The sequence below is a fragment of the Streptomyces sp. NPDC107581 genome (assembly GCF_055657175.1).
On sequence record NZ_JBVKBH010000010.1, the window covers coordinates 111,981 to 166,726 of the forward strand.

Here is a 54,746-nt window from a genome sequence, read left to right on the forward strand (position 1 = left end):
GTTGGAGGCTGGTGGGCACGCATCACGTCGAGGGGGACGAGGCGCGGGCCGCGGCAGTGGCTGAGGACGCGGCTCTGCACTACGTGCCACAAGTCCTTGCCCGGCATGCCCGGCCGGGGGACAAGCCGGCGCGGCATGCCTTCCTTACCCGGGACGGCGCGTGGGTGGTGCTTGTGAGACAGCGGCACCGCGAGTGCCACATACGGGTGACCACGGCGCGGCTCGTGCATGCACAGGAGGAGAAGGAGGCGCCGCCCAAGAGCCTGAAGGAGAAGTTCCGCAGCGCCCTGGAGGGCCCGCCGCCGCCCGATGAGCCGTGGGCGCCGCCCGGCACAGCTTGAGGTGCGCGTCCGGAACCGTACTGGCGGAGAGGGCAGGATTCGAACCTGCGTGGGCCCTGTGGGGGCCCGACCTTGAGGCGTGCTCGCTGGTCCCCGATCAACCGCTCCGGGCACCTCTTCCTGTTCCCGGCCCGGGGTGTCCCGTGCCGTTCACGTGAACAAGACTGGCAGGGACTCCTGACAGGGGTCTGACGCGCCCCTGATACGGCCTGCTGGCGATGGCCGGCCACCACCTCGGCCACCAGGCGTGATGACGCACGCGGGTTCGTCCGGGGTGGCTGGGTACGGTTTGATGCCGCCCTGTGCCGGTGCTGCGCCACCTCCGTCAGGCCGCCGACGGCCGTCGCCCGGCCCTGGTCGGCTGTTCCTGGGCAGCTGCCGAGTGGCGGCCCAGGACGGGCTCTGCGATCAGCCTCGCCACTCCGCAGAGGGTCTGGCCGTGCCGGGCGAAGAGTTCGTCGCGCGAGTCGAAGTGGCCGAGGTCTGCCAGGACATAGGCCGAGAGATCGCACGCGGCTCCGGAGCCCGGGCAGGCCGTCGCGCCGTCCCAGTCGATCGCAGTCCTGGACAGCGCATCGAAGAGTGTCTCCGCGTCGGCGTTGGTGAAGCCATCACCGTGACCTTCGCTCAACTCGTCCAGGCCGCCGAAGAGTTCCGAGACCGTCAGCCACGGTGCGGTGGGGTGGTCGGTCGGAGACAAGCCTTCGAGGCGGAACTCCGGCCATGCGAGCACAATCTGGTGCGGGACGATCCGGTGCAGCCGAGGAAAGCGCGGATACCAGAACCTCCCGTCCACCAGCAGACCACGCACCCGAGTGGCCACCCCGGATGCCCGCGCGACGGACTCCAGCACGGCCAGCCGCTGACTGCACGAGCCGCGGCCGCGGCGGAGCACTTCCGAGACGGGCCGCTCGTCCTGCACCGAGTACACCGGCTGCACGGCCGCGGCGATGCGTCGATGGGCCTGGCGCAGGACCGCTGTGCGGTGGGCGGGTCCCGAGGTGTCCCCGGAGTCCACCGTCATTTCGATCCGCCGGAGCAACGACGCAACGCGGTGATGCCGCCAGTCCAGGATCTGCGTCGGGACCGTGCTCCCCGCAGCCGCACTCCCCGCAGCCGTCCCGCCACCGGCCGTGCCCGTGCGGGCGCGGCCCCAGGGCATGAGCAGCGAACTCGTCATGACTGTCGTCCTCTCGTCAGCACCCTCCGGGTGGCAAGACGTATCGTGACAGGAAATTTGAACGCGTTCAACTCTCTGGTGGCCTCTGTCTGCCCCGGTGCCCGGGCGCCGCGGAGAAGACCGCTGGGAGCACCGCCCACGTACCGATGTCACAGCCAGCCGAGGGCTCCGAAGACGGCGAGCGCCGCCACGTCGATTCCCCAAAGGGCTCCCACGGCCACTGCCTTGGTGCGTACGGCCGGCATGTCGTGGACGAGGAAGCAGACCGTGAAGAACGGGACGTATCCGATCAGGAAGATCAGGAAGGGGAACCCGGCCTGCCACCACGGCCAGTCCCAGGTCAGGACTCCGGCCTTGTGCAGCAGCACCTCCACCCCCACTGACGCCGCCGAGTTGACCGTGATGAGGACCGGGCGGTTCGGGAGGCCCAGGATGCGTGTGCCTGGCGGCGGCAGCAGCTTGGCCGCCACGATGCCCATGACGGCGAACATGAAGCAGATCTCGATGTTGAGTCCGATGAGGATCTGGTAGGCGCTGTTGCCGCTCGCTCCCCACACCGGCGCCCGGCCGGTGAAGTGGAACACCAGGGCGTTCCAGATCTCGTTGAACCAGTCCGCGCCCCACAGCGCCAGGCCGGCGAAGAAGACGTGCCAGTTCCGGCGTTCGACCTCAACCGCGTAGACGTACAGGACGAGCAGGAGCAGCGGTATCACGTACCACTGGAAGTGGGAGCTGTCCCGCAGGTGTTCCACGGCGGCGCGCGCGTGATCAGTCACTGAACACACCCGCGTCCGGATCGATGAGCACGCCCGGGTTCAGGATCCCGGCCGGGTCGAGTGCCCGCTTCGCGGCGCGCAGCGCCAGCGCGAAGGGCTCGGGACGCTGGCGGTCGTAGCCCGGCCGATGGTCGCGTCCGACCGCGTGATGATGGGTGACGGTCGCACCGAGATCGTGCAGCAGGTCCATGGCCGCTGACTTGATCTCGTCCCACATGGCCACCTCCGCCCCGCGCCGGCCCGGCGCGATGACGGTGAAGTACGGCGCGGGCCCGTCCGCGTAGACATGGGTGAAGCGGCAGTTGACGGTGCCGGCCGCCCCCGTCACCTCCCGCACGACCTCGGCGAGCCGCCCGCGGACGGTTTCGTACAGCTCCGGGGCGCGGTCCCAGGTGCAGGCCGTCTCGAACGTCTCGGTGACCACGCTCATGCGGGCGAGCGCATCACGGAGGTACGGCATTCTCAGGAACGCCGAGCGCCACGTCCCCACGGCGCTGTCCCCACCGGCGGAATCCGTGGCCGTGGGGGTGCCGCCGTGGTCACGGGCGAGGACGAGGAGTTCGGCCAGCCGCCCGTCGACCGGCGCATGGGCTGATTCCACACCGAGCACGAGCACGCTCGCACCGCCCTGCGCGACTCCCGCCAGAGCGGCCTCCCCGGGGTCCAGGAGCCGGCAGTTGGCCGGGTGCAGTCCTGACTGCGCCAGGGCGCGCACGGCGTCCATGGCGGCATGGACGTCTTCGAAGAGCACCGTGGCGGACGCCTTGTGGCGGGGGCGCTCCTGCAGTCGCATCCAGGCCTCGGTGATGACACCGAGTGTCCCCTCGGAGCCGAGAAAGAGCCGGTCGGGGGAGGGACCCGCGCCGGAACCGGGCAGCCGCAGCGACGAGTTGACCCCGACCGGCGTCACCACGCGCAGCGATTCCACGAGGTCGTCGATGTGGGTGAAGAGCGTGGCGTAGTGGCCGCCGGCCCGGGTGGCAAGCCAGCCGCCCAGCGTGGAGAACTCGAAGCTCTGCGGGAAGTGGCGCAGGGTCAGCCCGTGCGGACGCAGCTGGGCTTCCAGGCCCGGGCCGAGTGCGCCCGCCTGGATGCGCGCGGCCCGGCTGACCCGGTCGATCTCCAGTACCCGGTCCAGGGCGGAGAGGTCCAGGGACACCACACCGCGGCGCGGGTCCGCGCGGTACTCGACCCCACCGACGACCGAACTGCCCGCGCCGTAAGGTACGACGGCCACGCCGGCCTCGGCCGCCCAGTCGAGGATGTCGACCACGTGCCGCTCGGTCCGGGGACGGGCGACTTGGTCGGGGGCTGCGGTGAGATCCCCGGAGAGGGCCCGGAGCACGTCCCGGTACGCCTTGCCGTAGGTGTGCGAAGCCCGGTCCCGGGGTGCGGCCGACATCAGAGGGGCGAGCGCGGAGGGGGGCCGGACGCGTACGTCCGGCAGCGCGAGAGCGGCGACGTCGGGTACGGGCAGCGGGGTGTCCGCCGCTCCGGGGACCAGTTTGCCGAGGTCGGTGCACTCGGCGTCGGACAGTGCCTGGTCCACGGCGCCCCAACCCCACCAGGACCGGCTGGCGGGGGACGGATCGGGCGTGGTGCTGTCGGCCACGAGATTTGACCTTCCAGTAATTTACCTCTTGGTAAGTTACTGGAACGTATAGTCCTGCCATGACGACCGCAAGAGCCTCGACCCCACCGGATCCGGCCGACGGCGGGACGCCGGGAGGGCGAGGCGAGCACCGCACCGCCGGCACCAAGGGCGTTCCACGGGCCCGCCGGGAGCAGCAGATCCTCGCCGCAGCCCTGGAGGAGTTCGGCAGGCGTGGACACTCGGCGGCGTCCATGGCCGAGATCGCCCGGCGCGTGGGCGTCACCAAGCCGATGCTCTACACCTACTTCGGCTCCAAGGACGGCCTCTACGTCGCCTGCGTCGATCACATCGGCCCCCGCCTGCTCACGGCGGTCGACCGGGCCATGGCGGCGTGCCCAGCGGAGGGCGAGCTGCCGCACACGGTCCTCGCCGCCCTCTTCCGCGGGCTGGAGGACCAGCGGCACGCCTGGTTCGCGCTCTACGACCGGACCCTTGAGGCGGGCTCCGAACCCTGGCGCGCCGCCCACCGACACCGTGAGGCGATCGACGAACTCGCGGCCTCGGGTACGGCCGCTCTGCTGCGCGGCCAGGGCAACCACGACCCCCTGGACGCGGACGCGCTCAAGCAGGTGTGGACGGGGACCGTCAGTGCACTGATCGGCTGGTGGATCTCCCACCCCGAACTGACCGCGCAGGACATGACCGCGCGGTGCGCCCGCCTCCTCTCCGCCATCCGCATGACCACATGACCGACACCCGCCGGCCGTACGACTGCCCGGACGGCCGGCCGGACGACTGGCCGAACAGTGGGCCGATCTCGGCTACGCATGCCTGGCCGGCGAATGCCATGAGCCAGGGCCTGCGCGAGAGCCGACCAGCAGGGAGCCCGGCTCGGCTCGGACGGCGACGAGGCTGTGAAGGCGAGGGTTGTGGAGACAAGGGTTGTGGAGACAAGGGCTGCGGAGGCGAGGGTTGCGGAGACGATGGCTGTGGACCGGAGGATGTGCTTGTCCCGCCGTCATGGGAGCGTCGGCCCAGTCGGCCATGTCCGACACCTGCATCGGAGGAACTCGCCTCCGGGCGTGATCCGGTGTGCTCCGGGCGGACGGTTCCCACGGCTGTCGGGGTGTCGCCTGCCTGTGGCGGAGAGGGCAGGATTCGAACCTGCGTGGGCCCCGGGGGGCCCGACCGTGAGGCGTGCTCGCTGGTCCCCGATCAACCGCTCCGGGCACCTCTCCCTGCTCGCGGCCCCGGTGGTGCTCTCCGGTGCCGTTCACGTGAACGAGCTTGGCAGGACTGCCTGACAGGGGACTGATGTGTCCCTGATGCGCCGGTCCGCAGGGCCGCCGTTGTGCCGGTCCGTGCGGCCGATCGAGGGATCCCCGAGGGAGGCCAGGCGTGCCGAGCCCTCCTTGTGATGCGTCCACTGGACGCATAAGGTGCGTCCAGCGGACGCATCGGCACCCGGCGTCGCCGGGCGAACGGTGTGACTGCGAGGCCGTGCTTCACGCCTCTCGCCCCGCCCCTTCATGAACGGTGAGCCCGCACATGGCCCAGCGCACCACCACACGGAACGAGCCGCCTGCCGAGCAGAGCCCCGTGGTCGGCTCGGCCGCCTGGTGGAGCGGACGCCACGCCACCCACGCGCGCCAGCGGTCCCGGCCGGGGGGTCTCACCCTCGACGCCATCTTGGACACGTCACTGCGTATCGCCGACGAACAGGGCCTGGACGCGCTGACGATGCGAGCCGTCGCCGAGCGGATGAACCTGCGGCACACCTCGCTGTACCGGCACGTGTCGAGCCGCGAGGCACTGCTCGTCGAACTGGTCGACCACATGCTGGGGGAGATCTCCCTGCCGACGCCGGCCCCGGACTGGCGCGCCGGAACCGAGGCCGGGGCACGGGAGTACCGCCGAGTACTGCTCGCGCACCGCGCGCTGGTGCCCCTGCTGACCCGGGGACAACTGCTCGGACCCCATGCCCTGCGCGCCCGCGAACAGGGGCTCGGACTGCTGACCGAGGCGGGCTGGCCCGCCGAGAGCGCCGTACGGATCTACCTCACGGTCACGCACTACGTGGTCGGCGCCGTGCTCCTGGACACTGGGGGAGTGGCGCGCACACCGGCCGAACGAGCGGCCATGACCAGCCTGTTCGACTCGCTGCCGGCCCGGACGTATCCGCTGGTCACAGCCCACTCGGCGCTGCTCAACGGGCTGGACGGCGATGGGGAGTTCGAGTTCGGTCTGCGCTGCCTGCTCGACGGCATCGCCGGAACAAGGGAGAGCCGCTGATGCCCCGGACCGCCATGCCCACCAGTGCGCACTGGGCCACGGGAGGGAGCAGGATCACCGTTCACGGCCGCACGGGCGGGCACACGTTGTTCGTCCGCCAGGACGGCCCCGCCGCCGGCCCGCCGGTGACCCTCGTGCACGGATTTCCCACTTCCTCCCACGACTGGTCCCTGATCGTGCCCCGGCTGGCGGCACGAGGCCACCGGGTCATCACCTTCGACCTGCTCGGCTTCGGGTACAGCGAGAAACCGCGACGGCACCCCTACTCGGTGCTGGAACAGGCCGACCTCGTCGAGGACATCTGGCGCCACCTCGGCATCGACGACACGGCGATGGTCGCCCACGACTACGGCGTCAGCGTGGCCCAGGAACTGCTCGCACGCAGCCCCTACCGAATCACCCGCATGGCCTGGCTGAACGGCGGCCTCTACCCGGACCTGCACCGCCCCGTCCGCGTGCAGCGGCTGCTTCACGGCCCTCTCGGCCCGCTTTTCACCCGTGCCGTCACCGAACGCGGATTCCGCACCACGATGCGCCAGGTACTGGGCAGACCCGTACCGGACGACGATCTGCACACCATGTGGGAGAGCGTGTGCCATGACCAGGGTCACCTGCTGGCACCGCGGCTGCTGCGCTACATCGACGAGCGGCGCACGCATCAGGCACGCTGGATCCCCGCGCTGGAAGGCTACTTCGGCCCCACCCTGTTCCTGTGGGGACCCGCCGACCCGATCAGCGGCGCCCACGTGCTGGCCCGCATCAGGCAGCGGATGCCGTCCGCCACCGTGAGTGAACTGGCCGGACCGCCCGCCGTCGGCCACTACCCCCAGGTGGAGGCTCCGGACGAGGTCGCCGCACACCTCGTCCGCTTCCTCGGCACCCGGTGATCCGACCTGTGCGCGCACGCATCGCAGCGTACGAGCGGCTCGTCGGGCCGTACGAGCCGTCCTCGGGGTGAGTCGTAGCCCCGGCTGCGGCACCTGGACCTCGGCGGGCCGAGGGGCGACCCTCGACGGCGAGGGCTACTCGGACTTGTCCGGTTCGTCGGCGAAGGCAGGGTACTGGCGCACCCTTGATTCCCGCAGGTGTTGAGATCGGGAGCAGCGGCACCTGTGGGCGCCGGCACCTACGGGTGGTAGAGGGTGTGGGCGCGGGCCAGGTCGGCGGGCCCGTCCTGGCCGAGGCTGAAGAAGTGGTCCACCTGCCATGCCTGGGTGCTGCGGGCCTGCCGGTTGGTCGTGGTCACCCAGGGCGGATAGACGCGGAATCCGCGCTTTCCGCCGGAGCCGTTGCGGGAGACGATGTCGCGTTCGCACAACACCTCGCTCGGGAAGACGAACTGCCCGAAGCCGTCCTCGTCACGGCTGCTGATGACGAACAGGTCCACTCCGTCCTCGGCGTCGAACGGGCGGATCGGCCCTTCCCCGGACCGCTGCCACACGGTGACGAACTGCCCCACCTTCGTCGGGGTGGTCTTGCCCACGCGGAACCTGACCGTGCGGCCATCGAGAGTGAACCCGCATGCCGCGTACTCGGCGCTCTCCGGTTCGGGCGCCGGCAGCGAGCAGGCGAAGCCACTCGGGTCGTACACCGATGTCTTCGCCGCCACCAGGTCACCGTGAAGTCCCGCCCACGGCTGATTCGTCACCATGCCGTCATCCTGCCATCGCGACCGCGCGCGCTGCCTCGGCACCCTCGCTCCGCCGGCCGCGCAGTCGCCACGCCTCGAAGCCGAGGCACGACCTACGGACCGAGGAGCTGGTCACGATCGCCCGGAATGCCTTGAGATCGCTGAGGCCGCTGTGCCGGCCGTCGGAGGGACGGGCACTCTCCTCGCCGGCGAAGCGACGTCGATCGCCCTCTCGCTCTGGGTGACCCCGCACGGGCTCGTGACGCTCGAACTGGCTGGAGCCCTCGACGCCCCCACGGCCGAGGTCGTATTCCGTTCGTCATGCGCGCCGCCCTGCGCGGTTGGACGGCCCCCGAGTTGTTCCCTGCCCTTCGCCACGCCGAACTCGTCCCCTGACGGGGAGCAAGGCAGGTATCTGCGACGGTGTGGTGTCCGGGCTCCGGATGAGTGCTACCCGATCGGGCGGTAGGTCGGATGGTTGACGCGCTGCACTGCGCGCTTAGGATCCGAAGTCATGGCAGACATCCCCGACGAATTGATCAAGCTGGAATGTTCCGCCGAAGCAGCACGCGCCCGTCTCGCAGGACTCACCGGCGAGGAGTACGACGAGCAGTGGCGTCGTTGGCGCGCGGCCGCGGAGGCCGCGCAGGCGGCCATCACCACGCATGCCGAAGCAACCGGGACCGACCGGCACGAGGTGGAGCAGGCCGTGAAGCGGGCCGTGCGGCACTCGCAGGAGGACCCCGCCGTCGAGTAGCGGATGCAACGCCGTCCGCGGCGTCGACCGCACGGCCTGCGTACTGACCGAACCCGGTCAGGTGCCTCGCGTAGCGCCGCACGCCGGCGGCTCGTTGCGGAAGGAGTTGCAAGGCCGCGCGGCGCGAACAGGCCCGGTCCGAACGAGCCGCCGGTTCACCGACGAGCCGCCGGTGAACCGAGAGATCCTCGTCCAGGTAGCGGCCGGTACGGGAAAGCCCCCGTCGCCGGTCTGAGGCCGGTCGCAGGGGGCTTCGTCGTCTGCTGTGTCCGTCACCAGGGATGTGAGCCGTGCGCCGGCAAGGCTCGATCTTGCTCCCCTGCAGGCGTCAACTCCGAGTGTCTACAGGCTGGTTCGGGCCGAGGTCAACGCCGGTCGCCCGGGTGACTCGGCGCTGCGGAGAACGTGGCTGCGGGCGGTGGTACCAGGGCGCTTCGGCGCTCCTGGACCCCGCCCACATGCACGTGATCAGTCGCTTCCGGTCGTCGAGGGGTACTGGAACCGGCCTCTTAGAAGACGCTGTTGCTGCAGCCCATGCTCGAGCCCAGGTGGGTGCCCTGCGCGCCCGGGTCGCCCTCGCCGTTGAGCCCGTTGCCCAGGACGCCGTTGAGGATCCCGACCTCGCCCAGGACGTCGAGGTTCAGGTCGTGTGATTTGCAGTTGGAGCTCTGCAGGGCGCTGACCTGTTCGCCGCCCTTGTCGCCGCCCCGAACCATGCCTTCAGCGTGGGCAGTGCCGGCGCTCAGAAGTCCGACGCTGCCGAGGGCGGCGACCAGGACGGCAGCCTTGCGAAGGTTGTGCATGTCATCTCCATGAAGTGAGTCGATGCGATCTGCCACAGATCGATCTCTTGCAGGTATGGAGATTTAATATGAACTCAGGAAAAAACGGACATTGACACGCCGATTTGTGATCGGCGTAGTGTGAAGGAACTCCTGGAGCGCCGCAAATCGGTGTGCGCTCGCCGTCGCGTGCGACGAGTGATCTGTCGGCCAACACGTGGGCTCGGTTGGAGTGCATGCCTTGGGGGTCTGTGCTCCTTTGCCTTGACACTCGCCCCTCGGGTGCTGAGTGCTGCTGCAGCTGGTTCGGCGAATGTAGGCGGCGTTGGCCGAAGGAGCCATATTTCTAAGGGAGTTGGGGGAGTCGGCTGCACTGGTTGTTCCCGCTGCTTCGTCGGGCGGTCATCGTTGATCACTTACGGGCGTGCGGTCCGGTGGGCGCGTGGGACGGCAGTGAAGTCGCCCGAAGAAGTCTCGCCGAACAGCGTCTGGTCGTTCGGTCGTCTCGCCCGCAAACCGGTCATACAAATCGGGGGCGGGCGCCGTCCGGGCCGGTGTCGATCTTACGGACGAGCCGCTGTCGGCATGTTGCGGCAACGGTTGGACCGCTTCGCTCGGGCGTCGCGCGAAGTCGGGCTCACCCTGGAGGCTTTGGAGGCTTTGAAGGCGGGGTCTGGCGGGGGTGGCGGGGGGTGTGGCGGTCGGCGTCGTAGCTTCGGAGCCTTGGAGGGGGGCTTTGCCGCCGTCGCCTGCGCGCTGCTCCTTGTCGCCGGGGCCATCGCGGGTACAGGTCTCCAGCTCAGGCCCGGGGGAGCGGGGGAGCGGGGGGAGCCGGGGCGTTGTCGGCGGCCCTCTATGCTGGGCCTGTGACACCGAGGAACGAGCAGGGGCCGGCGCTGCGGGCGGACGCCGCACGCAACCGTGCCCGGGTGTTGCAGGTAGCCCGCGAACAACTGGCCGCCGGTGACGAATCGCTCCAGCTGAACACCATCGCCCGGCTGGCCGGCGTGGGTGTCGGCACCGTCTACCGGCATTTCCCCAACCGTCATGCACTGTGGGAGGCGCTGTCGACCGAGCGCTTCCAGACGCTGGTCGACGAGGCCCGGGCCGCGGCCGCCGACGAGGATGCCCTCGCCGGTCTGCACCGCCTGCTGCGGTTCACGCTCATGCACGCGTTGGACGACGCCGGATTCGCCGCCGTGCTCGAATCCGCCAGCGACACCGATGCGCAGACCTCGGCGCTGAAGGCCGAGCTCGACCAGGCCGTCGCGCATCTGCTCGACCGTGCCCGCCGGATGGGCGCCATCCGACGCGACATCGAGGCCGGCGACGTGCGCCACCTGCTCTGCGGCATCGAGCACGCCGTGCGTTCCGGCGACGGTGACCCCGCGCGTACCGAGGTCTACCTGGGCGTTCTCCTTGAGGGCCTGCGCCCCCCGCGCTGACAGCGGTTCGGCAACCGACACCAGCCGAACCGGCCCACGCCGCCGGCCGTGATCCGCTGACATCCTCCCTCCTTGCGAACCGGATGGCTATCCGTTTGTGCTAGCGTGCCCTCATCTAATCGGATAGATATCCGGTTCCGGTGGCGAGGCAACGGAGGGCAGCCGTATGGAACAGCGGGCGGTAGTGACAGCGGGGACCGGCGGGATCGGCCTGGAGACCGCGATGGGACTGGCGGCGCACGGGCTGACCGTCACCGTGATCGGTCGCGACGCCGAGCGCGGCGCCCACGCTGTCGAGCGGATCGGCGCGGTCGCAACCGGAGGCGAGCCGCGGTTCGTGGCCGCCGACCTCGCGTCGCTCGGCAGCGTCCGAGCGCTCGCCGCCCGGCTGGAAGCCGAGGGGCCGCTGAAGGTCCTGGTCAACAACGTGGGTGCGATGTTCGCGGACCGGCAGCAGACCACCGACGGGATCGAGGCGACGTTCGCCGTCAACCATCTCTCGCCGTATCTGCTGACCGAGCTGCTGCTCGATCGGCTCGCGGCCGGCGGGCCGAGCAGGATCGTCAACGTCAGCTCCGGCGCGATCAAGGTTGCGAAGCGCACCTTCGACGCCGTCGAGCCTCCGGGTGGCTACTACGGTTTCCACTGGTACGGTCGGGCCAAGCTCGCCAACCTCGCCTACACCCTGGACCTGGCCGAGCGCTTGCGCGGAACCGGCATCACGGTCTTCGCGGCCGACCCCGGCGGCGCCGCGACCGACATGACCAACGGCACCATGACCTCACCCAAGATCGTCTCCCCGGCCCTGCGCCTGCTGTGGCCGCTGGTCCGCCGGACCTTCGAACGCTCCACCGCCGGCCCCGCGTCCGTGGCCGCACGCCCGTCCATCGTCGCCGCCACGGACGCCTCACTCGACGGGCAGACCGGCCTGCTCATCGGCCCCGGCGCCCACCCCGTCCCCACCTTCCGAGGAAGCACCGACCCCCGCACGGTCAACGACGTGCTCAGGCTCAGCCGGCAGCTGGCCCCCCTTGGAGACGGCCAGTGACCGTGTGAGCCGCGCACCCGCGCTGCAGAAGTTCACTTGCTGCAGCGCGGATTGCGTTCAGGGAAGATGCGTGGAGGGGGGAGAGGCGGCATGGCGTGAGGGGGGACATGAGGCATGCAATTGGGTCCGTGCTCATCACGACGATCCCGGCCACGGCGACCATTGCGGCCAGGGTGACGGTCACAGCCGGTGACGGCTGCCTCGGTCAGGGGGTCGAGCGCTCGGTCGCGGTCCGGCGCGGGCGGGTCGGGGAGCTGGGTTTGGAAGCCGCCAGGGGGTCCCAGTCCGGTGCGGTTTCGGTGAGCTTCGCGGGGTCGGCGAAGACCCGGCCCGCCCCGGCCTCGGCCATCAGATCCCGCCCGAGCACGGCACCCGCCGTACCCACGCCGCCGATCACCGCACCGGAGATGCCAGGACCCCACACGGTGCTCGCACCGGCCAGGAACAGTCCGGCGAGTTCGGTACGGGCGCCGGGACGCCGCAGTCCGATCTGGTCGGTGGCCAGTTCGAGGCCGTAACAGGCGCCCCCGGTGGACCTCGTGAACCGCTCCTGCGTGAGCGGCGTCGACGCCTCGCGCCACACGATGTGCTCGCGCAGGCGGGGAATGACCGTGCCCGCACGGTCGATCAGCGCCTCGGTGAGCCGCTCCTTCATCTCCCGGTACTCCGGCGCCTTGCGGTACTCGAGCCCGGCGGGCGAGGCGTCGGCGACCCGCCAGAACGTATGGTCGGGGGAGACGAGCGTCATCACCTCGAGAGTGGAGTGGCCCGGCGGCGCCGACCTGGGGTTGCCCGGATCCTTGGTGGCGGCCGAGGTCAGAAAGATCGGCAGCTCGCCGGACAACTCCCCGGTGTAGGCATTGCGATAGGCGCGCTCGGTGTCCGCGTCGGGGTGGCACCAGTAGGTGGTGTTGGGCAGTCGGTCGGCGAGGTCGATGTCGAGTCCGAGGTACACGCTGAAGAACGGGAGCGCCATGCGGTACTTCTCGACACGGCTGACGGTCCTGGCCGGCAGATGTTCCCGTCCGACGAGTTCGAGATAGGTCCGCTTGATGTCGGCGTTGGAGACCACCGCTGTGGTCCTGATCGTCTCGCCGTCGCCCAGCCTTACGCCGACGGCCCGGCCCTGCTCGACGAGGATCCGTTCGACCGCCGCCTTGGTGCGTACCTGGCCGCCGTGGGTCTGGATCACGTCGATCAGGTGCGCCGCGAAGACCTGACCGCCGCCGTGGGGATAGTAGGCGCCGCCGTCGATGAAGAGGTTGAGCAGGCCCGCGTGGAGTGCGATCGGGGCGCGCGACGGCGGCGCGCCGTAGTCGCCCGACTCACCCAGGATCACCGCGCAGGCCAGCGGGCTCAGTCCGCAGGCCTTGAAGAGCCGGGACACCGGCAGCATCCCGACGGTGGCCATCACCGGCGCACGACGGGCCCACGCCAGCTTGTCGAACACGCTGGGACCCGGCCTGCCACGGCGGCGTTCCTCGGCTATGCGCCGGAAGACGGCTATGCACCTGCGCAGCCCGCGCTCCTCCGCGGGAAAGGTCTCGATGAGCCGTTGCAGATAGGCATCCCATCCGCGCGGTACGCGGAAGGTCAGCCCGGGAAAGACCAGCGTGGTGAAGCCGTCCGGGTCCAGCTCGCGGAACTGGATCCGGCCGCCGAGGCCGAGGCCGCGCAGCGCCGTGGTGATCGCGCCCTCGGGATGGCACTCGCCGATGTAATGCACGCCCACATCGAACTCGTACTTGTTGCCGGCCCGGCGGAAGACCTGGCTGCAGCCGCCGGCGACCTGGTTCTGCTCCAGCACCAAGGTGCGTTTGCCACAGGCGGCGAGGTACGCGGCACAGGTGAGCCCGCCCAGCCCCGAGCCGACAACGACGACGTCCCACGAAGCCATGATCCCGCCCCCTGTCCGCAGACTGGTGGACAGCTTCGCGCGCCCGGACGACGACGGTCCAGGAGGATCAGCTGCGCTTTGGCGGCAGATTCCGGGGGCCGTCGCCTTGGCCCGGGCAGACCCCCGGCCGCGGCAGTCCTCGACCGGCTACGACTCCTCTCTCAAACGCGCCCAGGTATGAGTGTCCAGGCCGTCATGGGGGCCCATGCGGGAGAGTTCGGCGCCGTCGCGTCCCAGGGCCACGATGACGGGGCGGACCCGGTGGCCGGTGTAGGGGGACGTCCAAACGGCTATGAGCTTGCAGTGTTCGGGATTCTCGATCCGGCGGGCACCGATGAGAACGTGACCCACATCCCGCCCGAGGTGCACCTTGACGCAACCGATCCATGGGGCCGCGGTGATGGAGTGCGGAAGGTCGAGGCGGCGCGTGAGGCTGAGGGTGCCCGTGCCGCCGCGAACGTCGAGCACATCGACAACGACCGGTTCGTCCGCAGCGCCGCTGCCGATCCCTGCACACCGCCACTGCTCGCCGTACCACTCCAGCAGCGCAAGGTGCTCGTGGGCCCGCGGTGACTCAGGACGCAACACGATCCAGATCGCCGCGACACCGGCAGTGGCGTCGACATCGGCCGACACCACGGTCAGCAGGCGCCGCGGCATCCACCGGGGCTGCGGCTCACGCCCCGCCAGCCCCCGCCGCAGCACGCCCAGCAGAAGAGTTTCCAGCCAGGGTCTGGTCCACATGGTCTCTCCCCATGCGTGCATGCGCCCCCGATGCCCGGAGCGCGAGGACATCGAGCCCCAAGCGGCTGAGGCTACCCGTCACAACCGCCTTTCGACAGACCAAGGCTGACGGAGGGGCATCCCGCACGTGAACCGCGGGGGTGACCTTGGATTGAGAGACCGGCCTCTCGTCATGCAGGGTCGGACGGCTCCGGCAGACGGGAGCTACCGGGACGCGATCGAATGCCGGGTCAGCCGGCTTACGGGCGTAATCCGCAACGCCGCGCTCCAAATTACTGCGACCAGCCTCAGGGCCGCGTTCAAATGGTGCTCGGCGATTCCCCGCATGAAGTGCCGGTCAGGAAAATCTCCCTCGACAAGGCGGAGCGGACCCGCCGTCAGTGACAGCCGCTGGGTCAGCGTGTGGAGAGCGCCCCGGTCCTCGTCGAGGCCCTCCACCGCCAACCGCCGATCATGGGTCGCGGGATGGCGGAGCTGCAGGCACTATCGCGAGGTCCGCCGGATAGTGGGTGCGATCGCGGTCGACCAGGAGGACCTCGGGAACCCTCAGGCCCGGTGAGGCCAGCCGCATGTGGGCGGTTTCGAACAGGTCGACTCCGACACCGGGCGAGAACGGATCCGTGAGATCACCGTCGCCGCTGGCGAGGCCGGCCTGACGGGGCTGCCGCAGTGACCCGCTGTGCGTCAGTGAAACGTATGGGTGCGCCGGCTCGGATGGGGAGGATCAAAGCTCAACCCGTTCTCGTCGAGAGCGTTGAAGACGGTCACCCTGCCGGCCTCGAAGGCGAAGCTGACGTCGATGTTTCCCTGAGCGAGATCCCTGCCTGTCCACTCGAGAAGTTCGGCGCCCTTGAGGGGCAGCCCCTGGACGGCCTGTAGTTCGGAGAGAGGCTCGGGACGCCACTGCAGGTCGAAGCCGGGCCACCGGACGGGACGGCCGGGGTCGATCGTGTTCCACGTGAGGGAGAGCTCGTCGAGCTTGTAGTGGTTGATCTCGACCTGTGTGCCATCGAAGTCGAACACCACCGGGCAGTCACAGAACCACTCGTCGTCCCGGAGGTCCCAGACCATCCAGACTCGCGTGAGCGTCCGGCCGGCAAGACCACGCAGCCGATGCCCATGCTCACGGGCCATGTCACTACGGCCGCTCAACCACGTGGGCCGGTAGCCCGCGATGCCGAAATCGAACATTGCGTCATCCTGTCAGAGCTGCCGCACCTCGGCTCGATGCACCCCTGATCAGTAATCGACCGTCCGCTTCTCGAACGCCGCCGATGGGACTGGTTCTGACCGCACACTCGCCGACCCTGCACAAGTCTCGCCAGGCGCCTTTGCCTTCGGCCTGCCGTCGCGTTGGGCTTGATGTGAAGGGTCTCGTTGAGCGTCTGGCGCCGGATCACCCCAGCGCGTCGGGATGTTCACGAGCGGGCGGGGTGCCTCTGGGATCAGTGGTCCTGCGGCGCCGACGACTCTACTGAAGTCGGTGTTCAGTAGGCGGAGTTGACGTTGTCGATGGAGCCGTAGCGGTGGGCGGCGTAGTTGGCGGCTGCGGTGATGTTGGCTACGGGGTCGGTGGTGCTGTTGGCGGTGCCGGTGACGTGGTAGGCGTTGAAGGTGGGGTCGATGACCTGGAGGAGGCCCTTGGAGGGGGTGCCCTTCTGGGCGTTGACGTCCCAGTTGTTCTGGGCGTTGGGGTTGCCGCCGGATTCGCGCATGATGTTGCGGTGGAGGCCGTCGTAGGTGCCGGGGATGCCCTTGGCCTTCATGATGGCGAGGGACTGCTTGATCCAGCCGTCGAGGTTGTTGCTGGTGTTGGTTTTGGGGGTGGTGTTGTTGTCGTGGGTGGTTGTGGTGGTGGTGTGGGTGGGTTCGGCGGCGTGGGCGGTGGTGGGGATGAGGGTGAGGGCGGCGGCTGCGGCGGCGGTGGTGGTGAGGCCGGTGAGGGTGAGGGTGCGCAGTCGGGTGGTGCGGTGGGTGGTGGCCATGGGGGTGGGGTCTCCTGTGGGTGTCGGGGTGCCGGCCGGTGGGGGGTTCCGGTGGCGTGGGGATGGGGGGTCCCGTGCTGCGGGGCGGAGCGGGCTTGGTTGTGGTGGTTGTGCTCGGTCCGTCTCGTGGCTCCCGGCAACGACAGCCATGGTTAGCGGGGGGTGGGGTGGTGCGCAATGGTGTGACGTACTACCCGGCTTCGGATGAATGTCTGCTTTGTGCCTGTTGGGGGGTTTTCTGTGCTGTTCGGGGTGGGGTGGTTCTACGATCGGGGGTAGGACGTGATGTGCGTCCTATGGGTCGCGTCACGCTGTTGAGCCTCCTCCGGGCACCCGCCTGACCCTCTCCGGGCCCCTCCGAGCACCCGCCTGAACCCTCTCCGGAGGCTCTTCGGGCACCCGGCTGACCCTCTCCGGAGGCTCTTCGAGCACCCGGCTCGCCCCCTCCGGACGCCCGCCCGACGCTCTCCGGCACCCGTCGGACGCTCTTCAGTAGTTCTCCGGGTTGCGGCCTCTGTGTGGATCCCGCTCGGCATGGGCCCCGCTCGGGCCGGCTTGCAGGTCGCTGCGGGCCGTCGCTCGGCTCCTGGCGGCGGTGGTGCATCAGCACTGGTGAAGCGTTCGCGTATCGCATGACGCTGGGTGGCGCTCCGTAGTCCACCAAGGCACTCCATGGCGCCGGATGGCACCGCATGGCGCCACGCGGCGCCATGCGGTGCCATCCGGCTCTCCCGAAGGTGTACGAGTGCGCCGGGTGCCACAACGGTTCGGGTCGTCATCCTCGTGTTTCTGCAGGTAGAGGGGACATTCTCGACCTTGGTCCGCACAAGATGCCACCCGAGCTTGCATGTGGCGCCATAGTGGTGCCATCATGGCGTCATGGACCTCACGCCGTATGTCGACACCCTCCGCCGTGAACTCGCGGTGGCCGCCGAAGCCGGCGGCGACGAAGCTCGGGAACTGGCTGAGCGGCTCACCGCTCCGCTGGAGTCGGCGACCCGACTGACCATGCTCAACGTGCTCTCTGCCGCGATGGACGAGGTCACCCGTGAACTCGCCCCCGGCTCGGTCGACGTACGGCTGCGCGGGCTCGACCCCGACTTCGTGGTGACACCACCGCCCGGCGACGGCGGCTTCCCCGCGGAGCCGGCCGCGTCCGTCGAACCGCTCAAGGCCTCGGCCGACGTCGATGACGGTGGCACGGCCCGCGTCAATCTGCGGCTGCCGGCCCACCTCAAGGCGCGCGCCGAGGAGGCCGCGAGCCGCGAGGGCCTGTCGGTCAACGCGTGGCTGGTGCGCGCCGTGTCGGCCGCGGTCGACGGCGGCACCCGGCCGCATACGACGGAGAAGACCCACACCATCGGACAGAGCTTCACGGGCTGGGTGCGCTAGGCGGGCTGCTCCGCCTCTGCCTCCGCCCACCCCACTTTCCAGCAGTTTCTTCACCCAGGACCCATGAGGACGGTACAGCCATGCCTTCTTTCGCCACTCCTGAACCGATCTCCGCCACCGCCCACGTGGAGGCCGGCTCCATCCGCTTCACCGCGGGCGACCGCCTCGACACCCTCGTCGAGGTGCAGCCGCGTGATCCGAAGAGGGACCAGGACGTGAGGGCCGCCGAGCAGACCGAGGTCACGTACGCAAGCGGTGCCCTGACCCTCAGGACCCCCAAGGCGCGCAATTCGCTTCGCCGCCCCGGCACCGTCGACGTGACCGTCGAGCTGCCCACGGGCTCACGCATCGACATGACCGGTGCCTGGGCCCAGGTGCTCGGCGAGGGCCGGCTGGGCGAGGTCCGCGTGAAGACCTCGTCCGGCGACGTCCGGCTCGACACGACAGGACCGCTGCACGTGACGGCGGCGCACGGCTCGATCACCGTGGACCGGATCGAGGGCGAGGCCGAGATCACCACCAGCACCGGCAGCCTGCGCGTCGGCACTGTGGACGGCTCCGCCGTTCTGAAGAACTCTCACGGCACGACGACTCTCGGCGCCGTGACCGGTGAGCTGCGGGTGCGCGGCGGTTACGGGGACATCGACATCGCACGCGCCGAGGGTTCGGTCGCCGCGACCACCGCCCACGGCGCCGTGCGTGCGGCCGACGTGGCCCGCGGAACCATCCAGTTGGAGACCTCCTACGGTGCCATCGAGGTCGGCATCCGCGAGGGCGCGGCCGCCTGGATCGACGCCAGTTCCGGTTCCGGGCAGGTGCGCAACACGCTCACCGCCTCCGAGGCCCCGGGGAAGGCCGAGGACGCCGTCGAGGTCCGCGCCCGCACCCGGCACGGGAACATCGACATCCTTCGCGCCAAGCCCTGAGGGCCAGGACCTGCCCCGCCGACTCGCCGGCGCCCCAGTCACTTCAGCCTTCGAACGGGAGGGTTCCATGCCTTCTTCTGTCATGCTCACGCCGATTTGGAGCGGTGGTCCGCAGTCGCCCGCCGCCGTCTCCGCCGTCGATCTGCGCAAGTCGTACGGCGACAAGACCGTCCTCGACGGCATCGATCTGCGTATCCCGGCCGGGTCCGTGTTCGCTCTGCTCGGGCCGAACGGCGCCGGCAAGACCACCGCCGTGAAGATCCTGTCCACGCTCATCACCGCCGACGGCGGGCAGGCCCAGGTCGCGGGCCATGACGTCGCCAGGTCAGCGGACGGGGTGCGAGCCGCGATCGGGGTCACCGGGCAGTTCTCCGCCGTGGACGGCCTGATCACCGGTGAGGAGAACATGCTGCTCATGGCGGACCTGCACCATCTGTCGAAGCGCGAAGGGCGCCGGGTCACCGCCGAGTTGCTGGAGCGCTTCGACCTCACCGAGGCCGCGAAGAAGCCCGCCTCCACCTACTCCGGCGGTATGAAGCGCCGTCTGGACATCGCCATGACCCTGGTCGGCAGCCCGCGGATCATCTTCCTCGACGAACCGACCACCGGCCTCGACCCGCGCTCCCGCCACACCATGTGGCAGATCATCCGCGAGCTCGTCGCCGACGGCGTCACCGTCTTCCTCACCACCCAGTACCTGGAAGAGGCCGACGAACTCGCCGACCGCATCGCGGTGTTGCACGACGGCAGGATCGCCGCCCAGGGCACTGCCGAGGAGCTGAAACGGCTGATCCCCGGCGGGCACGTACGACTGCGGTTCTCCGACCCGGCCGCGTACCGGAGCGCCACAGTCGCGCTCCACGAGGTCACCCGCGACGACGATTCCCTCGCCCTGCAGATCCCCAGCGACGGCAGCCAGCGCGACCTGCGCTCCATCCTGGACCGGCTCGACGCGGCCGGCATCGAGGCGGACGAGCTGACCGTGCACACCCCCGACCTCGACGACGTGTTCTTCGCCCTGACCGGCTCCAGCGTGCCGAGCCGGCCCGACCAGCCCAAGGAAGATGTCCGATGAGCTCCCTCGCCCTTGCCGTGCGCGACTCGTCCACGATGCTGCGCCGCAACCTGCTGCACGTGCGGCGCTACCCGTCCCTGACGCTGAACCTGCTGCTCACGCCGGTCGTGCTGCTGCTGCTCTTCGTCTACGTCTTCGGTGATGTGATGAGCGCCGGCATCGGGGACGGCGGGGCGGACCGGTCGGAGTACCTCGCGTATCTCGTCCCGGGCATCCTGCTGCTCACCATCGGCGGTACCACGATCGGCAGCGCGGTGTCCGTCGCCACGGACATGAACGAGGGCATCATCGCCCGCTTCCGTACGATGGCGATCCACCGCGGGTCGGTGCTCATCGGGCACGTCGTCGGCAGCGTCCTGCAGTGCATGATGAGCGTGGTCCTCGTCGGGGCTGTCGCGGTGGCCATCGGGTTCCGGGCCACGGATGCCACCGCTCTGGAGTGGATCTTGGCGGTGGGGCTGTTGACGCTCGTCTCCCTGGCGCTCACCTGGATCGCGGTCGGGATGGGCCTGTCCAGCCCGACCGCCGAGGCCGCCAGCAACAACGCGATGCCCCTGATCCTGCTGCCCCTCCTCTCCAGCGCCTTCGTCCCCATCGACGCGATGCCGGGCTGGTTCCAGCCGATCGCCGAGTACCAGCCGTTCACGCCCGCCATCGAGACCCTGCGCGGCCTGCTGCTCGGTACCGAGATCGGCAACAACGGATGGATCGCCGTCGCCTGGTGCCTGGCGCTGACCGTGCTCGGCTACTTCTGGTCGAAGGCATTGTTCGACCGCGAACCGAAGTAACGGGAGACGGGCCGGTCAGCAGTGCGAGGGCATCAGTGGCCACCTTCTTGCCGGAGCAGCACCGTGCAGGCCCCGACGGTCAGCAGTCCGCCGACAAGGAACGTGTCGCGCACACCGGCGAGCGGGAGGACCAGCCCCCCGAGCGCCGCTCCCGCCGCGATACCGGCGTTGTACGTACCGGAATTCGCCGCGAGTGCGATGTCGGTGCGGCCCGGTGCACAGTGCAGCATCGCGTTCTGGGTGGTCATGAACACCGGCCCGAGCGCACCTCCCAACAGCACGAGGAACACCACCGCCGCCACCGGATCGGTGCCGGCCGCGTACAGGCCGAGCATGCCCACCGCCTGCGTGGCCACGGCAGTGGTCAGCGCGGAATACGGCAAGCGGTCCAGCAGCGCCCCGGTGACACTCACCCCGGCCAGACAGGCAACGCCGAAGGCCACGAGCAGGGCACTGACCGCGCTCGGGGAGAACGCGCTCACCTCGCCCAGGAACTTCACGATGTAGGTGTACCCCGCGAACGCTCCGGTGGCGGACAGGCCCCCGGCCGTCAGCACGGTCCCGAACCGGCGGGCGTCGGGACGGGTTCCGTAAGCGGCGGGCTCAGCTTCCGGACGAGAGGTCGGCAGCAGAGCGGCGATGGTGACGAGTGCGACGAGCCCCAGACCCGCCAACACGGCGACTGGCACCTGCCAGCCGCTCCGCCGGCCCAGCCAGGTCCCGGCGGGAACACCGAGCGCGAGGGCGAGTGAACCGGCGACGGACAGCGCCCCGACCACGCGCCCGCGGACCTCCGGGGCGAAGAGACCCACGGCGACCGGCCCCATCACGGCCCAGAACAGTGCCTGGGCGAGCGCGGTCAGCAGCCGCGCCACCAGGAGGGGCCAGTACGCGGTCGCCAGCGCTGCCACGAGGCTGGACACGACGAGCGTGGTCAGCAGACCCGTGAGCACATGGCGCCGGGGCAGGGCGCGCGTCATGTGAGCGAGCGGCAGAGACGCCACGGCGACCGTCACTGCGTATCCGGTGACCAGGAGACCGACCGCCGACAAGGACACCCGCAGGCTTCTCGAGATGAGTTCCAGGAGGCCGATCGGCAGGTTCTCGGCCGTGTTGAAGGTGAAGGCAGCCAGCATCAAGGCCACGAGCACCGCCGGCCGGCGCCAGGAAGCCGGTCGCTGCATGACCGCACGGTCGCTTCCGGACCTCGCCCGTTGCCCATGCTGCGTGGCACCGTCCATGGAGACAGCTCACCGGGCTCACCGATCCCGCCGCAACCGAATTCATGCGCCGCACGGGACGACGCTCGGACGATCAAGCGTTCCCATCGGAATCGACTCGGGACCGACTCGGCATGATCTCGGGATCGTCCACTCCGGGTTCGGGGGCGCCTACCCGAGTCTCGCGGAGAGGCCGTATCAAAGCACGGTGAGGCCGTATTAAGGGTGTGGCGGCGTGGCGGCGAGGAGAAATCCCCCCGTGCTATTCCCGTACTATTCCCGCGTTATTCTCGCGGGAGCAGCGGTCCGAGGGGTCCGAGGTCCAGGTTGAGGTCCTCGGGTCGCAGGCCGTAGCGCTCGCGCAGCTCGGCCATGCGGTCGTCGAGCAACATCAGGGTGAGCCCGATGCGCTCCTCCTGTTCCTCGCTCAGGTCACCCAGATCGAATCGGCGCAGTGCCTGGCGTTCCATCAGCTGGCGCAGCAACTCGACCACGGTGAGGACGAGTTTGACCAGGTCACGCTCCACGGTGTCCGGATCGAGGCCGAGGCGATGGGCGGGGGCTGTCACAGCGGATCCTCCCAGGGCGATGTCACGCGTTCGTTCACGGAGCTGATCAGTGCGTTGAGATCGATTCGGACCAGGTCGACATCGGCGATGCTCAGGGTGACCACCCCGGTGATGACGACACCTCCCGCGAGCAGCCGGTCGAGCAGATCCACCAGAGCGACCTCTCGGCGGTCCACGACCGTCATGGATTCCTCTCCTCGCCGTCCCATGTCGTGCCGACCGGACCGTCACCGTTCGTTTCCACGAAGGAATAGGGTGCCCATGGACCCGTGACTTCGGTGTTCATTCCGGGTTCCCCGTCCTGTGAGCCCTCCACGATTTTCACGAATTTCTCCGATTGCGTGCGAGGCACCAGGTAGGAGGCGTTCAGGAGGTTCCGCCCGGCGGCTCCGGAGAGCGCGGGACTCTGGGGCGGGTGGAGCCGGGAGGCTTCGGCGTGGGCGGAGAGCGTGGTGTGCAGTCGGCCGGTGAACTGTTCGGCGCGCTGCCAGTCGTCCTCGTGCGTCATCGCCCGTCGACGCCGCTGCCGCAGGTAGTCCCGGCCGGAGACGGGCCGGGTCCCCGCTTCCGCACCGCCCGCGGGCTCGGCTCCGGGCTCCATGTAGACCTTCACCCCCCACTCGACCCGTCCTGCCAGCCGGTCCAGAACGCGCCGGAGGTGATCGCCGCGTTCCTCCAACATCGTGCGCACCCCTGTGTCGTCCCGGAACACGGTGGCGAGTCGCAGCGGCAGGGGTGACGTGACGGCTGTGAGCGCGTCGACGACCTGCTGATGCGCTCGGGCCGTCCCGGCCAGCCAGTCCAGGTCCTCCAGCCGGCGGTGGAGCGGTTCCTCGGCGAACACCCGCTCAGGAACATGGCTGATCACGGCCATCAGACCGTTGTGAGTGAGCAGTCGGGGCGGATCGCCGGCGACGCCCGTCAGTTCGGCCCGCAGGGGAGCGGTGAACGGCCGGCACACCGCGTACACGTAACGCAGCCCGGTCACGGGGACTCCTCACGAAGGTCTTGGGCGGTGCCTTTCCGGCCGGGCAGGTCCTCCCGGGCGCGTCCCGGATCCAGCTCCTCGAGCCGGGTCAGCCGCTCGCGCAACTCGGCGTTCTCCCGGGCGAGTTCGTCGCGGCGAGCCCGGCTGGAGAGGGCTGGGTCGTTGTCCCACCAGTCGATGCCCATTTCCTTGGCCTTGTCCACGGAGGCGACGACCAGGCGGAGCTTGATGGTGAGCAGTTCGATGTCGAGCAGGTTGATCCGGATGTCGCCGGCGATGACCACGCCCTTGTCGAGGACGCGTTCCAGGATGTCGGCGAGATTGGCGCCACCGCCCTGACCGTACGGCTCGGGGAACCGCCCCGGGGTGGTCATCGCCGACTCCCCGTGGAGTACTCCGGTTCCTCCTCGGTCTCCTCGTCTTCGTCCTCTTCGTAGGCGTCGTCGGGTTCGTCGTCCTCAACGCCTTCGTCGCCTTCGTCGCGCTCGACGTCGGCAGCGTCCTCGATGTCCTTGTCGTCCTCGTTGCTTTCTACGTGCGCGGCGTCCTCGGCGTCCTCGAACTCACCCTCGTCCTCGTCGGCGTACGAGCCCTGCTCCGCGTCGTACTCGTCGTCGGCGGCGTACTCGTCGTACTCGTCGTCCTGGCCGTCCCCCTCGCTTTCCTCCGCGACCACGTCCTCGTGGGATCGGACGATCTCGCCGTCGCGGATCTCGCCGCGCCAGCCGTCCGCCACGGAACCCTTGAGGGTGAGGAAGCGGGCGAAGTTCTTGAGATCGAGCCGGGCCCGGCGGCCCTGGGCGCGCCAGATGTTGCCGGTCTTCTCGAACAGGCCCTTGGGGTAGTACTCGATGACCAGCAGGACGCGGGTGAGGCTGTCGGCCAGCCGGTGGAAGGAGACCACACCCTTCGTGGTGCCCTTGGCACCCTCGGACGTCCAGGAGATCCGGTCGTCCGGGACCTGCTCGGTGGTCTTCGCCTTCCAGCTGCGGTTGGACCAGAAGACCTTCAGTTGCCAGTCCGACCGGGTGTCGTCGGCCCGGCCCGCGCTCTTGACGCCCTTCGCGAAGGTGCTGAAGTCCTGGTACCGCGTCCACTGGTCGTAGGCGGTGCGCAAGGGAACGCCGACGTCGATCTGCTCGATGATCACGGTGGGCTTCCTGCCCGCACCGCTCCCGCGCTTGCCCTTACCGCCCCCGAGGTTCTTCAGTGCGCCCATGACGTTGTCTTTGGCGCGCGAGGCCCCCAGCTCAAGCGCGGAGCGCAAGGGGCCTTTGCCCTCGGCGATCTTGCGGCCGCCGTCGAGGGCGAGCTTCGCGAAGCCCGGGCTGTTGCCCTCGCTGATGTCGTTGAGCTTGACCGTGTACTCACCCAGTTTGTGCCCCACGCCCACCAGGAGGCGCTGGGCCTGCAGGGCCAGGTATTCCTGCACCTCCGCCTTGAGCCGGTCCGCGGCCTCGCTGTGGGCGAGGTCCGACACCATGCTGCCGCCGCCGGCGGCCTTGCCGGCGATCCGGCCGGTCGTGGACCTTGCCGTTCCGAGGGTGTCGGTCATCGGTCCCCGCCTCCCTTCGCCCCCCGGGCCCTGGAGGCGGTCCTTTCGGCCGCTGTCGTCGCCGTCTTCTTCGCGGCTGCGCCGCGCGCCGAGGTCTTCCGCGTGGGCGCCTTGCGGCCGGCCTGCTTCGCGGGTGCCTTCCGGGCTGCCTTGTCCTTCGCCGCGGCCTGGAGTGCCGTTCCCTTTCGCCGCGCCCGGCCGCTCTGCTCCTGGCCCGCGGACTCTTCGGAGGCCCTCCGCTCGGCACCGTCATCGCCGTCTTCAGAGCCTTCTACGTCATCAGAGCCTTCTGCGTCTTCAATGTCTTCAGCGTCCTGGTTCGCCTTGCCAGCGTTGCCGGCATGCGTCGGCCCGTACGCCTTGTCCGCCTCCTCGCGCCGGTCGCCGGGCACATCGGGCGCGATGCCGGTCAGCTCGTCGCGCGCGACGGAGGTGCGGTCGTGCAGCCGGGAGGCCAGCGCGTCGAGCCGGCGCTCGACCATGGCCCCGGACGCGGCCTTGCCGACGCTCCGCAGGTCTTCGTGCAGCTGGTCCCCGATCTCCTTGAACTGCGGGTTTTCCCGCAGCTGTTGGGACACCAGGTTCGCCAGGGCCCTGGGAGTCAGGTTCAGCCGCTTGCCCGCCACCAGCGAGCCCACGGCGAGCGCCAGTTTCAGCTTCTTCGTACGTCCGAGGACGTATCCGGCCCCTATCGCGAGGCCCAGTCCTGTTCGGTTCATCGTGCCGCCCCATGGTCGGTTTGCGCGCTCGTGCGCGTCGCGATCTCCAGCCGGTCGAGGAGTTCGTCCTCCAGCCGGTCGAAGTCTTCCTCCGTGATCTCCCCGTGGGTGAGCCGCTGTTCCAGCCGGGACAGTTCGGCCCGGACGGTGGCGGGGTCGTAGTAGATCCGTTCGGCCTCCTGGAGCACCTGTCCGATCACCCACGCGCTGCCGCGCACCGGAGCGAACGGCAGCAGCAACACCTCACTGATGAGGCCCATTGGGCACCTCTACCTCTCGGTGGCCCTGTCGGCGGGCTCGCCGGCCCCGGGCTCGACGAAGCTGTACGGGGGCAGGGGGCCGTTCAGGCTGAGGTCGAGATGCGGCTGCGCCGTGCGAAGCTCGTGTACCGCCTCCAGGAAGCGCGCGGCCGTGTCGCGGTCCACCAGGAACGAGACGTTCGCCAGCCAGCCCGTCGACTCCGGTCCCACCCTGAGCGCCGAGGCAAGCGGGTCCAGGGCGCGCTGCAGGGCGGCCGCGTCCTGGGCCTCCTGCATCCTGACGGCGGCGGCCACCATCTCGCCGAGCTGGATCCGCCGTTCGTAACTGCCTCCGCCCGACTGCCTGTTGGCCTCGGCGAGGGCACGCAGTTCAGGGCTGCCCGCCATCACGTGGTGCAGTACGGCGTCCTCGACGTGGCTGGCCTTGACGTTGTACTCGACCTTGTTGTCGAGGGCCCTGAGGCGTTCCCGGTAGTGCTCGGCGCGCTCGGCGAGGATCGCGGTGACTGCGTGGTCGTCGGGGGCGACGATGCCGAATCGCATGGGCAGCACGCATCCGGCGCTGCCGGCCTCGGCGAGCACGTTCTGGTGGGCGAGCAGATCCCTGCGCTTGGTGCGCAGGCCCTCGGGAGCGTCGCTCACCACGGCCGCCAGGTCGCCTTCGCTCAGCACGCGCACCGTCACCGCCGGATCTCCCACTCCGTCCAGGCCTGCCGGGAGAGCCGGGTGCGACCTCGCGGTGATGCCGTAGACGTACGTGCTCATTCCTGTTCCTCCCTTCGGCGCGAAGCCGTGCTCTTGCGGGTGCGCGGCCTGGGTTCGGAGTCGGATTCCTCGCGGGCCTGCTTGAAGGCATCGGAAATGGTCTCGGCGGCACCGGAGAGTGCGCCTTTGGACTTGCCGCGCGCGCCGGACTCGGTGATCTCGCCGACCAGGTCGGGCAGGCCGGGGCTCTTGCGCGGTCCCGCCTCCAGATCGAGGCGGTTGCACGCCTCGGCGAACCGGAGATAGGTGTCGACGCTGGCCACGACGACCCGTACGTCGATCTTGAGGATCTCGATGCCGACCAGGGAGACCCGCACGAACGCATCGATGACGAGCCCCCTGTCCAGGACGAGCTCGAGCACGTCGTAGAGTCCGCTGCTGCCGCCTCCACCACCGGTCTGTTGTGCGGGGACTACGGTCATGTCGGGCGTGCCTCCTCGGGTGGGGGTGGATGGTCCGGAAGATGTCCGGTGAAGCGTGAGGTGAAGGGTGACGCCAGGGTCTAGCGGCCGTGTGCGTCGGCCCGTCCGCGTTCGTAACGGCGAACGCGCCGGTAGCCGGTGAGCCGCCCCCTCGGATCGAGGTCGACCTGGTAGCTCGCCAGCAAGCTCATGGTGTCGGGGACCCGGGCGAGTTCGAGGACCTCGATCACGAGGGACCAGCCGTCCTCGGTCTGTTCGAAGGACGAGACCGTTTCGGCCGCCATGCCGGTCAACTCGGCGAGCTGTGCGCGCGCCTGGCGCAGTACCTCCGTGGGGGTCGGTCGCTCGTCGTCGGTCATCCTGCCGTCCTTGTCCGTCCCGGGCCGCATCTTGCGCGGGGTGCGTGAAGTCTGTGAATGCGACGTGCACTTGGTGTTGGACATGGCCACCTCTTCATCCGGGTGGCCTGAAGACTCTTGGCCAAACCTTCGGCGTCCGCTCCGAAGTCGCTGAGCCCATGCGGCAGTAGGGTGTGCCCTGGTGGGGGGAGCCGATGGTGACGGCCCCGCCGGCCCGCTGGGCCGCCGGCTCGGCCGGCCCGGCTCCTCGGCAAGGCCCGCTCTGTGGTGAACGGCGTCGAGCGGGATGCCTGGGCCGCCGCGGAGTGCGCAAGAACCGTGGAGTGCGCAAGAACCCGCGGCTCCCTGCGGCTCCTGGCGTCGGCCCGGACGCATCACGGGCGGCGATTGCCTTGTCCGTGAGCGCCGGCCGCAGCTCCCGGCAAGTCTGTGCAAGACCGCCTAGCGGCAGCCGAACGCCGTTGAACGGCGTATCGACAAGATCAGACAGCGGCGTGGCCCGGCCATCCGCTGCGACAGCGCGGGCATCATCTGCCTGGCCATCCGGTGCGACAGCGGCAGGTACCGTCTGCCTGGCCGCCCGGCACTACGCAGGCATCTTGATCCGGTCCGTGAGGTGATTCGGGACGATCAGCCTAGCCAAGGGCCAGCGGCCGGACCGTGAGAATCTGTTCGGCGTGGCCGACGGGGCCGTTGATGTCATGCAGGACGCTGCTGGTGAGCCCCTGTCCCGACGGGCCGAAGGTGACGGTGGTGTCCAGGCCGGTCCACGGGCCTTGCGGCTGCCGGTGCAGATGGATCGTCAGATCGAGATTCGGGAACATCCACGTGGTCGGGTCCTGCTGCACGGCGATGCCGTTCGCGGTGTCCACGAGCGCGATGTAGGAGGCGAGGGGGCTGCTCGGCTCTCCCGCCACCAGGTCGACGAGCGAGGACAGCCAGGCCACCGTACGGCCCCTGCGGGCCGGAGGCATCCGGCGGACGTCGATGGACGAGATGTAGCCTCCGTCCCACACCTCGTTCATCGCCCAGGGAGTGAGCTCTTCGGGGGCAGGGAGGCGCTCGTGCGGGCTGTCGGCCACGGACGAGGTGTCCAGGGCCGCCAGCAGCCAGGCGCGGGCGCGGACGACCGGACGGCCGCCGATGACCACGGTCGCTTCGAGAAGTTCAATGGTCCGGCCGGGGCGGACGGTCTCAACGGTGATCTCGCACTCGTCGAGGGCGATGCGGCCGAGGATGTCGTAGCTGATCCGCGCGAGCGTCAGATCCCCGGGGCGCGTCGCCAGGTGCCGTTCGATCGCGTGTACGACGAGCCCCGCGAGCGGGCTGAAATGCTGTTCGGCGGTGCTCCACGCACCCCCCGCGTGAGCCGTGGGTTTGTAGAGGCGCTCACCTGTCCGCTCGTAGTAGCTCTCGCGCGCGACGATGCCGGTGGTCACGGGATTCGTCTCCTCGGACAGGCAGCAGTGCACGGGATACATGCACCATTCACCTATCTTAGGGACCGTCGGCCCTGTACGTCATCGTGATCAGTGGCACAGAGCGTCGGGCGGGGGAGTCGGGCGGTCCAGCAACTGCGCCTCTTTGCCCCCGGTCTGGGGCTGAACGACGGCGAATGTGAAGCGATCACCGGCTTCCCGTCCCCGTTGCTGCGCCCGAACCCACCGCGCCGCGCTCGACTCGTCGTCCAGAGCTGAAGTCGTCCAGCGACGCAGAGCCCGGTCCCGGTGCAACTCGACCAGGTCGGCCGTGTCCGTCAACTGCCACGGCCGCAGAAGGAGAGCCGGGGCCGACTGCGTGGCGGTCACCTCGAGCCGTGCAGCGGTCTCGTCCACGGGCGGAGAGTATGCGGTCGCGGCGGCTGCGGCCGGCGTGTCTGTACGGGCTCCGCGCCGCTTCGGCTGCCGAGTCATCGGGCGGGCCGCTTTGCGGAGCGTGCGTTCCTCATTTCGCGCCCTTCAGGACAGCGTCGGGGCCGGCCGAGGCCGAGTCTGCTCTGGGTCTGCACGCTCCGCTCCCGGTCGGTTCAGGCGGATGGCACCAAGGAGAAGACCACACGCTTTCCGGTCGTGGTGTTCATCCGCTCGTTGAGCCCCCACAGGCGCCCGGACGAGGGGGCGTAGGAAAGGTTCTGGGTCAGCGGCGGGGCGTGGGTGAGGACGTGCGGGGCCGCGCCGACGGCTGCGCGGTGGATGCAGTACGGCACGTCGGAGTCGGTGGTGCCCGCCGTCTCGGGGCACTCGCCGCTGAAGTAGTAGTACGTGCCGTCCGTCGCAGCGCCCTGCACCTTCCAGATCGGCACGCTGTAGACGGCGGAGGCGGTGAGTGTCCCCGTGGTGTCGCCGGCGGTGTCGGTGTCGGGCAGGGCCGTGCTCGCGTTCAGCGGCCAGCGCATCAGGGGGCCGCCGCCGTGGTCCGCGATCTGGGTGGTGACCAGGGCGTCCGGTGTGGAACTGCGGTCCAGGCTCAGCGAGGTCAGACACGGCTCGTCGGCGTTGCACGGGTCACCCGCATTGCCGGTGAAGTAGGCGCCGACCATGGGAAGGGCCCAGTTGCTGTAGTGCGCCGAGGAGCCGCCGTCGCCCTCCACCCCGACCGAGGCGGAGCCGGTGTCGCTCATCTTCCACAGGTGCCGCAGGTCGTAGACCTGGATCTGGTGTCCGGTGGCGACGAACAGCTTGTTGCCGTACCAGGTGACACCGTCGGCGTGGCCGCTGAGCACGTCCTTCTGCGGCATGTCGCCCGCGCCGCCCACCGCGCGGAAGGTGGCGCTCGTGGTGCTGGTGGAGTAGGGGTCGACGAGCAGCACGTGCTGGTAGGTGACCGAGGTACCGGTCGACTCGGCGATGGTGATCCGCGCGTACGCGTTGTCCTGGCCCGTGTGCGCGTAGTGCCAGGAGGCGATGTAGAGGTAGTGGCCGTTCCAGGTGCCGCCGGGCTGTGCGTCGTGGGAGCCGGTCAGCCCCTGGGGCGTCCAGTCGGAGGACGTGTCGTCGGCCTGGTTCCAGCAGAAACCGTCGTACTTGAGCGAGCCGTCGAGATTGGTGTCGTGGCACAGTGCCGGCCGGCCCGCGTGGCCGCCGTCGGCAAGGATCTGTTCGGGCGAGGTACGCACCGACACGTTTCCGGACGCCTCTATCGTGCGGATCGCCGCGCCGCGATTCTCGAAGTCCCCGGCACGCATGGTGTATTCGCCGGAATGAACGGTCACCGGGGCCAGCACCGAGGCAGCGGCCGCAGGATGGGCCAGCGACAGCGTGACGGTGCAGAGCAGCAGGGCGAGAAACGCACCGGCTGCCCCGCCCCACCGGCGACTTGTCAAGAACATGCTGTTGGTCATGTCGGCTGACGCTATCTCAATCCCCGGAGCGGGCACTCAGGCGGTTGCGTCCACGCCGCGCCGCCGCGCTGCACCGCCGTGTCACCTCCGATGCACGGACTCCCCATGTCAGCAGCGCTAGTTCCGTGGGACGTCCCTGACGTACACGATCCCGTCGCTTCCGGCCAGGTGAGCCGGGTCGAACGGGGCGTAGCCGTAGTACGGGGACACGCGCGGCGCGGGCCGCGTGTCGGCGAGGGCGGTGGCGAGCCGCGGGGTGTCGATGACGCAGCGGTCCTCCGGGAGCGCGTACAGGAGCCCTTCGAGGGTGTCCGGGGGCGGGGCGTCCACGCCCCGGTGCCGGATCGTGCCGAGGGCCGTCGCCACGAAGGCGTACTCCTCACCGAGCTGGGCGCTCACCAGCGCACCCGCGCCCCACCACTCCACCGGCCCTTCCCACATCTGCATCCGGCTCTTCTCCCGCTGGAGATGGGAGTTGTGGGCGTGGACGAGTGCCGGACCCCGAGCGGCGACGGCAAGGAGGTTGTGGGCCATCATCAAGTCCCGCAGCGCGCACAGCCGCGTCATGCGGGCCGGTGAGGGGTCGGCCATCCAGTAGTGGTAGCGCAGCAGGCCGGTCGCGGTGCGCCCGTACAGGCGCGCCCGGTCCCAGTCGTCCCGCGAGGTCACCGCGAGCAGGTGCGGCGTCTGCGCGTCGAGCAGTGCCACCAGATCGTCGGCGAGCAGCCGCAACTGCCCGGCCTCGGCCGACTGTCCCACGGACCGGGCCGGGTCCGTCATCGCGGCGGGATCGGTCCACCGGTCGTCGGTGCCCAGCAGGCGGTCGAGCGTCCCTCCGGTGCAGGGCAGCAGGTCAGCGTCCACCCGGGCCGCGAGGTAGCCGTGGAGTGCGGTGAGGGTCTGCCGGGGGCTCGCGGCGGCGGTGATCTCCAGCGGGCCGTCGAAACCGGCGAAGCGGAGCCGATCGGACGCGGGCCGGCCCTCGTTGTAGGCGCGCATCCAGCGCACGAGTTCGCGGTTGGCCGCGAAGGCGCCCCAGGCATGGCTGAATCCACGCTCCATGACCTCGTCGAGAGTGCCCGTGCCCGAGGTGACGTGATCGTCCACGACCAGGCCCATCATGCAGTCGCTCTCCATCGCGATCGTCCGGTAGCCCTCCTGCTCGACGAGTTGCCGGAAGAGCTCGTTGCGCAGGCCGAGCAGACCGTCCTCGCCGTGGGTGGGTTCGCCCAGGGCCAGCAGTCGGGGCCGGGCCGGGAACAGCCGCATGACGGCGGCAGCTTCGACGGCATGGACGGTGTCCTTGATGTCATTGGCCATGCATTCAACGGTATCGTTGAACCTTCGGTTGAAACTTTTCCGCGATACCGTCCGTTCCATGCGGCAAAACCTTCAAAACGGTGAGCGACTCAGGCCGGTTGATCTGGCGCGCGGGCACGGTCTGTCCACGCAGGCGGTCAGGAACTACGAGGAGGCCGGCATCCTTCCGGCCGCCGGTCGCACACCCCACGGCTACCGCACCTACACCCCGCTGCACGCCGGGGCCCTGCGCGCGTTTCTCGCCCTGGTGCCCGGCCACGGCCACCGCACGGCGACATCGATCATGCGGGCCGTGAACCAGGGCGCGGTCGACGAGGCGTTCCACCTCATCGACGAGAGCCACGCCCAGCTCCTCGACGACCGGCGGACCCTCCAGGCCGTGGAGAGTGCGCTCCGTGACCTGGAGCCCGCCACGGCACCCGAGCCGGGTGTGGGGACCGAGCCTGCCGCGGTGTCCGGGCCCGGCGGCACCTTCATCGGGCCGCTGGCCGGGAAGCTCGGAATCCGTCCCGCGACGCTGCGCAAATGGGAGCGCGCCGGTCTGGTGCGCCCCCGCCGCGACCCGCTGACCGGGTACCGCGTCTACGACGAGGCCGACGTGCGGGACGCCAGACTGGCCCACCAGCTCAGGCGGGGCGGCTATCTGCTGGAGCAGATCGCCCCGCTGATCACCCAGGTGCGTGCGGCAGGCGGGCTGGAGCCGCTGGAGGCCGCGCTGAGCGACTGGCACGGTCGGCTGTCCGCCCGCGGGCGGGCGATGCTCACCGGGGCCGCGGAGCTGGAGGCGTACCTCCGCGAGCGCGGATGAGGTTTCGGCCCTCGGCCGGGAGACAGCCGGGCCCTTCGGTGCCAAGCCCGTCGGCGTCGAGCCCTTCGCTGCCGCGTCCTTCGGAACCCGAAGGACGCGCCCCGGAGTCCTGGTCGGCGTCCTTGACGGTCTTCGCCGGCAGTCGCCGGCGCGTGTTCACTGCAGGGGGGACGCGGAATCGGGCAGCTTGTACCAGTTGCGTGCGTGGTCGGTGTGGTCGCGGTTGTTGCAGGCGTCGTTCACCGCGTCGCCGGTCCAGGGCGCGGCCACGGGGACCACTGCGAGTGCTTCTTTGCAGAGGCCGGTGGTGAGGGGGCTCCGGTGGCTGGTGGTACTGGTGGGGCCGCCGCCGGCGTTGCCGACTCCGCCGGCGTGGGCCGGGGTGGCGAGTGCGAGACCGGCGATGGTGAGCGCGGCGAACGCGCTGATCTTCTTCATAGCCGGGTCAACGACACCGGATCGCCCCAGGTCACGCCGCTGCGGGGCGTCAAGGTCGACCAAGCGACGCGCCGTAGGGCCGATTCGGCCGATGGTCGCACGATCGCATCCCGTGTTGCGGCAGGACGGAGCGCCGCCGTGGCGCAAGGAGCTACTCGCGGCCGCCGTGGAAGCCCTGCTGCACCGGGGCCGCACGGACAGGGCGGCGGCGTTCGCGCCGGTCGACGCCGCGCTGCGCGACTACAGCAGACCCACTGCGGGGACGGCGACGTTGAGGGGACCCAAGCCGACGGGATTGGCAAGGTTGTCGAGGACTCCACCGGTGGGTGTTCCGTCAGGGGCGCCACCCATGGGCGGCGGGAACTGCACGGGGCCGGAAACCAGGCTGCCCACCGGAGGCGACCCGACACGGGGAGCGGCTGCCGTGGCGCCGACCGCGGAGACACCGAGGCCACCGGTAGCGAGGAGTGCGATGGCCGCGATGCGGGATGACTTGGTCATTTGGATCCTTCGAAGGGGCTCTCCGACGGCATGACGTGCCTCCGACCCGACCGGAGGGCGTCGCCTGCTTGCCCTGCCAACGCCCCAGCCGTCCCCAGGTGACGCCTTCCGTCTCCCCCTCCCTCGCGCCGGCCTCCCCGCCCCGGTTCCGACACGCGCGCCGGACGTCGCCGATGCCCACACCAACCGGGCGTTGACCTGCCGCAGGGCGAGGGCGGGGAAGCGTCGGCTCCTCCGTCCGCCGCAGGGCCGGGGGGGCGAGGAAGCACCTGCTCCTCCGCCATGACTACCGTGGCCCCCAGCACTCACCGAACCGCCCCTTGGAGAACTCCTGTGTCCGTGCCCCTCGGCGAAGACCTCGTGGCTCTGTTGCGCCGCCCCAGCACCTGCTACATCGCCACGACGATGCCCGACGGCTCGCCGCAACTCACTCAGACATGGGTCGACACCGACGGCGAGCACGTCCTGATCAACAGCGTCGAGTCGCATCAGAAGACCCGGAACATCGCGCGCGATCCTCGGGTGGCCGTCGCGGTCGCCGACCCCTCGGACCCCGCCTCCTACGTCCAGATCCGCGGCCGTGTGGTGCGGGTGACCACCGAGGGAGCGGTCGACCACATCGAAGCGCTCGCGCAGAAGTACCTCGGCGGGCCCTACCCGTGGTACGGCGGCCGAGACCAGGTCCGGGTGATCTACGTGATCCGGCCCGAACGGATCAGCAGCCCCCGCGGCTGACCGCGGACCGGGGACGATCCGGCCGGCCCGACGCGACCGTGGGGGGCATTGCCGGGCCGCGGCGCCGGCGGGTGGGCCGGGCCGCGGACGGCAGGTTCGGCGGTGGGACAGGCGGATCAGGTACAGGCGGATCAGGGACAGGCGCGGAGGAATTCGATGAGCGCCGCGTTCACCTCGGCCGGGCGTTCCTGCTGTGTCCAGTGTCCGCAGCCCGCCAGCTTGAGCGGCGGGCGCCGCAGGTTGGGCATGAGGTCGGGGAGCCGTTCGATGAGCTCCGGCGTACCGGGAAACGCGGGAACCAGGTCGCGGTCGCCGTAGATGTACAGGGCGGGCACGCTGACGACGGCGCCCTGCCAGGGCGCGGTCAGCTCCCAGTTGCGGTCGAGATTGCGGTACCAGTTGAGGGCCCCGGTGAAGCCCCCGGAGAAACTCTCCGTGAGCGAGTCGAGATCGTCCTCGGTGAACCACTTCGGCAGCACGTCGGGGTCGGGCATCGTCGCGAGCCAGCCCTGCACGGGGTCGACCAGTGGCTGCTTACCCGCTCCGGCGTCGGGAGCGTCGCCCGAGGCCCAGTAGAAGAACTTGCGCAAGGCGGTCCGGGTGTCTCGCGCGAACTCGGCGTCGGCGACACCGGGGCGGTTGAAGTAGTTCCAGTAGAAGCGGCCGTCGAACATCTTGTCCATGGCGGCCAGCGGAGGCTGCGTCCCCCGGAAGGGGGGCGGCACGCTCAGGCCGGCCACCCCGAGTACCATGTCCGGCCGCAGCAGTGCGGTGTGCCAGGCGACCGGCGCACCCCAGTCGTGCCCGACGACGTACGCCTTCTCCTCGCCCAGTGCACGGATCAGACCGATGACGTCGCCGACCAGGTGGAGGATGCTGTAGGCCTCGACATCGTCGGGATGGTCGCTGCGCCCGTATCCACGCTGGTCCGGGGCGACCACCCGGAACCCGGCCTCGGCCAGGGGAGCGAACTGGTGGTGCCACGAGTGCCAGGACTCGGGGAAGCCGTGCAGGAGCACCACCAGAGGGCCTGCGCCGGCCTCGGCGATGTGCAGTCGAACCCCGTTCACGTCAACCAATCGATGCTCAACCATGAACACGAGCGTACGCGCCGTGATCTTCACGCGTGCCATCAGCAGACCTCGCGGACGCAGTCTTCGTCCGCGGCCGAAGGCCGGCCGGACGCGATCGCCGGCGACGGACGGTGGTCCTCGCCCGGCAGAACAGCGCGGCGGTGCTGCAGGCGGACGCGGCGTTCCGAGCGGGCTTGTGAGGTACCGGAATTGGCGGCCTCGGGACCGCTGGGAACGGGGTCGTACACGGCTTCTGCGGGCCCCCGGCCGCGCTGCGGCCGTGCTGCGCGAGCCCTGGGCCGCCCGCCGTCCAGCAGCGTCTCACCCGCCCGCCCGTGCCCTCGGTACATCGGCTCTGACCTGGAGTTTTTCGCGGATCCGCATAGGCTGAGGGCTCGCGCTGTCGAGCCGCCTGACGGCCGAGGTACGGCGCGAAGGGGTGTGCCGGCTGCAGGAGTACGAGCGCGGAGTCGAGGTCACCGCGCCCGCCGCCACGGGAGAGGCGAGCGGAAGCGGGACCACCATCACCTTCCGGCCCGACACCGACATCTTCGGGACGGCGGAGTGCTCGTTCACCGTGCTGGCGGAGCGATTCAGGGAACTGGCCTTCCTGAACCGGGGCCTGGCCATCTCGTTGACCGACGAGCGCCCCCAGGGCGGGCCCCGGTCCGAGCGGTTCCGGTCCCCCGGCGGGGCGCGGGACTTCGTCGCCTTACTGGAGGCGGGGGACGGGGCGGCGCCCGTTCCCCCGGACTTGATCGGCTTCGAGTGCGAGGACCCCCGTACGGGGCGCACTCACGCGCGGCCCCCTGGGTGCACCCACGCCCGGCCCCCTGGGCGGGGCCGCAGTGCGCCCCGGCGCCGAAGTGTGAGCACCTGGTGCGCGCTTGTATCCCGGGAGTCACCCCGTCCGGGGTGGCTCAGGGCGCCGGGGTCCGGTCAGGACACCAGGGTCTGTTCCTCCAGCTCTGTCAGCTTCACGGTGCACAGGCCGCCGCGCTCGGCTCTGACATCCGTGACCTTCAGCTGGGTGCCGGGCGGAAGGATGAACTCCTCCTCGCCGGTGAACGCGGAGAAGCTGCGGATGCCCACGGCCCGGGCGGGGACCACCTCGAACAGCGTCCGCTTGCCGCGGCTGCCGAGGAACGCCTTGGCCACGCCGAGCTCGGACGTGCACGAGGACACACCCCACCAGGTCACGGTCCGCCCGAGCGGGTACTGCGCACGCAGGTCCAGTGACACTCCGCGCCACAACGGCTCGGACCGGGCCGGGAGGTGCGACACAGCCGAGAACAGCAGCCGCAGATACGGCAGGTAGGGAACGAGCCTGCTCCGGTCGGGGGAGCGCAGGATGGCGTTGATCTCCCGGTAGAAGGCGGACTCGCAGGTGTAGAGGTAGAGGGCGGCGATCGCGTCGGCGGACAGGCCGCCCGCCGCTTCGTCCGCCCGCCGCTTGCCGAACTCGTACGACCGGTCGACGTGCCAGCCCAGCCCGGACAGCAACGCGGCCACAGGAGCCACGGCCTCACGGAAGTCCATCAGCGGGGTCTCGAACACGCCCGTGATCGCGGGCAGGACGAGCCCCTCGTCCCTGACACCGGAGAGCCGGTCGAGGTACAGCTGGTGCAGTTCCATGGTGGACGCGATGAACACGCCCATACGGTCGGCGACATCGCCGTCGGCCCCGCCGGTGTCCGCCGCGAGGCTGTTCCAACCCGTGCTCGGCAGCCAGTCGACCGCGTCGGCGCCCAGCGACGCGAGGGCCGCGTTCACCATCTCGAAGTGGTCGCCGTCGCAGAAGATGTCACCCTGCGCCGCGGGATTGGCGTGGTCGATGTGCCGGACCTCGACCTCCGGGTACTTCTTCTGGAGTTCGAGAACGACCTTCTTCAGGCTGCGGGCGTGCGCCCCCCACCAGGCGAAGACGACCCCACGGTCCTCGTCCTCCGCGTTCTGTTTGGCCTTGAGGATCTCCTCGACGATCCGCTCGGCGACCGGCCGCCAGAACGCGGTGTGCCGGTCGGTCCCGATCGCACCGTCGCTGTTGGCCGTCAGCGCCGCGTTCAACAGCAGTACGCCCTGCGTCAGCATCGCCTGGAACCACTCCGGCGGCTGGACGGTGTCCTGCTTCTTCAGCAGCGCCCGAATGTCGGCTATCGGGGTCTTCTTGGGAATGCCGTACTTCCACATCGCCGCAGCCTTGATGATGCAGCGGATGCTGACCACCCTGCCGAACTGGCTGTCCTTCCAGTCGTGGAAGGTGTTGTCGAACATGGCGATGCCGGTGGCGCTCTCCGGCCGTGGGTACGGGTTCTGACCGAAGACGACGACCTTCCACTTGTGCGGCGCGTGGGGCTTGAGCGCCTGGAAGGTCAGCTCACGGACGGGGACGACCTCGGGGCTGCGACCCGGACCGATGAACGCGGCCGCGTCCGACTGCGCCTCGATGACCGGCTTCAGCAGGCCGAGCCACGGTTCACCGCCGCCCTTGAACAACTCCGTGAGGGCCAGCGGGTCGTTCGGGTCGGGCGTGGCAGGGGTGTGGGCGTCGCTCATGGCGAAGGGACTCCGAATCGTCGGACTGCGCTGGTGGATGCAGTGATCGGTGAAGTGGCCATGAGGCTATGTCAGCCCACTGACAGCCGCCTCCGGTTCGAGGGCCGGGTGCCGGGCGGGGCGGCTGCTCTGTCAGTGGGGCGCTGTAGCGTTCCGAGAAGTTGAGTGACCCGTTCCCGATCGGAGTGAACCATGACCGTAGACCGCGTGCAGTCGCCTCTCAGGGTGGTCCTGACCGACATCAACACCGCGGTGGTGGAGGCGTGGCGGGCGGCGTTCGCCGACACCCCCGAAATCGAGATCCGTGAGGGCTCACTGCTCGACGAGGACGTCGACGCCTGGGTCAGCCCCACCAACTCGCGGGGCCGGATGGACGGCGGGGTCGACGCGGTCATCAAGCGGTATCTCGGCGCGGGGATCCAACTGCGCGTGCAGAGGGCGATCCGCAGTCAGTTCGCGGGCACGCTGCCGGTGGGCAGCGCGGTGTGCGTCGCGTCCGGGGCCATCAAGCCGAGATTCCTGATCTCGACTCCGACGATGGAGACGTCGTCGGAGAACGTCAGCGAGACCCTGAACGTGGCGCTGGCCTGTGCCGCGGCGTTCCAGGCGATCCACCAGCAGAACAGGAAGGCGCCGGGGAGCATCCGGTCGGTGGCACTGGTCGGCATGGGCGCCCAGACCGGCCGGGTGCCGGCGCGGGTGTGCGCCAACCTGATGTGGACGGGCTACACCCTCTTCCACGACTATTCCTTCGATGACTACGACGACCTGCGCAGCACGATCGTCGCGCAGCTCGACGACATCGAGAGCGCGCCCGTGGAGAGGCGGGTCCGCATAGTGCCGCCCAAGCGTGCCGCACAGCGCCGCTGACGAGACGCTCGACCGCCCCTGCGGCGCACCTCCGGCATGCGGCGTACCCTTGGCGTGGGGAACGCCTCGAAGGTGACGGCCGATTCGCCGACGCGCGGTGACCCTGGTTCGTGATGGGGGATCGCGTGTGCGTTTCGCCCTGGCGGAACAGTGTGGGTTCTGCCAGGGCGAGCCGGACCGTTGACGGTTCCCGCGCAGTGTGCGGAACGTGGGGGCGTGCCGATGAGGCGTCAGACGGCGTTTCCGCACGGCCGGGTCATGAGGGCCGGTGGCGCTGGAGCGTGCCGGCCGGCGCCGTGCAAGTGCGGGTCAGCGGGTGAAGGTGAGCCGGTGTTCCTTGAGAGCGGCGCAATTGGAGCCGGACACCTGCACGTACACGTTGTTGATGGCTCCGCCCCAGTCGACGCAGTGAGCCTTGCCGTAGACGTAGGTCGGTCCCGCGTACGACGTGTACTGCCCGTAGTCCTCGTCGTCCTGGTCGGTGTCGGGGACGTAGATCCACGCGGACATGGCCACGGCGGCGCCCGGGTTGTTGCGGATGGTTGCGACGCAGTTCTTGCCGTTCGAGGAGTTGTACGTCAGGTAGACGCTGCCCAGCGAACCGACGGGCGCCGAGTTCACCGTCTTGTAGCCGCTTCCGCAGACCTTCTGCGGTGTGGTGTTGGCCGCGGCCGAGGCGGGCGCCGCCAAGGCGGTCGTGGCTCCCACCGAAAGGGCCGCCAACGCGGTGGCTGCCAGGGCGGAACGAGTGAATCCCATATTTCCTCCGTGCGGGTCTTGGAGGTGGTTGCTCCTGTCTTGTGTGACCCGCAAGGGTTGCAAATGGTTGTGCACCGGTTCGCGGGAGGATTCGGACCGACCCGGATTGGGGCCGACCCGGATTCGGGACATCAGGTGATGCGCGCCCGATGGCCTCTCCCATCCTCCAGTGCAGGCCGTCTCGGCGCTCCGTGTAGCGAACTAGTGTTCGATATGCGTCCCTGTCCATCACGAGGATGAGGGCCTCGTCGGGCCGGACCCGGCGGATCCGATCGCCCGCCCCTCCCGGGGCGGCGCGGGACTGCACCAGCCGGTCGGCCGAGTGGCTGGGCGGTGCCAGTCGGTCGGCGGGGCGGCGGGGCCGCACCGGTCAGTCGGCGGGGTGGTTCCGGACACCTGGCGGATGTTGCGGCGGAAGGCTCTCGCCGACCCTGGATCACATGGGTCACGACGTGGCGTCGCCGGTTCCGTCCGCTGCCATGGCGGCACGGGGTCGCTCCGCTGTCCTGCTCGTCCTGCGGGTGCCCTGCTCGTCCTGCGGGCCGGGCCGTCGGTCCTTGCCTGGACCGGGATCTTCCGGTGTGGACCGGTGGTGCAGCTCTCACGCCACCACCGCACCAGCCCGACTGATCGAGTGACCGTTGCGTGGTCTCGCACCGTCCGGAGGCGTGCCGGGCCAAGAAGGAGGTTGGTCTCATGACGATCCGCCTGACGTTTCTGTGTGCGCCCGGTGGTGACGCCGCCCTGGATCCGCTCCTTGGTGACGCACCTCTGAGTGAGTGCGGCATGCGTATGGCCAGCGCCGCGGGAGCAGCGTTCCCCCTCCGCGGGCCGTCCGTCCGGGCGCCCTCGATCCGCTGCTCGCAGACCGCTGACGCCTACGGCCTGGCGGCAGTGCCCGAGCCTGCGCTGCGCGATCTCGACCTCGGCGAGTGGTGCGGTCGTACCGTCGACGAGGTCGCCGCGGACGACCCTCATGGGTTCACCACCTGGCTCAAGGACCCGGATGCCGCGCCACACGGCGGTGAGTCCGTGCGCCAGCTGTGCCGCCGGACGGCGGACTGGCTGAGCGGCGTGGCGCCCGACACGGGCGTCGCCGTGGCCGTCACCGAAGCAGCCGTTGTCAGGGCCGCGCTCATTCACGCCCTGGCCGTACCGGCAAGAGCGTTCTGGCATTTGGCTGTGCCGCCCCTGTCCGCGATCGTCCTTACCTGGCGAGGCGGCTACTGGGACGTCCGGCTCGGCCACGCCAGTCCCCAGGAGGCCCCGCGGTGGGTCCTGTCACGATCGGCAACCCGCGCACACACCGAGAGTGATCAGGTCTCTCCTTCCCGCCCGGGCCACGGACAACGATCAAGCCTGCCCCGGGAGACGATCTTCGTCGGCTGCGGATAGGGGCTGCGGACAGGCCCTGACAGGTCACTTTCAGGGGAACGGTTCCTCCGAGCTGTTGCACGGTCCGGCGCACAACCCGACGGCACGCACAAGCTCCCCCACCGTGACTGCGGTGAAGGGAGCTTGAGCGTGCCGGGCTTCGGGAGCGAGGCCCACGGACGCGGGGTGAGACCCCAGTTCAGGTGTGGTCGTCGAACTCGTCCTGGATGTCGTCCATCGACTGCTGACGTGCCTGCTGCCGGTCCTCGGAAGCCTTGCCCTGGGTCTGCTCACCGCGCTGCTGTGCCTGCTGCCTGGCCTGCTGGGCCTTTTCCTTGGCCTTCTGTGCCTTGGCCTGCATTTCGTCCTTCATACCCATCGGGGTTCACTCCTTGGGTGGGGGGATTGAGCCCAGACTTGCATCAGGATTCGGCAGCCGCATCTCGGACCGTCACGCATGGTGATGAGCGCGGTGCGCCATCGACCAGCGAGGGGCCGCCTCCGGAGAGCTGGTGCGCGGAGGGCGGTGAGGTGCCGAAACGGGGTACGGCCGGGCAGACCTAGGGCCACAGGGCGGGCGTGTTCCTGATGAAGGTGTCAAAGCCCAGCGGGGGGCGCCCGAGCAGTTCCGCGACGTCGTTCGTGGCCCGGTCGTACCGGTTCTCGCGGTGCAGCCGCGCCATCGTGGCGATGTGCTCGAAGACGTGGGGTGGCAGGTCCGCCCTCTTCAGATCATGTTCCAGCCACTCCTCGTACGGCACGTCGACGTAGGTCACGGCGCGGCCCAGAACAGTGGCGAACTCGGCCGCGATGGCGGCCATGTCACGCGAGTGCGCCCCGGTCAGTTGGTAGACGCGACCGGGCGGCGGCGGAGTCGGGGCGAGCAGGAGACGTGCGATGACTTCTGCGACGTCGTCGGCGGCGACCGGCGAGGTGCGGGCGGAGCCGAACGGGAGGCGGATCGTGCCGTCTCGCAGGATCGAGGCGACAGCGATCCGTGCGAAGAGCGGATTCTCCATGAACACCGTGGGCCGCACATGGACGACCGGTGCCCCCGACCAGTCGAGGACGTGCTCGGCGAGCCAGTGCAGTCGTTGCTGCCGGGATTCGGCATCTCTGGTGAGGTCCATCTGCGAGACCGTCATCTGCGAGATGCTCACCAGCAGATCGAGGCCGTCGGCCTCCCGCGTGGCCGCTGCGACCGTCGCCGCGGCCTCCAGGTAGACGGGCGACACACTCATCCCGAAGTAAGCCCGGCGGCATCCCGCCAGCGCCTCCACCACGTCGGCGCCACGTGTCAGGTCGCCGACCACCACCTCCACGCCAGACATGGCCCGCAGGGCCGAGGCCCGGTCGTCGTCGTGGTGCACCAGAGCCCGGACCGGCACGTCCTGGGCATGCAGCCGGTCGAGGACCGTGCGCCCGACTCCGCCGACTCCGCCGCCAACACCGGTGACAAGAACGGGTCGGACGTGCACGGCGATCGCCTCCTGCCTTTCCGGACCGGAGCACCGGCCCGCTCGGGACGATCCCACCCTAGGGGCTGACCAGGGGGTCACCCGTGCAGCCGCCGCCGCAGCGCGGCGAAGACCCCCGAACCGCGGAACAGCGTCCACCGCAGAAGACCGGGCAGGGGCCGGCGGTAGCGCTGTGTGCGTCCGGCACCCCCTCTTCGGCCCGCGCACCGGGCATGGGGGTCCGGGGGATTCGGCGGGAGCGCTCCACCCGCGCCACGACGGCTGTCGCTCGCGCCGGGACCGTGCGGGTGCCTTGCGGCGTGCCGGAGGGTGTCTTGCCGCCGCCGGACACAGGTGCCTCCTAGCCTCGGGGGCATGCTGGGGCTTCCTGCTCACGTCCGTGCCTGTCTGTTCGACCTCGACGGTGTGCTCACTCAGACCGCGAAGGTGCACGCCGCTGCCTGGAAGGAGATGTTCGACGGCTATCTCCGCGAGCGCGCCGCCCGTGAGGGGACCGCGTTCGTTCCCTTCGACGCGATGGACGACTACGACGAATATGTGGACGGGCGGCCCCGTGAGGACGGGGTGCGCACGTTCCTGGCCGCACGGGGGGTGCACCTGCCCGAGGGTTCGCCGGACGATCCACCGGAGTCGGAGACCGTGAACGGACTGGGCACCCGCAAGAACGACCTGGTGCTGAGCCGGATCCGTGAGGAGGGAGTGGAACCCTACGAGGGCTCGGTCCGCTTCGTTCATGCGGCGCGGGACGCCGGTCTGCGCCGCGCGGTGGTGTCGTCCAGCGCCAACTGCCGGGACGTCCTGGTGGCGGCCGGTATCGAGGACCTGTTCGACGAGCGGATCGACGGGGTGGTGGCGCGTGAGCGTCGGCTGCGGGGCAAGCCCGCTCCGGACACCTACCTGGAGGCGGCCCGCGCACTGGGGGCGCAGCCGGCGGAGGCCGCCGTGTTCGAAGACGCCCTGGCCGGTGTGGAGGCGGGGCGGGCGGGGCGTTTCGGACTGGTCGTGGGGGTCGACCGGGTGGGCCAGGCAGAGCAGCTGCGGGCACACGGAGCGGATGTGGTGGTCCGTGACCTGGCGGAACTTCTGGAGTCGCGGTGATCACCCATCCCAGCTTCACGATCGAGCCGTGGTGCCTGCGCGAGACCGAGTTGAACCTGGACGTGCTGGCCCAGAGCGAGTCGGTGTTCGCCCTCTCCAACGGGCACATCGGGTGGCGCGGGAACCTCGACGAGGGGGAACCTCACGGGCTGCCCGGCGCGTACCTCAACGGCGTCCACGAGCGCCATCCACTGCCGTACGCGGAAGCGGGCTACGGCTATCCCGAGTCGGGCCAGACGATGATCAACGTCACCGACGGAAAGATCATCCGGCTGCTGGTCGACGACCACCCGTGCGATGTGCGCTACGGCCGGCTGCTCGCGCACGAGCGGGTTCTGGACTTCCGCTCCGGTGTGCTCAGCCGGACCGCGCAATGGACCTCGCCCGGCGGCCGCACGGTCCGCATCACCTCGCGGCGGCTGGTGTCCTTCACACAGCGGGCAGTGGCCGCGGTGGTCTACGAGGTCGAGCCGGTCGACGGGCCCGCCACGGTCGCCGTTCAGTCCGAGCTCGTCGCCAACGAGCAGCTGCCGCGCTTCGAGGGCGACCCGCGCGTCGCGGCGGCGACCGAGTCCCCGCTGGTGGCGGAGGAGCACTTCGCGCAGGAGACCCGACTGCGCCTGGTGCACCGCACCGGCCGCAGCACGCTGCGGGTGGGAGCAGCGGCCGACCATCTCGTCGAGGGACCGGAGAGCACCCGCTGGACGGCACAGAGCGAGCCCGACGTCAGCCGTCTGACCGTGACTGCGGACCTGATGCCCGGACAGCCGCTGCGGCTGGTCAAGTTCGTGGCCTACGGATGGTCGGGGGAGCGTTCACTGCCTGCCGTGCACGACCAGGTGGACGGAGCCGTGGCGGCCGCGGTCAGCACCGGCTGGGACGGGCTGGTCGCCGGACAGCGGGCCTACCTGGACCGGTTCTGGGCCGGCGCGGACGTGGAGGTGGAGGGGGACGCGCAGATCCAGCAGGCGGTGCGGTTCGCTCTCTTCCACGTGCTCCAGGCCGCGGCCCGCGGGGAGAACCGCGCCATTCCCGCCAAGGGACTGACCGGCACCGGGTACGACGGGCACTCCTTCTGGGACACCGAGTCCTACGTGCTGCCGATGCTGACGTTCACCGCGCCGGAGGCGGTCGCGTCGGTTCTGCGGTGGCGCCACAGCACGCTGCCGGCAGCGCGTGAACGCGCCGGTCAGCTGGGGCTGTCGGGCGCGGTCTTCCCCTGGCGGACGATCGACGGTGCCGAGTGCTCCGCCTACTGGCCGGCCGGGACGGCTGCCTTCCACATCAACGCCGACGTCGCCATGGCCGCGGTCCGGTACGTCATGATGAGCGGCGACGAGGAGTTCGAGCGCGGTCCGGGGCTGGACCTCCTCGTGGACACCGCCCGGCTGTGGCGCTCCCTCGGCCACCACGACGCGGAGGGTGTCTTCCACATCGACGGCGTCACCGGACCTGACGAGTACAGCGCCATCGCCCGGGACAACCTGTACACCAACCTGATGGCCCGCCAGAACCTGCTGGCGGCCGCGGACCTGGCCACACGCCTGCCGGACCGGGCGGATGAACTCGGTGTCGACGACGAGGAGGCCGCGGCCTGGCGGGACGCCGCGAACCGCATGGCGCTGCCGTACAACGAGACCCTCGGCGTGCACGAACAGTCCGCCGGGTTCACGCACTTCCAGCGCTGGGACTTCGAATCGACCCCGCCCGAGAACTACCCGCTCCTGCTGCACTACCCCTACTTCGACCTGTACCGCAAACAAGTGGTGAAGCAGGCAGACGTGGTGCTGGCGATGGTGGAGTGCCCCTACGCGTTCACCGACGAGGAGAAGGCACGCAACTTCGCCTACTACGAGGCGCTGACCGTCCGCGACTCCTCCCTGTCGGCATGCTGCCAGGCGGTGCTCGCCGCCGAGACCGGACACCTGCGGCTGGCCTACGCCTACCTCAGCGAGGCCGCGCTGATGGATCTGGACGACCTGGAGCACAACACCCGGGACGGACTGCACATCGCTTCCCTCGCCGGGACGTGGATCGCCCTGATCGCAGGCTTCGGGGGTCTGCGCCGGCACCTGCGCGAAGACGGGCGGCCGGACCTGCTGGGCTTCGCACCGCGCCTGCCCGAAGCGCTGTCCAAGGTGGCCTTCACGGTGCTGGTCCGTGGACGCAGGCTGAGGGTGGACATCGGTCAGACCCATGTGCGCTACCGGCTGGTGGAAGGCGCACCGCTGGACGTGCTGCATTACGGAGAGCCGATGACCGTGAGCGCCGATGCGCCGGTGGAGCGCCGGATGCCGCCCGTACCCGAACGCCCCGAGCCGCAGCAGCCGCGGGGCCGCGCCCCGGCGGGCCAGTCCGGCGGCGAGGAATCCCGGGCAGGGACGGCGGAGTAGGTCCGGAGTGGTCCGGAGTGGTCCGGAGTGGTACCGGGGGAGAGCAGCAGGCAGGAGCACTGCGCAGGAGAGGCACACGCGAGTGGAGGGGGTACGAGCGGTCACGCCCGTACCCCTCGCCGGTGTGCGCTGGCGACTCGTGGCCGGCGCCAGGAGACGTGGGTCACACGCGAGCGTGTCACAGCCGGGCGGGCCACCTCGTCTGAGGGGTGTAGCCACTGACGACCACGGAGGAGCACACGATGGACTCGCGACTCGACTACTTCGCCAGCCCGACGGCCGGCAAGGCGCTCAAGCACTTCATGTCGGCGGGCCGGGCGCTCAAGGAGACGTCGCTGCCGGCCGCGACGCAGGAGCTGGTGGCGCTGCGCGTGAGCCAGATCAACGGCTGCGCCGTCTGCATCGACATGCACACCAAGGACGCCACTGCCGCCGGTGAGACATCGGTGCGCCTGAACCTGGTGGCGGCATGGCGGGAGGCCAAGGTCTTCACCGAGGCCGAGCGTGCCGCGCTGGAGCTGGCCGAACAGGGCACCCGGGTCGCGGACGCGGCCAGTGGTGTCAGCGACGAGGTGTGGGCGCGCGCCGCCGAACACTACGACGAGGAGCAGCTCACCGCCCTGGTGATGCTGGTGTCGTTCATGAACACGGTGAACCGGCTGAACATCATCACCCAGCAGCCGGCCGGCGACTACGAGGCCGGACAGTTCCACTGAACTGCTGTCGGCAACCGGTCCCGGCGCCGGGTGACGAACCCCGGCCCCGGGACCCGGGGCCGGGGTGTTGCTCCGCCCCGCCGACGGACCCGATGATCACCGGAAGACATCCGCAGCGGCGGGTACGACCGGGCGGCAGGACGGCAGGGGGACGCGGCGTGAGCAAGGTCGAGGAGTTCGAGGAGCTGCGACCGCTGCTGTTCTCGATCGCCTACAGGATCCTGGGCAGCGTGGGCGAGGCCGAGGACGCGGTGCAGGAGACGTGGCTGCGCTTCGACGGCTCGGCGGCCCGGGTCATGTCGGCCAAGGCCTTCCTGTCCGCCACGGTGACCCGGATCTCGATCGACGTGCTGCGCTCGGCACGGGTCAGGCGGGAGGAGTACGTCGGGCCGTGGTTCCCCGAGCCGCTGCTCGCCGACCCCTATGAGGACCCGGCACGCTCGGCGGAGCTGGCCGACTCGGTGTCCATGGCGGCGCTGCTGCTCCTGGAGCGGCTCAGCCCGCTGGAGCGGTCGGTGTTCGTGTTGCGCGAGGTGTTCGGGTTTGGATTCGACGAGGTCGCCTCGGCGGTGGGACGGTCGGAGGCGGCGTGCCGGCAGCTGCTGGTGCGGGCACGGCGGCACATGCAGGCGGGGCGGCCACGATTCGAGGCGGACCGCCAGGAGCGGCACCAGCTGGCCGCGCGGTTCTTCGACGCCCTGCGCGAAGGCGACGTCGGCGGACTGAGGGAGCTGCTCGCCGCCGATGTGTCGATGGTCGGGGACGGCGGCGGCAAGGCCCCGCAACTGGCCAGGGCCGTCGTCGGCGCCGAGAACGTGGCCCGGCTGCTGGCCTCCGTCTTTCCTCTGATGGCCCGGATCGACGTGACGTTCGAGCCGCACGAGGTCAACGGCCGGCCCGGCGCGATTTTCCGCGACCGGGACGGGAAGGTGCTGCACATCCTCGCCCTTGAGATGCTCGACGGGCAGATCCAGACCATCCGCTCCGTGATCAATCCCGAGAAGCTCGGTCACATCGGGCCGGTCGCCGACGCGTGGGCCGTCGACCGCGAGGTGAGGCAGGCCCGTCGGCGCATGAGGTGACACACACCGTCTCCCGGTGTCCGACCGGTCCGGGCACGGCAGTGCGCAGCGTATCGGCCGGATGCGGGCACGGGCTTTCCCCGGGAGGGTTCCGGTTGCAGGCTGTGGTGTGTGGTGTGTGCCCGTGCCCCGGCAGGGGAACCCGATTCGCCCGGGTGGGCACCTGGTGATCCAGTGGTCACCTGGTGAGAGGAGCCCATGTGACAGCGTCGGCGTCAGCGGCGGGCGGTCGGAACCAGGGAGCACCGGAGACCGGTTACGAACCGGATCCGCAACGCTGGCGGGCCCTGTGGGTCACCCTGGTGGCCGGCTTCATGAGCCTGCTGGACGTGACCATCGTGGCGGTCGCCCTGCCCACCATCCAGCGTGACCTGCACGCTTCCCCCGCGCAGGTGCAGTGGGTGGTGTCCGGATACGCCCTCACCTTCGCCCTGGCCCTCGTCACCGCCGGTCGCCTCGGGGACGCTCTGGACCGGCGCCGTATCTTCCTGCTGGCTCTCAGCGGGTTCGTGATCTTCAGCGCGGCCTGTGGCGCGGCTCCCGACATCACGCTGCTGGTCGCGGCCCGCCTCGCCCAGGGCCTGGCGGCCGGTTTCATGGCCCCGCAGAACTCCGCCCTCATCCAGCAGATGTTCCGCGGCGCCGAACGCGGTCGTGCCTTCGGTTTCTTCGGCGCCGTCGTCGGCATCTCCTCCGCCGTCGGCCCCATCACCGGCGGCGCCATCCTCGCACTGGCCTCCGGCGCCCAGGGCTGGCGGTGGATCTTCTACGTCAATGTTCCCATCGGCGTCCTCGCCGTCCTCCTCGGCCGCCGCCTGCTGCCCCGCACGCGGCCGTCCGGCCGGGGACACCTGGACCTGCCCGGCGTCCTGCTCCTCGGTCTCGGTGTCCTCGCGCTCATGTATCCGCTGGTCCAAGCGGACTCCGGCAGCCTCGGCAGCCTGTGGTGGCTGTTCCTCGTCGGTGCCGCGATCCTCGCCGTCTTCAGCCAGTGGGAGCGTCGTCTCCTCGCCCGGGGCGCCCAGCCGCTGCTCGACCCGCGCCTGTTCACCACCGTGCGGGGCTACGCCGTCGGCGCCGGCGTCGGCACGCTGTACTTCATCGGCTTCAGCGGCGTCTGGCTGGTGTTCGCGCTGTTCTACCAGCACGGCCTGGGTTTCTCCCCGCTCCGGTCCGGCCTCGCCGTGACCCCCTTCGCTCTCGGCTCGGCGATCGCGGCCGTGGTCTCCGGGCGGCTGGTGGACCGGCTCGGCCGTCTGCTCACCGTGTGCGGCGTCACGGGCGTGATCGTCGGCCTGGGCGGCACGGCACTGCTGCTCCGCTTCGCGCCTCTCGGCATCGCCCCCTGGGCCGCCGCCCCGGTCCTGTTCCTCGGCGGCATCGGCAGCGGCTTCGTCGTCGCCCCCAACATCACCATGACTCTGCGGGACGTGCCCGTGCACATGGCGGGTGCGGCGGGCGGTGCCCTGCAGACCGGGCAGCGGCTCGGCGCCGCGGTGGGCACCGCCGCCCTGCCCGGTCTCTTCTACCTGGTGCTCGGCAGGACCGACGACTACCGCAGGGCGCTGGCCACCGCGCTGGGCGCCGCCCTGATCGGCATGCTGGCGTCCCTGGCGCTCGCGACGTTCGACTGGCAGCGCGACCGGCGGGCGCGCCGACCGCACCGGAAGTGCCCGGACGAGGTCGCCAACAACCCCGTCCACGCCCGGCAGACCTGACCGGACGCGGGACACGTGCGACGGGATGAACGCTTGTCGCGTGCGTGACCCAGTGCAGAGGGACGAATCGCCTTGGCGCCTTGGCGCCTTGGCGTGGTGGCGCGGTGGCCCGGGGCCCGGTGGCCCGGGGCCCGGTGGCGGGGTGGAGCGGCGGCTCGGGGAACCGGCGATTGGTGGGTTGGTGGTCTGGCGGCCGATGGGATGTCGGCTCGATGGATTGTCGGCCGGTGGGTTGTCGGCGCGGAGACCTCTACACAGGGTTGTCCCGTAGCCAGGTCAGGACCTGCCCGGCGTGCTCGTTCGGCGGGAAGACGGGGTAGAAGACGTGCTCGATCACGTCGTCACGGACGATCAGGGTCAGCCGCTTGTACAGCGTCATCCCGCTGGTCTCGAACGTGGGCAGAGCGAGCGCTCGGGCCAGGCTCCGCGCAGGGTCGGAGAGCAACTGGAACGGCAGGCGGAGCCGCTCGACGACCTCCCGCTGATAGTCGGTCTCCTGGCTCGACAGGCCGAACACACCGACCGCGCCGGCGGCGAGCAAGTCCTGATGGTGGTCGCGGAAGCCGCACGTCTCGGGAGTGCAGCCGCGTGCTCCGGGGATCGAGTCCCAGCCGTCGGGCAGATCGGTGCCCGGGCGGCCCGTGAGCGGATAGACGTACATCACTGTCCGGCCTGCGCCGAGTGCGGCGAGGCGGATCATCTCGCCTCCGGTGCCCTGGAACTCCAGATCCGGCACCTTCGTCCCGGGTAGATGATCGGCTGCGCCGTCGTCCTCGGGGACGGGCAGATCGGCCGGCAGGCTGGTGTGGTCGGTCATCAGGTCCTCTCCTTCGTCGGCCGGTGAGACACGGCCAGTGCGGTGTGCGGTTCCCTCATATGAGCGATCGGCGCTGCTCGGCACGCCTCTCACCTCGAAGAACGCTAGTCCGCTTCCCTGACGTCGGGCACCCGTCCCGCAGCAGCATGCGGGTGCCGTCGGGGACGTACGGGCGTAGCCGGCCGGGAGCGTCGCCTTCGAGGCGATCGCTCCGTGCGCCCGCGACGCAGACCTTGAGCCGGAACCCGGGATCGGACCGGAACCGGGCGACGGACGGGGAGGCGGCGGGTACCTGCGGGCGGTTCGTGACGACGTTCCCGCAGCGCGGCGACCGGCCGGCTCGCGCCGGCTTCGAGCTCGGCCATGGGATAGTGCTGCGGTAGCTGGGGCCGGGTCCTGAGTGTCACGAAGCTGCGGAGGGTTACTTTGCGTTCCTTGACCTTCGTCATCGGTACGGGGCGTAGCGGCTCCACCGCGCTGTCACACATCCTCAACGCCCATCCGGACGTACTGAGCCTCAACGAGTTCATGGCCTCCGTGGGCGACGCCGCCTTCCCGGCGGGGGAGATGACGGGTGAAGGGTTCTGGCAGGCGCTCTTCCGGCCGGCCCCGCACTTCGACCGGATGATCCGTAGCGGCCTGCCGCTGCCGGAGTTCCTCTACACACGCCGCCCCGGGCGGTACTCGGCGGAGACCACGGGCATTCCTGCGCTCTCCCTGATGGTGTTGCCGCACCTCACCGACGACCCGGACGGGCTCCTCGACGACCTGCGCGCAGCGGTGGTCGGGTGGCCCGAACGCACTGCTCCCGAACACCACCGAGCGCTGTTCGGCCTGCTCTGCACGCGGTTCGGACGGACCGCCGTCGTGGAGCGCTCCGGTTACTCGACAGGCTGGGCACCGGGGCTGCGGACCGCCTTCCCGCAGGCGAAGTTCGTGCACATGTTCAGAGACGGACCGGACTGCGCGCTGTCCATGAGCCGCCACCCGGGATACCGCACGATCTCCCTGCTGCGCGAGATCAAGGCACGAGCGGGCATCGACAGTTTCGGCGACCTGACCGACGAGCACGTGCGCGCGCTGCCTGCGGACCTCTCGCCGCTGCTCGGCGAGCGCTTCGATCCTGCGCTGGTGCGCGACCGGGACATCCCGCTGCGGACGTTCGGAACCCTGTGGTCCGAACTCGTCACCGAAGGAACGGAGTTCCTCGGCCGACTGCCCGCCGACCAGCGCACCACGCTCGCCTACGAAAGCCTCCTCGACGATCCTGCCGAAGAGCTGACCCGTCTTGCCGAGTTCATCGGGGTCGCTCCCCTCCCGCAGTGGCTGCTCTCCGCGTCCGCACTGCTCGACCACAGCCGGCGTGGCTCGGCCCTCAGGCTGCCACCCGTCGAACTCGACGAACTGAGGGAGAGCTGCGCCCAGGGCACCCACGTCTTGCAGGCACGACCGATCGGGTGACGACGTCCTGGTCCCGCAGCCGGTCAACCCTGGCCAGATCCCCTCTCGACCCGGGCCGCCGGCCTCCCCGCCATCACCCGGGCCGCCGGCCTCCGGCCTTGATCTGGCTGCTTGGCTCCCGGCCTTGACCCGGGCCGCCTGGCTCCCGGTTGCGGGCACGCCGACGGCCGGGACCTCAGCCATCGTTTTCCGGGCCCTGCGGGAAGGGAACGCCGTTCGCGACCGGGGTGTGGTCCATCCGGGTGCCGTTGGCCGCTACGGGACTGATCGGTTCTCCGTCGGGCTACGCCCAACTGGGGCTAGGGCCGGAGCACGATCTTGCCGTGGGTGTGCCCCCGTTCCAGCTCGCGGAAGGCGTCGCGCACCTGGTCCAGGGGGTAGGTGCGGGCGACCGGCACCTCGAGCTCTCCGCGGGCGGCGAGCCGGGCGAGCTCACCGAGCACGACCGCGCACGCCGCCGAGCCCTCTCCGTAGGTCCGCGCGCCCACCTTGGCCGCGGCCTGCCAGTCACGGATCGTGTTGATCCGCTCGGGCCGCACGCCCAACTCCACCGCCAGCTCCACGTAGCCCTCGCCGAACGTGTCGATGAACGCGTCGACGCTCCCGTCGGCGGCCTGCCGGATCCGCTCGGCCGCTCCTTCCCCGTACTCGACCGGGACGACACCGCGATCCGTCAGCCAGGCGTGGTTCCGCTCGCTCGCCAGCCCGATCACCGTGGCGCCGCGCCGCCGCGCGAGCTGCACGGCAAGCGATCCGACGCCGCCCGCCGCACCGGACACCACGACCGTGTCGGCCGGTCCGGGGTCCACCGCGAACACGGTGGCGTATGCGGTCGTGCCGGCCACGTACAGCGACCCGGCCACGTCCCAGGGCAGCCCCTCCGGACGGGTGACCACGTTCACGTCGTCGACCACGACGAACTCCGCGTGGCTCGCTCTGTTGTGGGTGTAGCCCAGGACCTCGTCGCCCACCGCGAAGCCGCGCACCTGCGGGCCCGCCTCCACCACCACGCCGGCCAGATCGCTGCCCTGCCCGGAGGGGAACGTCGCCGGCCAGCGTCCGTGCCGCGCGCCTTCACGGATCATCACCTCGCCGGGCTGGATCCCGGCCGCGCGGACCTCGACCAGCACCTGCCCGGGGCCGGGCACCGGCCGTTCCACCTCCTCCACGCGCAGCACATCGATCCCACCGTACGCGTGGAACCGCACCGCCTTCATGCCGTGATCACCGCACTTCCTCGCTCGGACAAGCGTGGGACGGCCACGCCCCGGACGGGGCCACACATCGACCGCGCCACCGCCTCCAACAGCCCATGAGGGAAGCCGTATTCCCCAGCAACCGCCGCCCGACTCCTGGGGGCATACGGCAGCGTGTGCTCTCAACAGTGCTGCATGCCTCAGCAGACGCGTCAACCGTGGACTGCGGCCACCGGACGAGTGAGGGCAGCCCATACCGGCGAGGACCGGTGACACCGGGCGATGAGCTCCACCGGCGCGCCGACCGGCCTCCCACCCGTACCCGACGAACCTCCAGGAACGGTGAGGTCGCTCGCACGGCGGCAGGACCGTACTCTCCTCAGCCCCCGACGATCAGGGTGAGCCCATAGGCGGCGACCGCCAGGCACGCGCAGAAGCACAGGATCGATGCCATGGTGCCGATCTGCCGGCCGGTGCCGTGGGCTCGTTCTTCGCCGTCGCCGCCGGGCCAGGTGGCGATGCCGAGAGAGAACAGCACGACCGTGAGCAGCGTGACGCCGAGACTCACACCGAAGACGCCGCCGAGAGCACTCCAATGGACCTCCATCGTTCACCTCCTTCCGCCCGTGGACGGGACGGCCGCCCGGCTCACGCCGCCGTTCCCTCCGCGTGCCGCGGCAGTGGGGCCGGTAGCTCATTGACGTTGTCAGGGGTCACGGGGCGGCGGCGTGACAGGAACCAGAACCCGGCCGCCGAGACGGCCGCGGCGGCCGCCACCAAGGCCACGCCGGCAGGTCCGCGGCCTGCGATCCAGGCCGCCGCGCCGCCAACGGCTGCCGCCGACGGCAGCGTCAGCAGCCAGGACAGTGCGATGCGCCCGGCGATGCCCCACCGCACTTCAGCCAGTCTGCGGCCCAGGCCGGCGCCCAGGATGCTGCCGGTGCACACCTGCGTGGTCGACAGCGGAAAACCCAGGTGCGAGGAGGCGAGGATCACGGCGGTGGCGCTGGTCTCGGCCGCGAAGCCCTGTGGCGCCTCGATGTCGGTGAGTCCCTTGCCCATGGTGCGGATGATCCGCCAGCCACCTGTGTAGGTGCCCAGCGCGATCGCCAGACCGGAGGTGAGCACCACCCACCAGGGCGGCCCGGAGTCGTGTGCAAGTAGCCCGGAGGAGATGAGGGCGAGGGTGATGACGCCCATGGTCTTCTGCGCGTCGTTGGTGCCGTGCGCCAGCGCGACCAGCGACGCCGAACCGACCTGTCCTCTGCGGAACCCGAGTCGCGCCCGTTCCGGAACGGTCCGCCGGGTGATGACGTACGCGAAATAGGTCGCCAGCACTGCCACGATGCCTGCCACGATCGGCGAGAGAACGGCAGGGATGACGATCTTTTCCACGATTGCCCCGAACTTCACCGCGGACCCGCCGGCGCCGACCCACACAGCGCCGATCAGCCCGCCGAACAACGCGTGCGACGAACTCGACGGCAACCCGGCGAGCCAGGTC

Annotated in this window: 56 protein-coding genes and 2 pseudogenes (2 of these 58 cut by a window edge); 21 read left to right on the forward strand and 37 right to left on the reverse strand. The window is 70.1% G+C overall.

Going from position 1 to position 54,746, the window contains the following annotated elements; all coding sequences use genetic code 11:
* Positions 1–341, forward strand: the 3' portion of a protein-coding gene (locus ACZ7P3_RS25530) for a hypothetical protein (RefSeq protein WP_472085362.1). The gene continues 82 nt to the left of window position 1, outside the view; the window shows 341 of its 423 coding nt (coding positions 83–423); its start codon lies beyond the left edge, outside the window; its stop codon occupies positions 339–341.
* 21 nt (positions 342–362) lie between these two features.
* On the opposite strand, the pseudogene ACZ7P3_RS25535 reads toward ACZ7P3_RS25530, so the two are convergent.
* The 4 genes and pseudogenes from ACZ7P3_RS25535 to ACZ7P3_RS25550 all read right to left on the reverse strand — a co-directional run bounded on the left by ACZ7P3_RS25535 (position 363) and on the right by ACZ7P3_RS25550 (position 3,909).
* Positions 363–461 (reverse strand): annotated as a pseudogene (locus tag ACZ7P3_RS25535).
* A gap of 205 nt (positions 462–666) precedes the next feature.
* Positions 667–1,521 (reverse strand): transglutaminase domain-containing protein, encoded by an 855-nt coding sequence (locus ACZ7P3_RS25540; protein ID WP_472085363.1) that lies wholly within the window; start codon positions 1,519–1,521, stop codon positions 667–669.
* A 149-nt stretch (positions 1,522–1,670) separates the two neighbouring features.
* Complete coding sequence (locus ACZ7P3_RS25545; protein ID WP_472085364.1) at positions 1,671–2,297, reverse strand: hypothetical protein; 627 nt, start codon at positions 2,295–2,297, stop codon at positions 1,671–1,673.
* Positions 2,290–3,909 (reverse strand): FAD-binding oxidoreductase, encoded by a 1,620-nt coding sequence (locus tag ACZ7P3_RS25550; protein WP_472085365.1) that lies wholly within the window; start codon positions 3,907–3,909, stop codon positions 2,290–2,292. Before ACZ7P3_RS25550 ends, ACZ7P3_RS25545 begins: the two co-directional genes overlap by 8 nt.
* Positions 3,910–3,968: 59 nt before the next feature.
* Between ACZ7P3_RS25550 and ACZ7P3_RS25555 the strand changes: the two genes are divergently transcribed.
* Positions 3,969–4,640 carry a TetR/AcrR family transcriptional regulator gene (locus ACZ7P3_RS25555; RefSeq protein WP_472085366.1) on the forward strand — a complete coding sequence of 224 codons (672 nt, stop codon included), beginning with the start codon at positions 3,969–3,971 and terminating at the stop codon, positions 4,638–4,640.
* Between the two features lie 391 nt (positions 4,641–5,031).
* Here ACZ7P3_RS25555 and ACZ7P3_RS25560 read toward each other — a convergent pair.
* Positions 5,032–5,129, reverse strand: a pseudogene (locus tag ACZ7P3_RS25560).
* Between the two features lie 310 nt (positions 5,130–5,439).
* Here ACZ7P3_RS25560 and ACZ7P3_RS25565 point away from each other — a divergent pair.
* The gene (locus tag ACZ7P3_RS25565) at positions 5,440–6,183 is read left to right on the forward strand and encodes a TetR/AcrR family transcriptional regulator (RefSeq protein WP_472085367.1); all 744 of its coding nucleotides are present in this window, start codon (positions 5,440–5,442) and stop codon (positions 6,181–6,183) included.
* On the forward strand, positions 6,183–7,070 hold the full coding sequence (locus ACZ7P3_RS25570) for an alpha/beta fold hydrolase (RefSeq protein ID WP_472085368.1): 888 nt from the start codon (positions 6,183–6,185) through the stop codon (positions 7,068–7,070). The genes ACZ7P3_RS25565 and ACZ7P3_RS25570 overlap by 1 nt, the downstream gene beginning before the upstream one ends.
* 239 nt (positions 7,071–7,309) lie before the next feature.
* Here the strand turns inward: ACZ7P3_RS25570 and ACZ7P3_RS25575 are convergent, their stop codons facing one another.
* On the reverse strand, positions 7,310–7,834 hold the full coding sequence (locus tag ACZ7P3_RS25575) for a MepB family protein (protein WP_472085369.1): 525 nt from the start codon (positions 7,832–7,834) through the stop codon (positions 7,310–7,312).
* A gap of 493 nt (positions 7,835–8,327) precedes the next feature.
* Between ACZ7P3_RS25575 and ACZ7P3_RS25580 the strand changes: the two genes are divergently transcribed.
* A complete protein-coding gene (locus ACZ7P3_RS25580) occupies positions 8,328–8,570 on the forward strand; it encodes a hypothetical protein (protein ID WP_472085370.1) in 243 nt (80 codons plus the stop codon).
* A gap of 509 nt (positions 8,571–9,079) precedes the next feature.
* Here ACZ7P3_RS25580 and ACZ7P3_RS25585 read toward each other — a convergent pair.
* The gene (locus ACZ7P3_RS25585) at positions 9,080–9,373 is read right to left on the reverse strand and encodes a hypothetical protein (protein ID WP_472085371.1); all 294 of its coding nucleotides are present in this window, start codon (positions 9,371–9,373) and stop codon (positions 9,080–9,082) included.
* Positions 9,374–10,218: 845 nt separating this feature from the next.
* Between ACZ7P3_RS25585 and ACZ7P3_RS25590 the strand changes: the two genes are divergently transcribed.
* Entirely contained in the window at positions 10,219–10,797 is a 579-nt protein-coding gene (locus ACZ7P3_RS25590) for a TetR/AcrR family transcriptional regulator (protein ID WP_472085372.1), read from the forward strand.
* A gap of 166 nt (positions 10,798–10,963) precedes the next feature.
* Positions 10,964–11,845 carry an SDR family NAD(P)-dependent oxidoreductase gene (locus ACZ7P3_RS25595; RefSeq protein ID WP_472085373.1) on the forward strand — a complete coding sequence of 294 codons (882 nt, stop codon included), beginning with the start codon at positions 10,964–10,966 and terminating at the stop codon, positions 11,843–11,845.
* Positions 11,846–12,050: 205 nt separating this feature from the next.
* Here the strand turns inward: ACZ7P3_RS25595 and ACZ7P3_RS25600 are convergent, their stop codons facing one another.
* The 4 genes from ACZ7P3_RS25600 to ACZ7P3_RS25615 all read right to left on the reverse strand — a co-directional run bounded on the left by ACZ7P3_RS25600 (position 12,051) and on the right by ACZ7P3_RS25615 (position 16,471).
* Complete coding sequence (locus tag ACZ7P3_RS25600; protein WP_472085374.1) at positions 12,051–13,742, reverse strand: phytoene desaturase family protein; 1,692 nt, start codon at positions 13,740–13,742, stop codon at positions 12,051–12,053.
* A 147-nt stretch (positions 13,743–13,889) separates the two neighbouring features.
* Complete coding sequence (locus tag ACZ7P3_RS25605; RefSeq protein ID WP_472085375.1) at positions 13,890–14,486, reverse strand: hypothetical protein; 597 nt, start codon at positions 14,484–14,486, stop codon at positions 13,890–13,892.
* Positions 14,487–15,170: 684 nt separating this feature from the next.
* Positions 15,171–15,677, reverse strand: coding sequence for a hypothetical protein (locus tag ACZ7P3_RS25610; protein ID WP_472085376.1), 507 nt, complete (start codon positions 15,675–15,677; stop codon positions 15,171–15,173).
* A 296-nt stretch (positions 15,678–15,973) separates the two neighbouring features.
* A complete protein-coding gene (locus ACZ7P3_RS25615) occupies positions 15,974–16,471 on the reverse strand; it encodes a transglycosylase SLT domain-containing protein (protein ID WP_472085348.1) in 498 nt (165 codons plus the stop codon).
* Positions 16,472–17,350: 879 nt separating this feature from the next.
* Here ACZ7P3_RS25615 and ACZ7P3_RS25620 point away from each other — a divergent pair.
* The 4 genes from ACZ7P3_RS25620 (at position 17,351) to ACZ7P3_RS25635 (ending at position 20,652) form a co-directional block, all read left to right on the forward strand.
* On the forward strand, positions 17,351–17,863 hold the full coding sequence (locus tag ACZ7P3_RS25620) for a hypothetical protein (protein WP_472085377.1): 513 nt from the start codon (positions 17,351–17,353) through the stop codon (positions 17,861–17,863).
* Positions 17,864–17,943: 80 nt separating this feature from the next.
* The gene (locus tag ACZ7P3_RS25625) at positions 17,944–18,789 is read left to right on the forward strand and encodes a DUF4097 family beta strand repeat-containing protein (protein ID WP_472085378.1); all 846 of its coding nucleotides are present in this window, start codon (positions 17,944–17,946) and stop codon (positions 18,787–18,789) included.
* 67 nt (positions 18,790–18,856) lie between these two features.
* Positions 18,857–19,864 (forward strand): ATP-binding cassette domain-containing protein, encoded by a 1,008-nt coding sequence (locus ACZ7P3_RS25630; RefSeq protein ID WP_472085379.1) that lies wholly within the window; start codon positions 18,857–18,859, stop codon positions 19,862–19,864.
* Positions 19,861–20,652 (forward strand): ABC transporter permease, encoded by a 792-nt coding sequence (locus tag ACZ7P3_RS25635; protein WP_472085380.1) that lies wholly within the window; start codon positions 19,861–19,863, stop codon positions 20,650–20,652. Before ACZ7P3_RS25630 ends, ACZ7P3_RS25635 begins: the two co-directional genes overlap by 4 nt.
* A gap of 32 nt (positions 20,653–20,684) precedes the next feature.
* Here ACZ7P3_RS25635 and ACZ7P3_RS25640 read toward each other — a convergent pair whose 3' ends face one another.
* The 15 genes from ACZ7P3_RS25640 to ACZ7P3_RS25710 form a co-directional block, all read right to left on the reverse strand.
* On the reverse strand, positions 20,685–21,836 hold the full coding sequence (locus ACZ7P3_RS25640; protein ID WP_472085381.1) for an MFS transporter: 1,152 nt from the start codon (positions 21,834–21,836) through the stop codon (positions 20,685–20,687).
* 320 nt (positions 21,837–22,156) lie between these two features.
* Positions 22,157–22,441 carry a gas vesicle protein K gene (locus ACZ7P3_RS25645; RefSeq protein WP_472085382.1) on the reverse strand — a complete coding sequence of 95 codons (285 nt, stop codon included), beginning with the start codon at positions 22,439–22,441 and terminating at the stop codon, positions 22,157–22,159.
* Positions 22,438–22,626 carry a gas vesicle protein gene (locus ACZ7P3_RS25650; protein ID WP_472085383.1) on the reverse strand — a complete coding sequence of 63 codons (189 nt, stop codon included), beginning with the start codon at positions 22,624–22,626 and terminating at the stop codon, positions 22,438–22,440. Before ACZ7P3_RS25650 ends, ACZ7P3_RS25645 begins: the two co-directional genes overlap by 4 nt.
* Positions 22,623–23,429, reverse strand: coding sequence for a GvpL/GvpF family gas vesicle protein (locus ACZ7P3_RS25655; RefSeq protein WP_472085384.1), 807 nt, complete (start codon positions 23,427–23,429; stop codon positions 22,623–22,625). Before ACZ7P3_RS25655 ends, ACZ7P3_RS25650 begins: the two co-directional genes overlap by 4 nt.
* On the reverse strand, positions 23,426–23,803 hold the full coding sequence (locus ACZ7P3_RS25660) for a gas vesicle protein (RefSeq protein ID WP_472085385.1): 378 nt from the start codon (positions 23,801–23,803) through the stop codon (positions 23,426–23,428). The genes ACZ7P3_RS25655 and ACZ7P3_RS25660 overlap by 4 nt, the downstream gene beginning before the upstream one ends.
* Positions 23,800–24,984 carry an SRPBCC family protein gene (locus ACZ7P3_RS25665; RefSeq protein WP_472085386.1) on the reverse strand — a complete coding sequence of 395 codons (1,185 nt, stop codon included), beginning with the start codon at positions 24,982–24,984 and terminating at the stop codon, positions 23,800–23,802. The genes ACZ7P3_RS25660 and ACZ7P3_RS25665 overlap by 4 nt, the downstream gene beginning before the upstream one ends.
* Positions 24,981–25,703, reverse strand: coding sequence for a hypothetical protein (locus ACZ7P3_RS25670; protein WP_472085387.1), 723 nt, complete (start codon positions 25,701–25,703; stop codon positions 24,981–24,983). The genes ACZ7P3_RS25665 and ACZ7P3_RS25670 overlap by 4 nt, the downstream gene beginning before the upstream one ends.
* On the reverse strand, positions 25,700–25,963 hold the full coding sequence (locus tag ACZ7P3_RS25675; RefSeq protein ID WP_472085388.1) for a gas vesicle protein GvpG: 264 nt from the start codon (positions 25,961–25,963) through the stop codon (positions 25,700–25,702). The genes ACZ7P3_RS25670 and ACZ7P3_RS25675 overlap by 4 nt, the downstream gene beginning before the upstream one ends.
* A 9-nt stretch (positions 25,964–25,972) precedes the next feature.
* Positions 25,973–26,728 carry a GvpL/GvpF family gas vesicle protein gene (locus ACZ7P3_RS25680; RefSeq protein WP_472085389.1) on the reverse strand — a complete coding sequence of 252 codons (756 nt, stop codon included), beginning with the start codon at positions 26,726–26,728 and terminating at the stop codon, positions 25,973–25,975.
* Positions 26,725–27,150, reverse strand: coding sequence for a gas vesicle structural protein GvpA (locus tag ACZ7P3_RS25685; protein ID WP_472085390.1), 426 nt, complete (start codon positions 27,148–27,150; stop codon positions 26,725–26,727). Before ACZ7P3_RS25685 ends, ACZ7P3_RS25680 begins: the two co-directional genes overlap by 4 nt.
* 80 nt (positions 27,151–27,230) lie before the next feature.
* A complete protein-coding gene (locus ACZ7P3_RS25690) occupies positions 27,231–27,539 on the reverse strand; it encodes a gas vesicle protein GvpO (protein ID WP_472085548.1) in 309 nt (102 codons plus the stop codon).
* A 605-nt stretch (positions 27,540–28,144) separates the two neighbouring features.
* Entirely contained in the window at positions 28,145–28,948 is an 804-nt protein-coding gene (locus ACZ7P3_RS25695; protein ID WP_472085391.1) for a thioesterase family protein, read from the reverse strand.
* 90 nt (positions 28,949–29,038) lie between these two features.
* A complete protein-coding gene (locus tag ACZ7P3_RS25700) occupies positions 29,039–29,344 on the reverse strand; it encodes a GNAT family N-acetyltransferase (RefSeq protein ID WP_472085392.1) in 306 nt (101 codons plus the stop codon).
* A gap of 191 nt (positions 29,345–29,535) precedes the next feature.
* Positions 29,536–30,849, reverse strand: coding sequence for a hypothetical protein (locus ACZ7P3_RS25705; RefSeq protein WP_472085393.1), 1,314 nt, complete (start codon positions 30,847–30,849; stop codon positions 29,536–29,538).
* 117 nt (positions 30,850–30,966) lie between these two features.
* Positions 30,967–32,169 carry an erythromycin esterase family protein gene (locus ACZ7P3_RS25710; RefSeq protein WP_472085394.1) on the reverse strand — a complete coding sequence of 401 codons (1,203 nt, stop codon included), beginning with the start codon at positions 32,167–32,169 and terminating at the stop codon, positions 30,967–30,969.
* 58 nt (positions 32,170–32,227) lie between these two features.
* Here ACZ7P3_RS25710 and ACZ7P3_RS25715 point away from each other — a divergent pair, with 58 nt between their 5' ends.
* On the forward strand, positions 32,228–32,977 hold the full coding sequence (locus tag ACZ7P3_RS25715) for a TioE family transcriptional regulator (protein WP_472085395.1): 750 nt from the start codon (positions 32,228–32,230) through the stop codon (positions 32,975–32,977).
* A gap of 156 nt (positions 32,978–33,133) precedes the next feature.
* Here ACZ7P3_RS25715 and ACZ7P3_RS25720 read toward each other — a convergent pair whose 3' ends face one another.
* Positions 33,134–33,415, reverse strand: coding sequence for a hypothetical protein (locus tag ACZ7P3_RS25720; protein ID WP_472085396.1), 282 nt, complete (start codon positions 33,413–33,415; stop codon positions 33,134–33,136).
* Positions 33,416–33,655: 240 nt separating this feature from the next.
* On the reverse strand, positions 33,656–33,916 hold the full coding sequence (locus ACZ7P3_RS25725; protein WP_472085397.1) for a hypothetical protein: 261 nt from the start codon (positions 33,914–33,916) through the stop codon (positions 33,656–33,658).
* A 333-nt stretch (positions 33,917–34,249) separates the two neighbouring features.
* Here ACZ7P3_RS25725 and ACZ7P3_RS25730 point away from each other — a divergent pair, with 333 nt between their 5' ends.
* Positions 34,250–34,651, forward strand: a complete 402-nt coding sequence (locus tag ACZ7P3_RS25730) for a PPOX class F420-dependent oxidoreductase (protein WP_472085398.1) — start codon at positions 34,250–34,252, stop codon at positions 34,649–34,651.
* Between the two features lie 131 nt (positions 34,652–34,782).
* Here the strand turns inward: ACZ7P3_RS25730 and ACZ7P3_RS25735 are convergent, their stop codons facing one another.
* Together ACZ7P3_RS25735 and ACZ7P3_RS25740 are read right to left on the reverse strand one after the other, a co-directional pair.
* Positions 34,783–35,745: an alpha/beta fold hydrolase gene (locus ACZ7P3_RS25735; RefSeq protein WP_472085399.1), complete on the reverse strand. Its 963-nt coding sequence runs from the start codon at positions 35,743–35,745 to the stop codon at positions 34,783–34,785.
* Positions 35,746–36,663: 918 nt separating this feature from the next.
* Positions 36,664–38,280: an ADP-ribosyltransferase domain-containing protein gene (locus ACZ7P3_RS25740; protein WP_472085400.1), complete on the reverse strand. Its 1,617-nt coding sequence runs from the start codon at positions 38,278–38,280 to the stop codon at positions 36,664–36,666.
* A 192-nt stretch (positions 38,281–38,472) separates the two neighbouring features.
* Between ACZ7P3_RS25740 and ACZ7P3_RS25745 the strand changes: the two genes are divergently transcribed.
* A complete protein-coding gene (locus ACZ7P3_RS25745; RefSeq protein ID WP_472085401.1) occupies positions 38,473–39,150 on the forward strand; it encodes a macro domain-containing protein in 678 nt (225 codons plus the stop codon).
* Between the two features lie 309 nt (positions 39,151–39,459).
* Here ACZ7P3_RS25745 and ACZ7P3_RS25750 read toward each other — a convergent pair whose 3' ends face one another.
* Positions 39,460–39,909: a spore-associated protein gene (locus ACZ7P3_RS25750; protein WP_472085402.1), complete on the reverse strand. Its 450-nt coding sequence runs from the start codon at positions 39,907–39,909 to the stop codon at positions 39,460–39,462.
* 786 nt (positions 39,910–40,695) lie between these two features.
* Here ACZ7P3_RS25750 and ACZ7P3_RS25755 point away from each other — a divergent pair.
* Entirely contained in the window at positions 40,696–41,304 is a 609-nt protein-coding gene (locus ACZ7P3_RS25755) for a histidine phosphatase family protein (RefSeq protein ID WP_472085403.1), read from the forward strand.
* A gap of 178 nt (positions 41,305–41,482) precedes the next feature.
* On the opposite strand, the gene ACZ7P3_RS25760 is transcribed toward ACZ7P3_RS25755, so the two are convergent.
* Positions 41,483–41,662, reverse strand: a complete 180-nt coding sequence (locus ACZ7P3_RS25760; RefSeq protein ID WP_472085404.1) for a hypothetical protein — start codon at positions 41,660–41,662, stop codon at positions 41,483–41,485.
* Between the two features lie 181 nt (positions 41,663–41,843).
* Positions 41,844–42,761, reverse strand: a complete 918-nt coding sequence (locus ACZ7P3_RS25765; protein ID WP_472085405.1) for an NAD(P)H-binding protein — start codon at positions 42,759–42,761, stop codon at positions 41,844–41,846.
* A 354-nt stretch (positions 42,762–43,115) separates the two neighbouring features.
* Between ACZ7P3_RS25765 and ACZ7P3_RS25770 the strand changes: the two genes are divergently transcribed.
* From ACZ7P3_RS25770 to ACZ7P3_RS25790, 5 genes are all read left to right on the forward strand, one after another.
* A complete protein-coding gene (locus ACZ7P3_RS25770) occupies positions 43,116–43,859 on the forward strand; it encodes an HAD family hydrolase (RefSeq protein WP_472085406.1) in 744 nt (247 codons plus the stop codon).
* Positions 43,856–46,252, forward strand: coding sequence for a glycoside hydrolase family 65 protein (locus tag ACZ7P3_RS25775; RefSeq protein WP_472085407.1), 2,397 nt, complete (start codon positions 43,856–43,858; stop codon positions 46,250–46,252). Before ACZ7P3_RS25770 ends, ACZ7P3_RS25775 begins: the two co-directional genes overlap by 4 nt.
* Before the next feature lie 242 nt (positions 46,253–46,494).
* A complete protein-coding gene (locus tag ACZ7P3_RS25780) occupies positions 46,495–46,968 on the forward strand; it encodes a carboxymuconolactone decarboxylase family protein (protein ID WP_472085408.1) in 474 nt (157 codons plus the stop codon).
* A 158-nt stretch (positions 46,969–47,126) separates the two neighbouring features.
* Positions 47,127–48,050, forward strand: coding sequence for an RNA polymerase sigma-70 factor (locus tag ACZ7P3_RS25785; protein ID WP_472085409.1), 924 nt, complete (start codon positions 47,127–47,129; stop codon positions 48,048–48,050).
* Between the two features lie 200 nt (positions 48,051–48,250).
* Entirely contained in the window at positions 48,251–49,768 is a 1,518-nt protein-coding gene (locus tag ACZ7P3_RS25790; protein WP_472085410.1) for an MFS transporter, read from the forward strand.
* Positions 49,769–50,018: 250 nt separating this feature from the next.
* Here ACZ7P3_RS25790 and ACZ7P3_RS25795 read toward each other — a convergent pair whose 3' ends face one another.
* Positions 50,019–50,585 carry a peroxiredoxin gene (locus ACZ7P3_RS25795; protein WP_472085411.1) on the reverse strand — a complete coding sequence of 189 codons (567 nt, stop codon included), beginning with the start codon at positions 50,583–50,585 and terminating at the stop codon, positions 50,019–50,021.
* A 435-nt stretch (positions 50,586–51,020) separates the two neighbouring features.
* Between ACZ7P3_RS25795 and ACZ7P3_RS25800 the strand changes: the two genes are divergently transcribed.
* Positions 51,021–52,046 carry a sulfotransferase family protein gene (locus ACZ7P3_RS25800; protein ID WP_472085412.1) on the forward strand — a complete coding sequence of 342 codons (1,026 nt, stop codon included), beginning with the start codon at positions 51,021–51,023 and terminating at the stop codon, positions 52,044–52,046.
* A gap of 299 nt (positions 52,047–52,345) precedes the next feature.
* On the opposite strand, the gene ACZ7P3_RS25805 is transcribed toward ACZ7P3_RS25800, so the two are convergent.
* From ACZ7P3_RS25805 to ACZ7P3_RS25815, 3 genes are all read right to left on the reverse strand, one after another.
* Complete coding sequence (locus ACZ7P3_RS25805; RefSeq protein WP_472085413.1) at positions 52,346–53,263, reverse strand: NADP-dependent oxidoreductase; 918 nt, start codon at positions 53,261–53,263, stop codon at positions 52,346–52,348.
* 358 nt (positions 53,264–53,621) lie between these two features.
* Complete coding sequence (locus ACZ7P3_RS25810; protein WP_472085414.1) at positions 53,622–53,849, reverse strand: hypothetical protein; 228 nt, start codon at positions 53,847–53,849, stop codon at positions 53,622–53,624.
* Positions 53,850–53,890: 41 nt separating this feature from the next.
* Positions 53,891–54,746: the 3' portion of an inorganic phosphate transporter gene (locus tag ACZ7P3_RS25815; RefSeq protein WP_472085415.1), read on the reverse strand. The gene runs 284 nt beyond the window's last position; the window shows 856 of its 1,140 coding nt (coding positions 285–1,140); the start codon falls outside the window, past its right edge — the gene reads right to left on this strand; the stop codon is at positions 53,891–53,893.

What these genes read in the sequence shown, in the direction of transcription:
- ACZ7P3_RS25660 (WP_472085385.1), bottom strand. Translation starts at nt 23,803, where the DNA reads ATGACCACCCCGGGGCGGTTCCCCGAGCCGTACGGTCAGGGCGGTGGC.
- ACZ7P3_RS25725 (WP_472085397.1), bottom strand. Translation starts at nt 33,916, where the DNA reads ATGACCAAGTCATCCCGCATCGCGGCCATCGCACTCCTCGCTACCGGT.
- ACZ7P3_RS25735 (WP_472085399.1), bottom strand. Translation starts at nt 35,745, where the DNA reads ATGGTTGAGCATCGATTGGTTGACGTGAACGGGGTTCGACTGCACATC.
- ACZ7P3_RS25580 (WP_472085370.1), top strand. Translation starts at nt 8,328, where the DNA reads ATGGCAGACATCCCCGACGAATTGATCAAGCTGGAATGTTCCGCCGAA.
- ACZ7P3_RS25805 (WP_472085413.1), bottom strand. Translation starts at nt 53,263, where the DNA reads ATGAAGGCGGTGCGGTTCCACGCGTACGGTGGGATCGATGTGCTGCGC.
- ACZ7P3_RS25555 (WP_472085366.1), top strand. Translation starts at nt 3,969, where the DNA reads ATGACGACCGCAAGAGCCTCGACCCCACCGGATCCGGCCGACGGCGGG.
- ACZ7P3_RS25675 (WP_472085388.1), bottom strand. Translation starts at nt 25,963, where the DNA reads ATGGGCCTCATCAGTGAGGTGTTGCTGCTGCCGTTCGCTCCGGTGCGC.
- ACZ7P3_RS25795 (WP_472085411.1), bottom strand. Translation starts at nt 50,585, where the DNA reads ATGACCGACCACACCAGCCTGCCGGCCGATCTGCCCGTCCCCGAGGAC.
- ACZ7P3_RS25760 (WP_472085404.1), bottom strand. Translation starts at nt 41,662, where the DNA reads ATGGGTATGAAGGACGAAATGCAGGCCAAGGCACAGAAGGCCAAGGAA.
- ACZ7P3_RS25575 (WP_472085369.1), bottom strand. Translation starts at nt 7,834, where the DNA reads ATGGTGACGAATCAGCCGTGGGCGGGACTTCACGGTGACCTGGTGGCG.
- ACZ7P3_RS25665 (WP_472085386.1), bottom strand. Translation starts at nt 24,984, where the DNA reads ATGACCGACACCCTCGGAACGGCAAGGTCCACGACCGGCCGGATCGCC.
- ACZ7P3_RS25685 (WP_472085390.1), bottom strand. Translation starts at nt 27,150, where the DNA reads ATGACCGTAGTCCCCGCACAACAGACCGGTGGTGGAGGCGGCAGCAGC.
- ACZ7P3_RS25565 (WP_472085367.1), top strand. Translation starts at nt 5,440, where the DNA reads ATGGCCCAGCGCACCACCACACGGAACGAGCCGCCTGCCGAGCAGAGC.
- ACZ7P3_RS25570 (WP_472085368.1), top strand. Translation starts at nt 6,183, where the DNA reads ATGCCCCGGACCGCCATGCCCACCAGTGCGCACTGGGCCACGGGAGGG.
- ACZ7P3_RS25650 (WP_472085383.1), bottom strand. Translation starts at nt 22,626, where the DNA reads ATGACGGTCGTGGACCGCCGAGAGGTCGCTCTGGTGGATCTGCTCGAC.
- ACZ7P3_RS25635 (WP_472085380.1), top strand. Translation starts at nt 19,861, where the DNA reads ATGAGCTCCCTCGCCCTTGCCGTGCGCGACTCGTCCACGATGCTGCGC.
- ACZ7P3_RS25620 (WP_472085377.1), top strand. Translation starts at nt 17,351, where the DNA reads ATGGACCTCACGCCGTATGTCGACACCCTCCGCCGTGAACTCGCGGTG.
- ACZ7P3_RS25540 (WP_472085363.1), bottom strand. Translation starts at nt 1,521, where the DNA reads ATGACGAGTTCGCTGCTCATGCCCTGGGGCCGCGCCCGCACGGGCACG.
- ACZ7P3_RS25770 (WP_472085406.1), top strand. Translation starts at nt 43,116, where the DNA reads ATGCTGGGGCTTCCTGCTCACGTCCGTGCCTGTCTGTTCGACCTCGAC.
- ACZ7P3_RS25670 (WP_472085387.1), bottom strand. Translation starts at nt 25,703, where the DNA reads ATGAACCGAACAGGACTGGGCCTCGCGATAGGGGCCGGATACGTCCTC.
- ACZ7P3_RS25585 (WP_472085371.1), bottom strand. Translation starts at nt 9,373, where the DNA reads ATGCACAACCTTCGCAAGGCTGCCGTCCTGGTCGCCGCCCTCGGCAGC.
- ACZ7P3_RS25630 (WP_472085379.1), top strand. Translation starts at nt 18,857, where the DNA reads ATGCCTTCTTCTGTCATGCTCACGCCGATTTGGAGCGGTGGTCCGCAG.
- ACZ7P3_RS25810 (WP_472085414.1), bottom strand. Translation starts at nt 53,849, where the DNA reads ATGGAGGTCCATTGGAGTGCTCTCGGCGGCGTCTTCGGTGTGAGTCTC.
- ACZ7P3_RS25740 (WP_472085400.1), bottom strand. Translation starts at nt 38,280, where the DNA reads ATGAGCGACGCCCACACCCCTGCCACGCCCGACCCGAACGACCCGCTG.
- ACZ7P3_RS25690 (WP_472085548.1), bottom strand. Translation starts at nt 27,539, where the DNA reads ATGCGGCCCGGGACGGACAAGGACGGCAGGATGACCGACGACGAGCGA.
- ACZ7P3_RS25715 (WP_472085395.1), top strand. Translation starts at nt 32,228, where the DNA reads ATGCGGCAAAACCTTCAAAACGGTGAGCGACTCAGGCCGGTTGATCTG.
- ACZ7P3_RS25615 (WP_472085348.1), bottom strand. Translation starts at nt 16,471, where the DNA reads ATGGCCACCACCCACCGCACCACCCGACTGCGCACCCTCACCCTCACC.
- ACZ7P3_RS25720 (WP_472085396.1), bottom strand. Translation starts at nt 33,415, where the DNA reads ATGAAGAAGATCAGCGCGTTCGCCGCGCTCACCATCGCCGGTCTCGCA.
- ACZ7P3_RS25595 (WP_472085373.1), top strand. Translation starts at nt 10,964, where the DNA reads ATGGAACAGCGGGCGGTAGTGACAGCGGGGACCGGCGGGATCGGCCTG.
- ACZ7P3_RS25640 (WP_472085381.1), bottom strand. Translation starts at nt 21,836, where the DNA reads ATGCAGCGACCGGCTTCCTGGCGCCGGCCGGCGGTGCTCGTGGCCTTG.
- ACZ7P3_RS25710 (WP_472085394.1), bottom strand. Translation starts at nt 32,169, where the DNA reads ATGGCCAATGACATCAAGGACACCGTCCATGCCGTCGAAGCTGCCGCC.
- ACZ7P3_RS25750 (WP_472085402.1), bottom strand. Translation starts at nt 39,909, where the DNA reads ATGGGATTCACTCGTTCCGCCCTGGCAGCCACCGCGTTGGCGGCCCTT.
- ACZ7P3_RS25780 (WP_472085408.1), top strand. Translation starts at nt 46,495, where the DNA reads ATGGACTCGCGACTCGACTACTTCGCCAGCCCGACGGCCGGCAAGGCG.
- ACZ7P3_RS25680 (WP_472085389.1), bottom strand. Translation starts at nt 26,728, where the DNA reads ATGAGCACGTACGTCTACGGCATCACCGCGAGGTCGCACCCGGCTCTC.
- ACZ7P3_RS25745 (WP_472085401.1), top strand. Translation starts at nt 38,473, where the DNA reads ATGACCGTAGACCGCGTGCAGTCGCCTCTCAGGGTGGTCCTGACCGAC.
- ACZ7P3_RS25625 (WP_472085378.1), top strand. Translation starts at nt 17,944, where the DNA reads ATGCCTTCTTTCGCCACTCCTGAACCGATCTCCGCCACCGCCCACGTG.
- ACZ7P3_RS25610 (WP_472085376.1), bottom strand. Translation starts at nt 15,677, where the DNA reads ATGTTCGATTTCGGCATCGCGGGCTACCGGCCCACGTGGTTGAGCGGC.
- ACZ7P3_RS25600 (WP_472085374.1), bottom strand. Translation starts at nt 13,742, where the DNA reads ATGGCTTCGTGGGACGTCGTCGTTGTCGGCTCGGGGCTGGGCGGGCTC.
- ACZ7P3_RS25605 (WP_472085375.1), bottom strand. Translation starts at nt 14,486, where the DNA reads ATGTGGACCAGACCCTGGCTGGAAACTCTTCTGCTGGGCGTGCTGCGG.
- ACZ7P3_RS25755 (WP_472085403.1), top strand. Translation starts at nt 40,696, where the DNA reads ATGCGTATGGCCAGCGCCGCGGGAGCAGCGTTCCCCCTCCGCGGGCCG.
- ACZ7P3_RS25705 (WP_472085393.1), bottom strand. Translation starts at nt 30,849, where the DNA reads ATGACCAACAGCATGTTCTTGACAAGTCGCCGGTGGGGCGGGGCAGCC.